The following is a 41,486-nucleotide window of genomic DNA, read 5'->3' as shown; positions in this document are numbered from 1 at the left end:
GCCCGGAGGCTCATATGTGTTGAGATTGCATTTTAACTCCTATTTATTTGTGTAGCGATAAAGAACGGGGGGTTTCATATTAAATTTCAAAAACTTTCATAGAAAAAAATAAAAATGCTTATGAAATATTTTTAGCCGGGTGTCGGTCTTGTCGAGTAAGCAATCTTGTAAGGTAAAAATACGAATGAGAAATAATATTGGGCTTGCCATCAGTGCACTGGCTCTATCTGTAAGCCAAGGGCTGCAAGCTCAGCAAGCTGACACGCTTGATACCATCGACAAAAATGACATAAAAAAAGATATAGAAGTCGTTGAGGTGACTGGAAATCAGCAAGTGCTAAACCCGTTAAACCCTGGCGACAATACGTTAAGTGGATTATTTGGCGCTGGCATGTCGGCAGCTGATACGCCCCGAGCGGTAACGTCTTTGTCGGCTGAAGCTATGGATGCATTAAACATCAATACCTTACACGATATTGTAAAAGCTGCGCCTAACGCTTATGCATCTAGCGGTTTTGGTACCCCTAGTTTGCCAAGTATACGTGGGCAATTGGGCGAGCTATTTCAAGATGGTATACGTCGCCAATCAGGTAACAATGGTTTTGGTTTACCGGTTTCATTCAATAGTGTTGAACAACTAGATGTAGTGAAAGGGCCATCGCCCGTGCTGTTTGGCAGCACGCAGCGAAATGGTGGCTTTGTGAATCTGCAAACCAAAACTGCGCCTACTGCAGATAGCGAAGGGAATATCACGTTGCGCGCTGGTCGTTGGGATCAATACTCGGCGCAGCTTGATTATGGTACCGCCATTGAAGAAGGCAAAAGTGGGGTGAGAGTCAGCGTTGAGTGGCTAGATCATGGCAGCTTTTTCGACTATGCCGAGCGTGAAAGCAAAAACCTGTTTATTGCTTACAGATATACACCGAGCGATGCCACAACATGGGACGTAAGTGCAGAGTATTACGATGCCGAATATCCTGACATTGCAGGTATTAATCGCCCCACGCAAAACCTGATTGATAACAACCTTTATATAACGGGCCAAGGCGTACAAACGAATGGCAGTACCGTACCTGGTGCGGGCGCTATTATTTCACCAACCGGTGAAGTGGTTATTCCGCGAAGTCAGGTGTATACCCACCCTGATGATGTTAATGGTGCTGAAACTACTGTACTGCGCAGCAATTTAACCCATCAATTTTCAGATAGCCTTGTGCTGCGAAACATGACCTACTATCAGCACCTAACCCGTGAAGAAATTGCTCAGAATAGCTTTGTAGAGATTATTGATGGTGCCGATGCGTTCGAGAATCGCACTGAATTAGACGTGGTTTGGAACGATAAGCAAACCACCACATTTGGTTTGGCGTTACGTTACAACGATGTATTAGGTTACAGCCAGTTTACGACTGAAGGTGATAGCCCTGTAGATTTAACCGGCCCGTTAAGTAACCGAGAAATACCCTTAACCGATGCACAAAAAGCACGATTGGTTGAGCTTCGTCCCGGCGTATTTGTATCACCTGGTGCCCAGTACGATATAGATGGCGATGGTGTAGGGGATTACAATTTATCCGACACCACGGATTCAACCACCTTACAAACGGGCCTTGCATTGCAGCAGCGTTCACAGTGGACAGAATCGTTTTCAAGCATTGCCGGTGTTAGATTCGACTATTACGATGTAGAAGCGCGCGATCCCCTTGCTCCTGAAGGGGTTACCGCCGCTTCTGACACTTATAACGATATACTTGAAAGCGTACAACTCAGTGCGGTGTACAAGCTAACAGAATCACTTAATGCTTATGTGGCGTGGTCAGAGAATGATGCCACATCCAATAGCATGGCAGGGGGTACTACACTTACCAGTGCCAACGAAATTAACCCGCTAAATTTTGCCACTGAAAATACCCTTTACGAAGTAGGGCTTAAGTATTCTCCTGATAGTCATTGGTATGGTGAAGTGTCGGTATTTGACCAAACTCGTAGTTTACGTAACCGCGATGGCAGCAACAGTGGTGTGAAAACCAAAGGCGCAGAGCTGCAAGTTTTCTACCAAGGGCAAGATGTGTGGGTAAATGCGGCGTACAGTTATTTGGATGCGCGCTTCGATGATTCAGCGGCGTTTCAAGATACTGCACAAGTGGCCGATGCTTTTGACGATAGTCGACCAGACATTATTGAAGGCAATGGCGTTGGTTCGCCGTCTTTTGCTGCGTTTGCTCCGTCTGACTCATTAGTGCAGGGCATTCCATCGCAAATCGTGTCATTAAATGCTGGCTGGCAACTTACCGATGACTTACAAGTTGGTGCATCAGCCTTGTACACCAAGTCGTTCCCACTAGATTTCCTACAAACTGTATTTATTCGGGATCAAATCAATATTGATGTAAATGCCGATTATGAGGTTACTGATGATATGCGGCTTCGTGTTGATGTTATTAATATTACTGACGAAGAAAACTGGCAGCCTGTGTTTGAAGGTGGTTACTTTGGCGCTACCCTGGCCATGCCCAATACACCTCGTCACGTTCAGTTCACTATGCAATACGCGTTTTAAGCGCAATTAAGGAATAGTTTATGTTTAAGAAAATTGCACTTATCGCCGTATTGGTGGCTGCCGTTTTTGGCTTTTTTTACTTCGATTTGAATACCTATCTTACCCTTGACGGTTTGAAAGGCTCATTAGATACCTTTACACAACAAATTGAAGAAAATCCATTGGTAAGCATTGGGGTCTTCTTCGCTATTTATGTAGCAGTAACGGCCTTGTCGTTGCCCGGTGCCGCCATTCTTACCTTAGCCGCGGGTGCCTTATTTGGACTAGTACAGGGTTTTATCATTGTATCGTTTGCATCAAGTGTAGGCGCTACCTTAGCCTTCTTAGTGGCACGCTTTATTTTACGCGATACCGTAAGAAAGCGTTTTGGTGAAAAGCTTAAAAAGATTGACGAAGGCGTTGAAAAACAAGGCGCTTTTTACCTGTTTACATTGCGCTTAGTGCCAGTGTTTCCGTTCTTCCTGATTAATTTGTTGATGGGCTTAACATCAATTAAAACGTGGACATTCTACTGGGTAAGTCAGTTAGGCATGTTGGCGGGAACCATCGTATATGTAAATGCTGGTACCCAGCTTGCGCAGATAGACAGCTTATCGGGCATTGTATCGCCAGGCCTTATTCTATCGTTTGTATTACTCGGTATATTCCCGTGGATTGCTAAAGCCATTGTGGCGTTTGTTGAGCGTCGCCGTGTTTACAAAGGCTATAAAAAGCCCGCTAAATTCGATAGAAACCTTATCGTTATTGGCGCAGGTGCGGGTGGCTTAGTGACCAGTTATATTGCCGCAGCGGTAAAAGCAAAAGTTACGCTAGTGGAAGCCGGTGAAATGGGCGGTGACTGTTTGAACTATGGTTGCGTGCCAAGTAAAGCTCTCATCAAAACTGCAAAAGTAGCCAACCAGATGCGTCAAGCTGAAAACTATGGTTTGCACAGTGTTGAACCTACTATGTCTTTTAAAACAGTGATGCAGCGTGTACATAACGTTATTGCTACTATCGCGCCGGTAGACAGTGTAGAGCGCTACACCAGTTTGGGTGTGGATGTAGTAAAAGGCTACGCAAAAATCATCGACCCTTGGACGGTGGAAATTAAGCAAAACGATGGCGGCATGCAAACCTTAACGACCAAAAGCATTGTAGTGGCTACAGGCGCAAGCCCGTTTGTACCACCATTGCCAGGTATTGAAGAGAGTGGCTACGTAACTTCTGATACGCTATGGAGCCGTTTTGCTGAGCTAGAAGAAACGCCAAAACGAATGATTGTATTAGGTGGCGGTCCGATTGGCTGCGAACTAGCACAAGCCTTTGCGCGCTTGGTCAGTGATGTCACCCAAGTTGAGCGAGCACCACAGCTTATGGGCCGTGAAGACAAAGAAGTCGCTGAATTTTCAGAAACCGTGCTTCGCGATAGTGGCGTAAACGTGTTAACCAGCCACGACGCCCTTCGTTTTGAAAATAAAGACGGTGTCAAAACCCTAGTAGTCGCGAAAGACGGCAAAGAAAGCGCTATCGAATACGATGAAGTGATTGTAGCGGTAGGGCGTAAAGCACGCCTTAACGGTTTTGGGTTAGAAGAGTTAGGCATTCAATTTGACCGCACTATTGAAACCGATGAATACCTACAAACCTTAATGCCTAACATTTATGCGGCAGGTGATGTAGTTGGGCCGTATCAGTTTACCCATGTTGCATCGCATCACGCTTGGTATGCTGCGGTAAATGCTTTATTTGGTATCTTTAAAAAATTCAAAGTTGATTACCGTGTTATTCCTTGGACTACCTTCATCGACCCTGAAGTAGCGCGGGTAGGGTTAAGCGAAACCGATGCCGCTGACCAAGGTATAGAGGTGGAGGTAACTCGCTACGAGTTTGAAGAACTTGATAGAGCCATTGCTGAAAGTGCTAGAAAAGGTTTTATAAAAGTACTTACTCCGCCGGGTAAAGATAAAATTTTAGGGGTAACCATTGTGTCTGAACACGCTGGTGATTTGCTCGCGGAATTTGTATTAGCCATGAAGCACGATTTGGGGCTTAACAAATTACTTGGCACTATTCACGCTTACCCAACGTGGGCCGAGGGTGCCAAAAACACTGCTGGTACATGGAAGCGCGCTAACACACCAGAAAAGTTACTAAGCTATGTGGAAAAATTCCACACGTGGCGTCGTGGTTAATAAGCGAGTAAATATTATGTTTTCTATGCATGTTATAAAGCTTAAAAAGTCAGGCTTAGCGGCAGCGTTAGGGGCAACTCTAGCGCCAACTCTAGCGCCAAGATTAGCATCAATGGTAATGGGCGCGTTACTACTGGCGACGCCGGTGGTAGCTCATGCTGAAGCTTCTCTACATGAAGCATTTTCAGCAATGCTAACGAAATATGTTGCGCCTATTAACCCTGTTACTACGCGTGATGGAGTAGAAATTAAAGGCACGAGCACAGAAGTTGATTATGCGGGTTTTAAATCGGCGCAAACAGAACTTACTGCTTATCTGAAAAGTTTATCTGCAGTGTCGAAAGATACGTTTAATCAGTGGGATAAAAACACGCAGTTGGCGTTTTTAATTAATGCGTACAATGCGTATACCATCGATTTAATATTAACCCGATACCCTGATTTAACCTCTATTCGTGACATTGGTGGTTTCTTTTCATCACCTTGGAAGCAAGCTTTTGCACCACTGTTAGGTGAAAAGCGTACGCTTGACGATATAGAACACAATCTCATTCGTGAAAAGGGAGTGTACAACGAACCTCGCATTCACTTCGCCGTAAACTGCGCAAGTATTGGTTGTCCTGCATTACGTGAAGAAGCCTATGTGGGCGATAAGTTAGATGAGCAATTAGAGCAGCAGACCGTTCGTTTTTTATCTGACAATAGCCGCAATTATTACGATGGCAATACCCTTCATATTTCGAAAATTTTCAGTTGGTATAAAGAAGACTTTGAAGTGCAATGGGGTGACTCAACAAGCTTAAGAGGGTTCTTAACTCACTACAGCGGGGCATTGTCAGAAAAAGATGGCACTCCACTAAGCGAAACTGATACTAAGAAAATCGCTTCAGAAAGTACAGAAATTGAATTTTTGGATTACAACTGGGCGTTGAATGACCAAGAGTAATTCATTTTTTTTGGTGTTTAGCTATTTTTTAAGCGTCGCGCTGGTGCGTACACGACTATTTTTTATGCTTGGCGTAAGTATTTTTTTTATGCCGGCGCAGGCCCAGCAGAACGAAGTATCAGATCAAAACTCTGTGCGATCGCCTGTGGTGCAGTTTCATGCATGGGGCGGAAGTGCGCAAGTTAACGGGTATATTCAGTGGGTAAGCGAGCAGGTTCACACGCAGTATAATATTACGCTGAATCATGTGAAGTTAGCCGATACTAGCGATGCGGTATCACGCGTATTAGCCGAAAAAGCAGCAGGAAACGATAGCCAAGGTAGCGTTAATTTAATTTGGATTAATGGTGAAAATTTTGCAGCCATGCAGCGCAATGGTTTGTTGCTTGAAGACTGGGTAAACAGCCTTCCCAACTTTGCATTAACGAACCCATCACGAAACCCAGCCATGATCACCGACTTTGGCATTCCTACCCACGGGCAAGAAGCACCGTGGGGTAAAGCGTCTATGGTGTTTTATTACAATAGCCGATTTGTACAACAGCCACCGCTTAATCTTCCCGAACTTTTACGCTTTGCAAAGGACCATGTGGGACGCTTTACCTATCCCTTACCCAACGACTACTTGGGGATCAGCTTTTTAAAATACGCCGCTATTGCACTGAATGAAAAAGACCGTGACCTCCTGTATCAACCCGTTACTAAAACTGCATTAGCCCACATAACCCAAGCTTTGTGGCGCTACCTAGATGAACTACACCCGCTGATGTACAAGCAGGGGGAATACATGGTGCGTCAAGCCTCACAGCTTCAGCGACTGATGGGAACCGGTGAATTACTATTGGCATTTTCGTTTACTGCGGCAGAGATCCCCAGCGCGGTAAACCGCTTTGATTTGCCCGAAAGTATACGCACATACGCCATGGAGGATGGCAGTTTGGCGAATGTGCACTTCATTGGCATTACCTATAACACTGAAAGCGTCACCGCCGCAAAACAGGTGGTGAATTTCTTATTGTCGCCGCAAGCACAAGCGAAAAAGCAGCAATTGGCGGTGTGGGGCGACGATTCAGTGCTCGATTTTTCGATGCTATCTGCTTCTGAAAAGGCGCTATTTAAACCTGCGGCGAAACATACGGCAGCATTGGATACACAAAAAGCAGTGCCGCTATTTGCTGAACCTCATAGCAGCTGGACTGACGCTCTGAGGCAGGCTTGGTTTCTGCGATACGGTGAGCGCTTCTAATGGCGGTATTTCAACACATAACGCAGAGCGTGCGTGTATTGCTCATTGCATTGCTAAGCGTACCTGTATTTGCTGGGCTTGTTGGCGTGGTATTGCCCGCTTTTGGATATTTTCCAGCACTTAATGCGTTCGACTTTAATCTTGGGGTTTTTAAACATCTATTTGCCCTAGAAAGCATTGTTAATATGACATTGCTTTCTTTGTTAACGGGCTTAATCGCTACCGCGTTATCGGTAGCCAGCGCGTTTTTGTTATTGTCGGTGTTCTACCGCTCTTCCTATCTAAATAGGCTTCAAAGTTGGTTAAGCCCATTGCTAGTGTTACCGCATGCTGCTGCGGCTATTGCGCTGCTATTTGTGCTTTCACCCTCTGGCTTGTTAGCCTCTGTGGTTAGTAATGCAGTGTCTGTTTTCTCAAGTGGTGCTGAAAACTTGTCGAACACACAGAACGTGTTGCCGCCTTCGTGGGAATTTCCTTACGATAGATTCGGTATATCCATCATTGTTGCGTTAGCGTTGAAAGAATTGCCTTTCGTATTTTTAATAGCGGTAAGTGTGTTGTCGCAACCCCAGGTGAAGCGAAAGTTTGATGGCTATTTTAATAGTGCTACCGCGCTTGGTTATGCTCCGGTAACTGTGTTTTTTAAAGCGATTTTTCCGGTAGTGTACTCACAAGTTAGATTGCCCTTATTGGCCGTACTTGCCTATGCTACAGCGAATGTGGAAATACCTTTATTGTTAGGGCCTAATAACCCTCCTACATTAGCCGTTGCTGTGGTGCAGTGGTTCAATCATGTGGATTTATCTATGCGTTTTCAGGCATCGGCTGCTGCGTTGCTGCAAGTTGTCGTTACGCTGATTGCTATTGGTATATGGTTAATAGGTGAAAATATAATTGAGCGAGTTCAAGGCCGTTTTTATACCAATGGCTCTCGTTACACAGGGCAAATGTTCGCCTCTTTTGTAGCCTATTCAGTGGTGGCAAGTTATTCACTGCTAGCGCTGTCGATAATAATAAGTACCACTTTGTGGTCGGTTGCTACCTTTTGGACGTTTCCCACATTACTCCCTGAAGGCTTTACCTTATTGCATTGGAAAACCACGCTTAGTGCGCTAGCAGAACCGGTTAAAAACACAGTACTACTGGCGACTTTTGTAAGCGCATTTTCTGTGCTAATTGCGACCTTGGCTTTAGAAGCCGAGGCGTTAAATAGGCAAGATAACAAACGTTCTGAATATTTTAACCGTTGGGTAGGCGGGGTATTAGCGAGTACCTTATTTTTGCCTCTACTAGTACCTGGCGTGGCATTTTTATACGGTTTGGTATGGTTCCAACTCACCTATTTTAATGATGCGGTTTGGCTTCATCTATTTATTAGCCACCTTGTATATGTACTGCCTTATGTGTTTATTTCTCTGGCAGTGGCCTATCGTAAATTTGAGCCGCGATATATTCAGGTAGCCTACGGAATGGGAAAATCACCTTGGCAGGTTTTTGTTCATATAAAGCTGCCGTTACTGTTTGCGCCGTTGCTGGTAGCTTTTGCATTAGGGGTGGCGATTAGTTTTAGTCAATATTTACCCACAGTGTTAAGTACCGGTGGGCGCATTGCCACTGTTACTACAGAAGCAGTGGCAGCGGCGTCTGGCAGTAGCGTTCGATTAACGGCCGTGTACGTGCTGGTACAAATATTTATGCCGCTAGTTGGTTTCGTGTTGGCGTGGTGGCTACCCACAATTTGCTTTAACCCTATGGGGCGCTACACGCTTCTACGACCGAGGAAGTCGAAATTATGACCTTGAAATTAGATAAGGTGAGTTTGTTTCGACATACCGACATCTTGCTTAATGTAAACGCGGTGGTTAATGCAGGCGAAGTACTTTCTATTATGGGGCCAAGTGGTTCAGGGAAATCTACTTTATTGAACGCCGTTGCGGGTTCGTTAACTGCGCCTTTTTCTGTGACCGGCAGTATTAATATCAACGATATTTGCATTAATGATACGCCGGCGCACAAACGTGGCGTAGGGGTGTTATATCAAGATCCTTTACTATTTGAACACATGACGGTGGGGCAAAATATTGCGTTTGCGCTCTCGCCCAAAAGCGCCTTGTTAGATAAGGGGGCTTCTGAACCTAAGCTTTCAAAAAAACAACGAGAAAAGCAAGTAAGCGACATGCTAGCGCAAGTAGGGCTTAGCGAGCTACAACATCGCCCTGTACAAACGTTATCTGGGGGGCAGCAGGCGCGTATAGCTTTGTTACGTACCTTGGCAGCAGCTCCTCGTGTTGTACTGCTCGATGAGCCTTTCAGCAAACTAGATGCTGCTACAAAAGGTCAAATGCGCAAGTGGGTATTTGAGCAGTTGAAAGCCCGTGGATTACCTACCTTGTTAGTTACCCACGACGTTGAAGATGCTAACGCCGCCCAGGGACAACTAATAGAGATTGAAACATGCTAGATGCGAAAGTTACGCCTTTTATTAAACCCCTTTTAAGGCCCATGATTGTGGCGCTGAGTAAAGCGTGCGTTACGCCAAATCAGGTCACCGTGGTTGGCTTTGTGATTGGTTTGCTCTCGGTGCCTGCCATCGTGAATGGCTGGTGGGTAATGGCGTTTATTTGTATTGTAGCCAACCGGGTGCTTGATGGTATTGACGGCGAACTTGCCCGCTTCCAGCAAAGTAGCAGTAGTGCAGGTGGCTTTTTAGATATCTGTTTAGACTTTTTGTTTTACGCTGCGGTTCCGTTAGCGTTTGGTATAGCAAACCCTAGTGAATGGGGCGTACCTGCGCTAGTGCTAATGGCTGCGTTTGTAGGAACGGGCAGTAGCTTTTTAGCATTTGCCGTAGCCGCAGAAAAATTTAATATAGAAAAGCCCCAATTTAAGAACAAGAGTTTTTATTACATGCAGGGGCTAACCGAAGGTACTGAAACGATACTTTTATTCTTGGCGTTTTGTATTTGGCCTAGTTATTTCCCGGTACTTGCTTACGTATTTGCTGCGGCGTGTGCAATAACCATAGTGACTCGGATTTACAGTGGTTTTATAACCCTTAAATCAGTAGAAGGTATCGATGATTATTGTAATAGAGAAGAGGAGTAATCGTGGATAACGCTGGGTTCATTCGAATAAGTATGTTCTTGGGCATATTCGCGTTAATGGCTTTATTAGAAGCATGGTTACCGGCTAGACAATCTTCGCTAGGCAGATTAAGTCGGTGGAAGGGCAACCTTAGTATGGTGGTGTTAGGCGCGCTTTGTTCTAGAGTGGTGCTACCTGCCAGTTTAGTCGGTGTGTCGATGTGGGCACAAAATGAAGGTATTGGTGTGTTTAACATAGTAATCATAAACAATTGGTTAGCGATTGGATTATGTGTGTTGCTGTTAGACATGGTAATTTATTGGCAGCATAGGTTATTTCACAAAATTCCACTGCTTTGGCGTATTCACAAAATGCACCACGCCGATAGTCACGTTGATACCACCACAGGGCTTCGCTTTCATCCAATAGAAATTGTGATGAGTCTTTTCATTAAAGCGTTAGTAGTAGTCGCTTTTGGTGTTCCTGCTATTGCGATAGTTATTTTTGAAGTTGGGTTAAACGGTTTTGCCTTGTTTAATCATGCTAATATTCGCCTCCCTCAAAAGTGGGATGACAGACTGGGTCTGTTTATCATTACTCAGCGCCTTCATCGTATTCACCATAGTCAATTAAAAGATGAGTCTAATACTAACTTTGGCTTTAGCGTATCGTGGTGGGATAAAATATTTGGTAGTTTTAAAAGCCGCGCCACAAGACGGGATGAAGACATCGCTATAGGGCAAAAAGATTATCCTGCATCGAATAAAAATGCAGGCATAGTCGCGCTATTAAAAATGCCGTTTAATAATAGCCACACGCTGTAGCGTAAGTATTTAAAATGACCATGTAGCATCGCCTGCTTAAATCAATTTTACTTAGATTAATCCGGATACTTTCAAAACTAAATAAAGGGTTCCTAGCTGAAGTATCATGCCCAAGCTGATAAATGCGCCATCCCTATTGGTCATTCCTATAGCGGTTAGTGTTAGTCCTAGGGCTGGGAGTGCGACAGCGAACGGTATTACCTCTAACGGAATCATGCACAACGAGGCCAAAGCGCAGTAACCTGCTACTATATTTTTACCCGGCGTGTTGGATAAAGCGGTTATGCGGGGCTTTAGTAACTTTTCGGTTTTCTTTACGTAAGGTTTGGCGCGCTCTACCGCGTTTTCTAGTTTTTTTTGGTCAATTTCCTGCTTTGTGATTTTATTAGGTAGCCAAGGCGCATTTCTGCCAATAGCGACTTGAATGCAAATTAAAAATAGCGTGATACCGCAAATAGAGGGAACCCCTGGGATTGCGCCGGTAGGAAGCAATGCAATAAGAGAGGGGATGAGTAATAGCGGCCCAAATCCTCTATCTTCGAAGCGAGCAATAATCTCGCCAGCACTTTGCTTTTCGTTATCACTCTCGTCAACGAGCTTATCCAAAAGCCCACTAATTGACGCATCCATAAATTACCTCGTGTCCTAAGGAAAGATACTGTGGTGAAAAACAGTTGTTGTTTTTTATTACGTGCGTTTTGAATTATGGTTTACACCGTATTCCAAAATTGAAAAAAGCTGAAATAGTTAATGTAATGCGATACGAGAGCGATAAAAGGCACTTTTTTATAATATGTACTACAGTAATAGTTGATAAATTTACTTCCCATAAGGATTTTATGTGAAGCCAATTGAAGGCATAGAGTTACTCCGTCAGTTGCCTACGTGTTTGCTATTTAAACCCATTGGGGCATCGAAATTTGACGTGAGTATTGCGTTGGCTCGTCAGTTCGGCCAGGCTCGTGTATCTGAAGATTTTGCAAACGGTTTACGCTTCTTCGATCCTATTACAAAAGACGAGCTTTTAGGCAGTTATCATCCTTTTGCAATTGCGGAGGAAACCATACATCTTTGCCAGTGTGTAAGGATCCAATCTCGGGAACGGGGAATTCAGTTTTTCCTTGAAAGCTCAATAATCACTTTTGATAACGTTAGCTTGGTAGTTATCAACGCAAGGGCGGTGCAGAATAGTTTATTTATCGCGCCGGAAGAGGCTTCTCCCGTAGGGAAACACATTACCTTTAATGGCTTACTCTCTACTTTCTCATCTCAACTCATCAACGCTACAAGCGATAAAACTGACAATCTCATTGAAGGGATCTTAGGTGCATTCGGTGAGTTTTGTGACTTAGATCGCTGCTATTTGTTCGAATTTTTTAACAATGAAAAATTTGCCTGTAACAGTCACGAATGGGTTGCAGCTGGGGTTACACCTTATAAAGACGACCTTCAAGCATTGCCAATGAATACCATGCCTTATTTTGAAAGGAAACTTAAACAAGATGGACTTTTTAAGGTAAACAACGTGGCTAATTTACCCCAAGAAGCAAAAGGGGAAAAAGAAGAATTTGAGCGGGAAAATATTTGCTCTATTTTGTGTGCTTCTATTGTATTGGATAATGGTATTTTTGGTTTTATCGGCTGCGATATTACGGGCAGCCCGTACACGTGGAAGAATCATGACGTTAAGTACTTACAGCGTATAGCACAAATGTTGGCTAACACGCTGCAAAATGCTCATAACGAACGGGCACTTTATAAAGCGCAGCAAGAACTCATTGAAGCGAATGCAAAATTAGCTAAGTTAGCCAATATTGATGGCCTGACCGGCATTGCGAATAGAAGGTTGTTTGACGATACATTACAACGGGATATTGAAAGAAGCGTTCTTAGTAAAACCCCACTTAGCTTACTGTTTATAGATGTAGATCATTTCAAAAATTATAATGATTGCTATGGGCACGTGGCGGGCGATGATGCACTCATTAGCGTGGCAGAAATAATTAAGAAAACCTGTATAGGGAATGATGACGCGGTGGCCCGTTATGGTGGAGAGGAGTTTGCTGTCATTATGCCTTCCACAAACTTAAGCGCTGCATTAAAAGTGGCGGAACGCATTCGTAGGAATATAGAGCAAGCGGCAATACCATTTAAATTATCAGCCTATAATAATCGTCTAACAGCAAGCTTGGGCGTTGCTACTATGGCATTTGACCATCCGGTTTGCCCTAATGAATTTATAAAGCAAGCCGATGCTGCACTTTACCTTGCTAAATCGTTAGGGCGTAACCGTGTTGATGTATGGGAAGCGCAGGAGGTTGTACTGCGTTAAAACGTCAGTACAAGCTTGCCAATATGCGCTTTCTGTTCGAAGTCTATCTGGGCCTGTTTAATTTCGTCGATAGGATACGTTTTTGACACAAGCGCCGAGATATCCCCTTTTTCTATACGCTTAACTAGGTTGGCAAATACACCTTCTGATAGCACAGTGCATCCCAGTAGTTGTAAATCTTTTAAGTATAGCGTTCGAACATCGAGTGGTACGGTGTGCCCAGCAATTGCACCCGAAACAGCATAACGGCCAAATGGTTTCATCATATCTAGTAGCTCTGGCCATCGCGGACCTGCAACTAAGTCTATGACTACATCGAATGGCTTATCTTTAGCGTACGCTAACCAGTTGCAATCTCGAGTTAGTGTGTCATCTGCGCCAAGCGTTCTTAACGCTTCTTGCTTAGACTCGCTGGTGATGGCAACGACCGTTGCACCTCGTGCTTTAGCCAATTGTACCGCAGCAGAGCCTACGCCGCCTGATGCGCCGGTGATGAGTACACGATCTCCTTCCACAACATTAGCGCGGTGAAGCATATTTTCAGCAGTAGAATAGGAGCAGGGAAAAGACGCAAGTTCGGTATCGGACATGCTAGTGTTCACTGCAAGAGCGTGTTTTTCGGCTACTTTTGTGTATTCGGCAAAACCTCCATCACATTCAGAGCCAAAATACCAAGGCGCACTTAATTCAACGCCATCGACTTCAGTTAAGCAGGGCTCAATAATAACTCGCTCACCTATGCGAGCGGTGTCTACATCACTGCCCACTGCAACAATATATCCGCATACGTCTGCACCTTGAATTCGAGGCAGTGCGAAAGGCGCGCCGTTCCAAGATTCAACATCATCATCAACGTCGCCCTTTGTATACCAGCCGTTTCGGGTATTAATATCGGTGTTATTTACCCCAGCCGCGGCTACCTTAATAACAACATCAGTTGCGCCAGGAACCGGTACAGGATATCGCTACGAATACTTAACGCATCAAGGTCGCCATGGTGGGTAAGTACTACCCCTTTCATTTGAGTGGGAAGTTGTGACATAAAAAATCTCCTTTACGTTAAATCGTGTTCGAGAAGTAGTTTGTTGAGCATTTCTTGGGTTGTAGCTAAAGCTTCTTCGCCCATGGTGGGCCAAGCTGCCGACATACCCTCATGTAATATGAAAAGTGAATGAGCCATTGAGCTGTTATTGGTTAGTGCTAAAAGCCACTGGCGAACATCGGCCTTGTGAGTATTTACAGCAGTTGTTACTCGATCATAATCTGGATAGCTAGAGAGGGCTTGCAACGACATGCATCCGTTAGGCGCGTATTGTTTAAGCCATAAGGCTAGGCGAGCAAACACATGTTTGACCGCATTCGTGAGATTGTCTGGGCAGTCTGTGGCTAGGAAGGATAAATAACGCTGATGCCTATGGGTGAGAGCGCCAATAATCATATCCTCTTTAGATGGAAAATATTTGTATAGGGTTTTTAGCGTCGTGCCGGTTTGCGTTTTTAACATGGCGATATTGGGCTGGGTAAAACCATTAGTACTAAACGCAGTTTCTAATCGGGCTGCAATGTCATTCTTTCGTTCGTCGGGTGTCATCATCGCTTCCAATAGCAAGTTTTTTCAGATATAGACTTTTTCGGTACAGGTTTCTCTCGGTATAGCTATTTTTGTCGGTATAGCCATTTTTGTGGGTATAGCCATTAAGGGTAGAATGACTGCTCTACCTTTGTATTGTCATGGTAGAGTAATCATTCTACTTTTGCAAACATGGGTTAGTGTGAGAACTAGCGAATAGGATGCTTTCTGTTCGGTTAGTATCTATGTGAATAGAGCAGAATTGTCTGGTCACAGTACGCTATTAGATGATTTTAAAGGAGTTTGAATGAGCTTCGTGAATAAAAAATGTCAACTTGTGACTGTTTATGGTAACTTTGCTTAAAGTGACTGTTTTTAATCACTTTTGTAAAAGGGTTTATTTACGGTAACATTCTTAGTAACCCAGCGAAGGAGATTATAATATTGCATCTGTATAAAAATACAGGCAGTCTATTTATTCATTAGGGTGAATCCCAACTTAAGAGCTACTCTCATTAAAAGAGGAAGCGATGGAAAACACAAAAAAATATGCAGCGGTTATCACCGGTGATATTGCGAATTCGCAGCATTTGAGCGACGCCGATTTAACTCATGTGCTAAAAGTCCTAACCCGTGAACTTAAAGCGCAAACGTCGTGTCATGGTGGGCAATACGACCTATTTCGTGGTGATGCCTTTCAGGCTGTCATTTGTACACCTAAACTGGCGATGCAAGCTGCCATATGCGTGAGGTTAGCGTTAAAGGCGTGTACCCCATCTACGGATGTACGTATTAGCGTAGCGCTTGGCGAAGTGAGCGTTACCGAAGGCCAAGTGAAAACGGGAACCGGAAGTGCATTTGTGCGTTCGGGCAGGGCGCTAGATAATCTCAAGTCTCAGTATTTAGTGTTTATCAGTGATGATGAAGACTTCAACAAACACGCATCCTTAATGACTGCATTTGTCGATAGTCATATTACTTCGCTAACTCAGACTCAGTCAGAAACCCTACTAGCTTATATTAGTGCAAAAGATAAAGGACATGAGCAAATAGCAAGCGCACTAGGGAAAACTCGCAGCAATATTACGCGTATTTTAAATGCCAGTCAGTACCACTTAGTGGGTGATTATTTACGTTATATGGCAACGGAAGTTAAAACGGAGCGGTAAGCATGGAGCAACTTAGCATAGTGATAGGGCTGTTAGTTGCCCATTTGCTTGGAGATTTTTATTTTCAGCCAAGCAGGTGGGTAGAGAGCCGAAATAGCAAACACCTGAAATCGCCAGCATTGTATCTCCACTCTTTATTACATGGTGTGTTGGCATTAACGGCATTGGTAACTCTATCCGTACTAACCGCAGTTGCATCAAAAGAAGCTGGCTTAGATAGCATTGACGTTGGGCCGCTACTTTTGGTTGCAGGTGGGGTGTTGATAAGCCATTTTATTATCGATGCAGTAAAGTCTTACGCGGGGCCTAGTACCTTGGCTTTCGCAATTGATCAGGCCGCGCATATTGGGGCTATTGTAATTTTGTGGGCACTGCTGACCAACCAGCTTGGGCAGCTATTTAAGCAAGTTCTAATGATTAACCATCATCATTTGGCAGTGCTATTGGCTTATATGATTATTTTGAAGCCCACCTCCATATTTATTAAGCAGCTTCTTTCGCCTTGGACTAAAGAGCTTGATGAAGATGCTAAACCACACAACTCGTCCACGTTAGTTCAGCTTCCTATCCAAAATACTCTGGCCATGGCTGGGCAACGAATTGGTTATTTAGAGCGCCTTCTTATTCTTACCTTTGTGTTAATAAATCAATTTGCCGCTATAGGTTTCTTACTTGCTGCTAAATCTATCTTTAGATTTGGCGATCTAACCAAAAGCGAAGACAAAAAACTAACGGAATATGTATTGTTGGGCACATTAACTAGCGTAGTAATTACTATTGCAGTGGGGCTTACTACACGTATGTATATGGGCAAGCTTTAATCTCCGCAAGCCTAAAGAATAAATTTCCTCTCAGCGTGTTAAGCAAGCGTTCGGATTTACTTTTTTGTTTAATCAACCTCTAGTAATCAACAGATTTTTAGTATTGCTTACTAGAGGCATTCATTAAATAACAGAAAGCTAATTTATAAATATCAATAGGTTATTGTAAATATATAATGCTAGCGCACTTGGTAATCGCTATCAGTACGAATATAAATAGTTGCTTCGCCTTTACCTTCATTAACAATTTGATGTTCAAATGCGCCTGTCGACTCTACATAGCTTCCTGCGCTTAAGGTGATAGGTGAACTAACATCTTCAGATTGATATTTAACTTCGCCTGCTATTACCACAGCACGGAACTCACTAGCATCAGTACTTATAGAGCCGTTAAAACCGACGGGTAGCTTCACCATTGAGCCGTTCATATCGGCGGCGCTGCCCCACACGTAGGTAGATGACACACCTGGTGCACTTACATCGTGCAATTCGCTATCGTTAAGCCACACAATATTGTCTTTATGCAGGTTTAGCGGGCGTTCACCATTATCAAAATGCTCACTAGATGGTTGTACTAAATAAGGCCCAGAATCAATTTCTAAATAGATTAAATTGGCGCTACCGTTTGCTGCTGTGGTGTGATCTTCGCCAGCAGGTTGGGTCCAAAAAGAACCAGCAGGCATCCACATTTTACCTGCAGTAGGATCGTCATTGTGCATAGCACCTTCAATCACGATGCCGCGATACGTAATATTATGAATATGCGGTGGAGATTCAAAACCTTTGTTAAAGCGTACCAGCATACCAGTTGCGGTATTTTTAGTGCGGTCTCCCCAAAGGTCTGCTGCGCCTGGGCTCTTATCACCACGAAGAGGGTTAAGGTAACCCCATTCAATATCATCTGCTGCTACGACCCTAGATGCTGTTTCTGCGGCAAACGCTGTTGTACTTGTAAATGATGTTGAAAGTGCCACTGCGCTAGATAATGCAAATGCGAGTGTTGTTGCTTTAATTGTGAATTTCATTTTTAAACCCTTTAACTTGATTGCTTGGGTGTATTTTATGTGCAGAAAGGCGGTGGATAAATGGGCAAATCGCCAATACACTTTCGCTAAAACGTGGATAATAGTTGCCGTGCTTGAAGATATTGATTCGATTTTAGCTATAATAAAATGAACCTGGCTAAAGTTTATGCCATTGTAGTTACACCACCATAGCGTTAATAAAACTAAATTCTACTAACAAAAAAAGAAGATGTTATGAAGATAGAAGACTTGCAAGTATTGCTCAAGGTGGCAGAACTGCATTCAATAACTGCTGCAGCGAACCAGCTAGACATAAGTTCCTCTGCCGCAAGCGTAGCTTTAAAGCGGTTAGAGCAAGACGTTGGCACTCAACTGTTTGTGCGAACTACCCGCAAAATACGGTTATCGCCCGAAGGTGAGCGTTTTCTACCCTTATGTCAGCAAGCACTAGACTTGCTTCAACAAGGTGTTATGCGTATCAGTGAAGAGCAGCAAGACATTAACGGCGAAGTGAAAATGGCCATGTCTTCGGAGATGGGACGTAACCTAATGCGGGTTTTGCTAAACGATATTATGGCGGAACACGAAGACGTATCTGTTAGGTTGCAGGTAAGTGACAGTCGTGTGGATTTCTACCGCGACGGGGTAGACATTGCGCTAAGAGCCATGACCAAAAGCGCGGTTCAAGAGCTCAATATGTATGGGTTCAAAATTTGTAATATTCCACACTTTATTTGTGCTTCGCCACGCTATATTGAAAAGTATGGAGAACCTACTAGCCCCGAAGAATTAGCAAATCACAATGCATTGCTTTACAAATTGTACGAGCTAACCCACGACGGTTGGGATCTATACAAAGGTGGAGAGGAAGGTAAAGAGAAAGGTAAAGAGAAATTCAAAGTTAAAGTAAAAAGTAACCGCGCAGTGAACGATGGCGACATTGTGCGCCGGTGGTGTGTTGATGGGGTGGGTATCGCAAAGAAGTCAGTTATTGATATTGCAGAGGATTTACTGGCGGGGCGCCTTCAGCGGGTTATGCCTGCTTATCACGTACCGCTTACTGAAATGTGGCTAGTGCTACCTAGCCGTCAACTTATCACGCCTGCAATTCGTTTAATCCGTGATGAACTCAAGATGAAAATAAATACGCTTAGAAAGGCGTTGATTTCCAAAGGTATACTTGATGAATCTGAATGGCCAAATGCCGACTAGCCTCGCTTGTATTCGCCAAATACTGATTAGTTACAAGTAGAGGGAGTAGTAAAATAAGGATTTTGTGTAAATTTAGTTGAACTTAATAGTGTGTTTAAATACCATGCGCACCTGATAATGAAAGTGATTATCATTTGCAATTAATAAAGCGGACACACAATGCACATAGACTTCACACACACAACCAAAGTTAGCGCAGCTACTGCGATTTTCTCCCTTTTTTATACCACTGCAATCTCGGCCCAAGCTGTTCAATCTCAGGATTTTACGTCCTTAGAGCAAAGTGGTGAAGAAGCACAACAAGAACAAGCTGTAACGGACGAAAACCTAGATATCATTACCGTTTACGGTCGTCACAACAGATTGATATTAGAATCTGGTACGGCTACTAAGTCGAACATGAGTTTGATGGAAACGCCTGCCGCTGTAGTATTGGTTGATGGAACATTATTAAAAGAACAAGGCGTCGACACGCTACAAGAAAGTATTCGTAACATTAGTGGTTTAACCCAAGATGGCAATAACTACGGGGTAGGCGATAACCTTGCTATTCGTGGCTTAGGTGTAAATTACACCTACGATGGTATTTATGCTGGTGCAGATTTAGGTAATAGCTACAACCCAACACGTTCAATGACTAATGTAGAAAGCATTGAAGTGTTAAAAGGCCCTGCAACGGGTCTTTACGGTATGGGTGAAGCAGGCGGGATTATCAACCTTATTGAGAAAAAGCCACAGTTTGAAGAGCGATACGAGATAGAAGCATCGTTAGGTAGTTGGGACAGTTACTCACTAATGTTTGATGCAACAAACGCCATTAATGACTCATTGGCTTATCGCGTAGTGGCTAATCATGAACAATCAGACGGCTATCGTGGACTTAGTGATGAACGAAGCGAGCTTTATACTTCATTGCGATATGACTATTCTCCCGACAACAAATTTTTAATTTCCGCTGCATATATCGACGATGCAGTGCAGATTGACTCTATCGGTCATCCGGTACGCTTAATCGATTTAACTTTATTAGATGCTGAGGCTGGTAGTGTTACCGCGTCAGATTTAGTTAATGGCGACGTAGATAGCGGTGGATTGCAACTAACCGATGAGCAAATAGCAGAGCTTGCAGCTTCGCTAACCTCTACAGATGGTGTTCAACCCTATGATTTAGGTGATACTAGCCTTATTTCACCATTGTCAGAGCCAAACGAAGGCAAAGAGTTTCGTATCAAAATACGCCAAGATGTGAACTTAGCGGATAACTGGTCACTGACTCAGCAATTACAATACCGTACATACGAGACTGACTATATTCGCCAAACCAGTGCATACAACTATGTGTATACAGAACGTACAGATGTAATCAACTTGGAGCCACGTGCGCCGTTAGTTATTGACGATGTGTTGTACCCGTTTGCCGCTCGTAGACAGGAATACCGAAACATTGTGGCTGACGAAAAAGTATGGCAATACTTTATTGATGTTACGAATACGTGGTCGGCTGGCAGCGTTGAAGGTGAGCATCTGTTTAGCGCGAACTACGAAGATCACGAAATGTCCTACGCGCAGTGGTCTATTTGGGATGCTGACGATACTCGAAGTGATGCAGTGCCTTACATTTTAGATATTCGTAATCCAAACTGGCCAACGGGTACGTTCGATGATTACAACCCATCGCTTCGCAGCAAGTATGAAAAAGACGTATCTAGCTGGGGCGTAAGTTTTCAAGAAGTGTTGTACTTTAATGAATACCTAACAGGTCGTTTCGGCGGTGCTTATGGTGCGGTTAAACAAACCTATTTGAACCAATATAGCGATGGTAACCTAGAGTACGATGCCGACGATGATGGTTTCACTTACAACTTAGGCTTAACCTACAAAGTAACACCGAATATCTCTACCTTTATAAACCATTCAAAAGGTAGAACCGCTTACAGTGTTTTAGGTTCACTGAGCGAAGAAGATAACCGCCCTGACTCAGAGTCAATCTCGTGGGATTTAGGGTTACGCTTTACCGCGTTATCTGAACAGTTACTTGGTTCAATCGTAGTGTTCGATACCGCAAGAACGAACCTGCAATACACTAACCCATTGTATGAAGACAATATTGACGACCCTGCTTACAACATTGATGTACCAGAGTTCTACTACGATGAGCAAGAGCGTACTACCGGTGTTGAAATTGATATTAACTTCGACATTAATGAGCAATGGGCGCTTAACACTAATGCTACGTACCAAGAGCCAGTAACGGAACCGGGTAATTTTGCTAGTAGTACTGATGAAGAACAAACCAAAGGTATTGCCGAAAAAACGGCAAGTACGTGGTTGACCTACAGCCATTCATTCAGCGCATTACCTGCACCCGTTAAATTCAGTGTGGGTGTGTCTTATGAAGATGAGCGTACTATTTCAGCATCTGCGTTTGGTATTTACTATGCCTTCGTAGATTCATACACAGTATGGGATGCTGCAATTAGCTATGTGTCTGACGACTGGGATGTTCAGCTAAATATCAAAAACCTTGATAATACCGATTACTATAGTAGCGCTATGTACCTTGGTGGTCTTCCTGGTGAAGAACGAAATGCCAAGTTAACGGTTGCGTACCGCTTTTAATCCTAGGCATTTATAGTAAGACAGGTATTAAACCGCTTGAATAAAAACGTAGCTATTATACTGCGTAGCATAGTCGCCATCATTGGCGGCTATGCGTTATCCGCACTGTTATCCATTTACTTAACCTATTCTTTCGTGCATTTATTGCATATCAACAAAGGCGTAGCTGTGCTCACTGCTAGCATGATGAGTTATGTCGCTTTTTTTATTCTATTTATTTCTAGTTTCGCGGTATCGAACATTGTGAGATGGCTGATTAGCTGTACTCTGATTATCGCGTTAGCCGTGCTATTTTTGCCCTTGGTAGAGGTATTGTGAAAACAACATTCAGAAAAACAATGATTTGGCTTCATACCTACTTAGGCATTATTTCTGGCTGGTTGTTGTTCGTTATTTTCGTAACGGGTACGCTAAGTTACTTTACCCCAGAAATTACGTATTGGATGATGCCAGAGCGGCAGGTTATTGTAGGCGATGGGTTTGACCGAAATATTGTGGTAGACGAGGCGAGCTATACGCAAACCAATACGCAGACCAAGACAAAGGTGGCGCAAGAGAGTCAGCGATTCCAGATAGAACAATCGTTAAACTACTTACAACATCATGCCAAAAACGCTAGTTCATGGCGAATTTACCTACCTACCGCCCGAGAGCAACATTGGTATGTTCAGTGGCGTGAGGGAAAAACACGTCATACGGTGAGTTTTAACAAAGACGCTACGCTTCTTGGGTCAACAACCGACACCAAAGGGGGATTGTTCTTCAGGAATTTCCACTATACCTTGCAGCTTAGAGGTTACGGCGGCCGCTATATCGCCGGAATAGCCGCTATGGCTATGCTGCTTACTCTTTTCAGTGGAATTTATACTCATAGGCGTTTCTTCAAAGACTTTTTTACCTTACGCAAAGGCAAGATATCAAAATGGACTTCCGATCTTCATGCATTAGTCGGCATTGTAACGCTACCTTTTTGCTTAATGATTTGTATAAGTGCCATTATGATTTACGCCATTATGTACACGCCTTTTTCGGCAAATATGCATTTTGAACAAGGCGAGCGGGGCGTAAATAAAGCAATCATCCCATCGCTTCCACCACTTACTAATAGTACAAGTACGGCAGCAAACTCGGTAAAAAGCTCGGCAGCAGGCGCCTCTGAATATATGCTAAGCAAATCGATAGCGTACTCAGCCATACTGACTAGCTTAAAAGCACAATGGCAAGAGCCACACGCGATTAAGCGAATCACGGTAGAAGCGCCGGGTAACGAAAATAGCCGCTTTATTATTGAACGCACTAAAAGCCTAACGGTTTCGAACCGCGCCGACCGACTTGTTTATTCAAGTTATACTGCAACGCCTCTTGAAGGCTATGAAGATGAAAGTGCACCCGCCACTTTCAGGCGAATAATGTATGGGTTACACCAAGCGAACTTTGCTACCACTGGCTTAAGATGGTTACTCTTTGGCTTAGGTGTATTGAGCTGCGTGCTTATAGCGTCGGGGTTAATTATTTGGGTTAATCAGCGGCGTACAAACCTTAGTAAAGGACAAAAGCGTATTCCCTTATCGTTACACATTATGGAAAAGGGCAACATCGCTTCCATTATGGGAATGGCCATTGCAACGCCCGTTTTTTTGCTTGCTAACCGGCTTATCCCTGCCGACACCTTAAACCGAGCTAACATGGAAATTAGTGCGTTTTTTGTTGCTTGGCTATACTGCTTGGTACACGTCATTTTTAGGCCTGCAAAAAACGCGTGGTTTGAACAGACATTGGTTGCTGTCGTAAGCTTTATAAGTCTAGCAGTGGTTGGAATATGTATGCCTTTTGAAAGAATAAAAGGTGCCGTTGGTACCGCAGACATTACTTACTTAAGTTTCTTTCTAGGGTTTGTATTATGCGGCGCTGTTTTTTCAGCACTAGCGTATTGGCTAAGAGTTCGTTTGTCCGCCTCCTCTTTAAGTGGCGCAACGTGTAATCAAGATAACCTAGAAACAAAAAAAGAGTAGTTAGACATGTTAACGGTAACTATTTTAGTGGTACTTGGTATTGGTTTACTTGCATTAGCGAGCAACAAACATTTCAAACTAGTAGGGTGGTTGTATGAAAATAAAAAACGCCATACGCGTAAGGTTGATGGCAAAAAATTTATTCAAAATGGCCTGCGTATAAGTGGTTGGCTATTGGTGGTAGGGTCTTTAATAGTCGCGGTTAATGCTACGCCTTCGCTGGCGATATCACTTGTTTGGTGGTTTAGCCTAATAAGTGGTGCTATTTTTTTAGTGGCGTTATCAATTAACAAATAATAGCCAATACTATTACTTTTTTTAATTTACTCCGAAAAATTGTTGTCACACTTTTGCTGCAGCGCGTGACTATAGATTAAAGAGGAGTGAAACCATGAAATTTTTAAACTTAATTACGCTATTTTCTGCCGCCATATTGTTAATTAATTCAGCGACCCTACACGCAGAAGATACCTCTGCGTTAGCCACTGTACCTGTCACCGTTTACGAACAAATTGATAGCGCCAAGACGCAAGTCCCCAGCACTCAAACCCCTAGTACTCAAACCATAAGCAGGAATAATGACAGCAGTTCCAACAAGCCTATCAAACATGATGAACTAAACGTGTTATTTATACCTGGCTTAATGTCTAACGCTTCAGTTTGGTCAGAGTTATCCCACGAGCTTGGTAGTTACTATAAGGGGCAATATCGAAGCCACTTTGCCCAAGTGGCGGGTTTTGCGGACAACAAAGTTTATCCAAATAATCGGTTATCAAAAATTACCGCTGCGCTGGTATCGTATATTGAAAATAATAACTTAAATAATGTGATAGTCGTTGGACATAGCATGGGAGGTCATATTGCTTACCAGCTTGCACTTGCGCTACCAGAAAGAGTAAGTAAAGTGGTCTCAGTAGATGGCCTGCCTTTTATTACCCCTATTTTTACTCGTAGTAATAAGGTCACAGCAGCACAGGCAGAACCTTATGCAATGAGCGTTAAATCACAGTACGCTAATATGAATCAAGAGCAGTTAAGCGCGTATACACGTCAAGGTATCCACGTTCAAACGACCAGCGAATTGAACCAAGCTAAAGTGCTGTCTATGGCATCAAGTTCGCACCCAGAGACAGTGGGGCAAATAATGGCAGACTTGATGACATCCGACTTACGGTCGGCTATAACCTCCAGTAATACTCCTATACTATTTCTCGGAGCCAGTGGCGGGTTTAGTGATAATGACAGTAAAGAGATGGTTAAACAGTTATACACAGAACAATTTGCCAATGCTAAGCAAGCAAAAGTGGTGATGAACACACAATCTCGTCATTTTATTATGTACGATGATTTGCCATGGTTACTGCAACAGACAACACAGTTTATAGGAAAGGAGTAAGCGCATGGATGTGTATTCTTCAGATGTCATTGCCGCGCAAAGTGGAGATATTAAAGCTTTTGAGCGCTTAATTAATGCAAGCAAAAATACGGTAAGTGCAATTGCGCTTGGTATTGTAAAAGACATGGATGCTAGCGAAGACGTAGCGCAAAAAGTATTTATTAACTGTTGGCAAAATCTATCTACTTTGACCAACCCCAAAAGCTTTATGCCTTGGGTACGCCAAATGGCGCGTTATATGGCCATTAATTATCTACGAGACAATAAAGTTTCGAAATCGATAAAAGGTGATGAGGGCGAAAATATACTGGCAAGTTTCTGTAAAAGTGACGATGCGCTGGAAACTAAGATATCAGACGAGCAAACAAAGAAAATAATCGCAGCCCTTATAGATGAACTGCCATCGGATAGTAGAGAAGTGGTGTTGTTATATTATCGAGAGCAATGTTCTACAAAACATGTCGCGCAATTACTTGATATTTCTGATGCTGCAGTAAGAAAAAAGCTTTCGCGAGCACGAGCCATGCTTAAAACCCTAACGCTGGACAAATTCAGTCGCATTATTATTGCCACAACGCCTACGGTCACATTTACTTCAATGACGCTAACCTTATTAGCTAACCCTAAATCTGCAACTGCGGCGGTAGCCGTAGGGGCTACGGGAAGTGCTTCTAAAGGCGGTGTATTTAACAGTCTTTGGAGTAAAGTGTTGTGGGTATTTAGTGGCGCTATGTTAGGTGCGCTTGTTGCCATGGTAGCGGTAATTGCATCACATAAGTTAGCCGAACGTCACATGAAACATGAGCCTGATAAGAAAAAACTTAAGCGGGTGCGTAATTACACCTTAGTGTGGATTTTTGTTTGGGGTATGCTATTTGCGGCCTCTTATGAATTGTCTACTGGATTTATAATTCCATTGTTAACCTACTGCGGGTTTGGTGCAGGTATCGCAATTTTAACAAAGCGGGCTCATCAGATTATTTACTCGACTTCGCAGAAACTAAATACGCCATCTTCCGATATAAAGTATGAACAGCACGGACAGCTCAAAGGGGAAAACATTCAATATGAGCAATCAATGAATGTTTCTAACATGCTAGGTCTTTACGGTGGTCTTATTCTTGGTTTTATAGGGTTAATCGCAGGGCTGATTAATAGTGGGCGATTGGTAATAGGTTAATCTGCTTCACGTACTTCCAGCGCTTCAATATTGATAATAGTAGAGCGGTTTAGGGTTATCTTAAATCGCTGTACTTGCTGGTGCTTTTGCTTGTCAGTATGCATGAGCACTACATTTATTTGATAGCGTCGCTCTACAGCCTGCTTAGTAATTTTATTGTTTTCTAGCGAATACAGCCTACCTTCGCCTTTTTTGAGAAAGCGAACAAAAGGGGTGAGGTTAAAATAAATACGCTGTTGTATATCATCGTAACCTGGCAAGAAGCTTTTCGCATTTACGCGAGTGTCACTACGAAAATGTAACAGCTGAGCGGCTTGTTTGTTTTGCTGCCTACGGGTTTGATACAGTCTATCAACCTGCTTAGGTAAATCTCTATTACGAATGTATTCAAGCCAAATAGTTTGGGTGGCTATTCTGCTTTTATTTACGCTGTGGCTATAAATAATTTTCCACTTCGGTAAACCTTTTTGAATACGCCTCCAAATTACCCGCGTAATGTCTTCTTTAAAGATTTCCCGTAGCCCATAAATAACCCCCAGAATACCTACGAAGGCCACCGTCACCTCAGTGAAATTAGTACGAGCGTTTAGCACTAAAACCATCACTGCAGCCATGATCACAGCGGTTACCGTACCTTTAACCAAGCGGTTTAAATAAGTATTAAGGCTTTTCGTTTTCTTTTGAAATACCACACCGTATTCAATTAAACGCTGTAATAGCCGCATTTTGTTCGTAATGCGGTTTGGGTCATCTAACGTAATCTGCGAATTGTACTGATTATCTGCGCGGTACTGACTTTCTCGTCTACAAAAATCGAAAAGAAATTTCCGCTCACTGGAATAATCGCTACTTTTAGGGGCAGAGGATAATAGCTTTAAAAAAGACTGCTCTACCTGCCAACTCAAATAATTATCGGCATTCTCAAAATACGCCCGGAGTTTTTCGTCAGAAGGGGTGTAGCGCCTAAGTTTTTTTAACAGATCTGAGGTTTGCTCTGCTAGCACGATAGCTTGAGGATAAAACGTTTTGCTATCTTTAATCTTCAGCGTTTGCTTAACGTCTGTGTCGAGTGCGGTACGGATTTGATACGAGTATAAGTTTAAATTTAAGCGGTAATCACTTTGCTCGCCTTTTTTCTGACTGATAAAGCGGCTTCGAACCAAAGGAACATGCAACTGATCTGAATAATAGGCGCTGTGGTTTTGAATACTGTGGTGAAAATACTGTTCTTCGGTAAGGGTCTTCGAGCTAATACCCATTTCATCAGGCAGTGAAAAAAACAGGTCGAGACGCTGATGATCACTCGGTAATAGCTGATAATCGACTCTAAAAGACAGGTTTTCATCTTGCGTGAGTTTAATTTTGTGCACTTAGGTAATTTTCGCCTTATTCATCACTGTGTTACCGCTTCTTACGAAAGTATGCACTATTTTGGTTTTGTTACGAAGAATACTACGAATTAAATTGCACTAATATCGCCACTGATAGCACGCTACTACACGTTGAAACCATTCGAACTAAACAATTCTGTCTGTCCACTTATGAAATACTCTTATGAAATAAGACTAACTTCTTCGGATTTTTCTGGTTGTTTTGTAATCTTCTTATAGGCTGGTACTTAGTGTAAGGAATTGTTCGTGTTCAATCTAATCGGTAATTCTAAAAAGCGAATGTTCTCGAAGGCCATGATAACTACCCCTTTAAATTGTATATAAATAAATCTAAATCGAAAGAATTAAGCTAATAAAACAGCGTATTGTGCGCATTTTAACCTTTGTGTTTGGGTTCAAACAAAGCGCCTTAGATTTAGCTCAAATCATTTTTAAATAAATTCAGCCTTTGTCAACGTTGAATTATTAGTGTTAATCCCTTAGTATTTATTTTTATTGAACGATCAATTAATAAAAAATACACATTTCTCAGATAGAGTTAGATTTCTTTTTTAGTCTTCAATACACAATAGAGGGGCTTCTTTAATCTATCTTTCAGTTAGCCGCTGTATAACGGTTGCAAAGCATTTGTAGGCGTTAGTGAAAACGCTGTTTGTAAACGTTTTAAGCATAAATAACGGATTCAAGACGTTAATTAAGCGGTATGTGTGTTATTTCGAGCGATCAGGCCTGCGTGAAGCGGTAAGCACGCCTGACGAAGTAAATTTGAACAATATCAGTGGGTTCTAAGCTGCTGATAGTTATCAAAATAGGTTTAATGTGACGACTCCAGTTTATCAAAATTTTATTCACGGCAAGTTCATTGCTAATAGCAGTGGTGAGACGTTTGCGGTTAAAAACCCTGCTACCGACGACGTTATTTACCATGTTGAAGTGGCAGACGAAGCGGTACAACAAGCGGCAATAGCAAGCGCAAAAGAAGGCTTTGCTATTTGGTCTGCTATGACACCGGTTGAGCGCAGCCGTATTCTATTAAAAGCGGTAGCGTTACTTCGTGAACGAAATGATGAGCTGGCTAAAATTGAAGTGCTAGATACCGGTAAACCTTGGCAAGAAGCCGAGTGTGTAGACGTTGTAACCGGTGCTGATGTCATTGAGTACTTTGCTGGCCTTGCTCCTACGCAAGTAGGTCAACAGCAGATGGTAGGCGACGACTTCTACTATACACGTAAAGAGCCACTTGGCATTTGTGCAGGTATTGGTGCCTGGAACTACCCATTACAAATTGCATGTTGGAAGTCTGGCCCAGCCTTAGCGGCAGGTAACGCCTTACTATTTAAACCTTCAGAAGAAACACCATTAGGTGCTATTAAACTTGCTGAAATTTTCTTTGAAGCGGGCGTACCCGCTGGCGTGTTCAATGTTGTACAAGGTGCAGCAGAAGTTGGCCAATGGTTAACCCAACACCCAGATATTGAAAAAGTGTCTTTTACTGGCGAAGTCGGTACAGGCAAAAAAGTAGTGGCGAATGCAGCCGGTTCATTAAAAGACGTCACCATGGAACTTGGTGGTAAATCGCCATTGTTGGTGTTTGAAGACGCCGACGTATCGCAAGCAGTAAGCGCAGCCATGCTGGGTAACTTTTATACCCAAGGTGAAGTTTGCACAAACTGTACACGGGTTTACGTGCATAAATCGGTATACCAAGCCTTTATTGACGAACTTAAAACCCGTACAGAACAAAACATAGTGGCTGGCGACCCGCTCGATCCAAACGTGAATTTAGGCGCACTTATTTCTAAAAATCACCAAGACTTAGTGATGAGCTACATCAATAAAGGTGTTGAAGAAGGCGCTACCGTGCTAACGGGCGGTACAACGCTTAACCCTGAATCAGCGCCAAACGGCTACTTTGTAGCACCTACTGTATTCACCGATTGCACCGACGAAATGACTATTGTTAAAGAAGAAATCTTTGGCCCAGTCATGAGTGTGTTGGTGTTTGAAGACGAAGCCGATGTTATTCAGCGTGCTAACAATACCCACTTAGGTTTGGCTGCAGGTGTGTTTACCAAAGATATTAAACGGGCACATCGCGTTATCCATAAGCTGCAAGCCGGTATTTGTTGGATAAACAGCTATGGTAATTCACCGGCTGAAATGCCAGTGGGCGGCTATAAGCAGTCTGGTATTGGCCGCGAAAATGGAATTGAAACGCTAGATCACTACACCCAGACCAAATCTGTATATGTGGGCATGACCGACATAGAGAGCCCGTTTTAATGAGTAAGCAAGCATATGATTACATCATAGTGGGTGCTGGCTCTGCAGGGTGTGTGTTGGCTAACCGACTATCAGAAGACGCAAATAATAACGTGCTTTTGCTAGAAACCGGCGGCAGTGATAAAAGCATTTTTATTAAAATGCCCACGGCGTTATCTATTCCCATGAATACCGACAAATATGCATGGCAGTTCCACACCGAAGAAGAGCCGTTTCTAGATAACCGCAAAATGCATTGCCCACGAGGTAAGGTATTGGGTGGTTCCTCATCAATTAACGGTATGGTGTACGTTCGCGGCCATGCAAAAGATTTCGATGAGTGGGAAGAACACGGCGCCCAAGGCTGGAACTACCAAGCTTGTTTACCTTATTTTCAAAAAGCCGAGTCATTTTATTTAGGTAATGATGACTACCGTGGTGGAAAGGGCCCTTTAGGGGTTAACAATGGCAACGAAATGGCCAACCCTTTATACACCGCCTTTATAGAAGCGGGAAAGGAAGCGGGCTACGCTACAACGGCTGATTATAACGCCGCCCAGCAGGAAGGCTTTGGTCCAATGCACATGACCGTGAAAGACGGCGTGCGCAGTTCGGCTAGCCGTGAATACCTAGACCCGGTTAAATCGCGGAAAAACCTAACGCTTGTTACCGGTGCCCTGGCTGAAAAAGTCATACTTGAAGGTAAAAAAGCGGTGGGTGTGCAGTACAGCGTAAACGGTAAACGTGTTACCGCAAAAGCCAATAAAGAGGTGGTGTTAAGTGCCGGTTCTATTGGCTCGCCACACCTTTTACAACTTTCTGGCATTGGCGACAGCGAAACGCTTAAAGCAGCAGGCGTTGACGTTAAGCACCATTTGCCAGGGGTAGGGCAGAACCTACAAGATCACTTGGAGTTTTACTTTCAATATAAGTGCAAACAGCCTATTACGCTTAACGGTAAATTAGGGCTGATTTCAAAAGGACTAATTGGTGCACGTTGGATGCTTACCCGCAAAGGGTTAGGCGCCACCAACCATTTTGAGTCTTGCGCGTTTATTCGCTCGAAGCCTGGTGTTGAATGGCCAGATATTCAGTATCACTTCTTACCAGCGGCCATGCGTTACGACGGGCTCAGTGCCTTTGATGGCCATGGTTTTCAGGTGCATGTTGGTCACAACAAGCCTAAAAGCCGCGGTGCCGTTACTATTAAAACGGCTAATCCTACCGACGCACCCAAAATTCAATTTAACTACTTGCAGCATCAAGACGACATTGAAGGCTTTCGTGCCTGCGTGCGTTTAACCCGTGAAATCATTGAACAAAGCGCGTTTGACGACTACCGAGAAGATGAAATTCAACCTGGTAAGCATATTCAAACCGATGAAGAAATTGACGCCTTCGTGCGCCAAGCGGTTGAAAGCGCTTATCACCCGTCTTGCTCGTGCAAAATGGGTGAAGATGCCATGGCAGTAGTGAATTCCAATACGCAAGTACATGGTATTGAGAGCCTACGTGTTGTGGATTCTTCAATTTTCCCAACAGTACCTAATGGCAACTTAAACGCGCCTACCATTATGGTGGCAGAAAAAGCGGCTGATTTAATACTGGGCAAGCCTGCGCTAGCACATTCACCGGTTAACGTTGCTACATCAAATAATTGGGAAACGGTTCAGCGTAATTCAACGATTTAATCTGAGCGGCCTACACGTACCAAAAAGGCATTTTTGGTACGTATGAAAAATATAACAACAGGAAGAAAGATGAAGCATTATCGATTGTTTTGGGGAGGTAGTAATGACCTTATGGCTTAATGCTGGGATCATTTTCACCCTATTAGCCATTGTGGTTATTCTTGTTAAATGGGGAAATGTGAAGTGTATCGGTGTCACCCCGGTTAGGCTTTTCACTTTTATCGCCATTCTATTTACCTCGGGCCTAGACGTTGGCCTAATCATGTTTCCGCTTACCGAGTTCGGTGGCTATGCAAACATAGCAGCGAACCCTGAATACGCCTTTACTAACCCTATTGCCATTGAGTTTGGCTATTGGGGCTTTCTAATATGGGGCTTTTACTTTCTTACCTGTTTTTATTTTTGCGTGGTAGAGCCCAAGGTTAAGTTCTTCGAAATACCACTGGTTAAATTCATTAATAACGTGGTCATTATTGGTACCTGCGCCTTTACCGCATTTTTACTACTGTCGAATTTACCCTGGTATTTACCCGCTATCGGCGATGGCGAGTCCATCATACCTACTTTCTATTTCGTCGTGTTCGCGGCTATCTGTTTTGCGGTTTACTCCAGTACCGACATTAAATATGTACGGTTACTGAGTATCTCTACAACGTGGTTATTTATCGCGTTAATTGGCTTCATGTGGGCGGGCGCCTTTTTGGGAAGTGACAGCCAAATTGCCGCATTTACACATAATTTGGAACTCATAGGCAGTTACTTTGGAAACATTGAACACTTCGTGTTGCCGCTAAACGAATACCACGAGTTTTACTTATTTTGGTGGTTCGCATGGAGCATCATGATTGGGCAGTTCACTTCGCGTTTTGTAGGAGGTTTACGCACCTATCAAGTGCTAGGCGCCATGCTGATATTCCCTTCAATACCTATTGCGGTGTGGTTTAGCGTTATTTATCAATATCACGAAGCTGGCATACCCACCACTGGTTTGAAGAACTTTGCGATGGCCTTTGTAGGAATTGTATTTGTTATTAACTCGTTAGATTCGCTTATTCGCTTGTATACAGACAATTTAAATTTAACGGTGAAGCGCTTCGGAAGGGTTAAGTACATTGCTATGAATGTAGCCATGCTTTCCTTACTAACTCTGCTGTTTAAATTAGAGTTTTTACAAATTCAGTGGGTAGGTGCATTAGTCATCGGCCTGTTTTTCAGCTGCGCATTTTTCATGCTGTACCGTAAACCAAAAACCGTAAAAAATATCGATAGTTCTCCTGAAGACAACGAAATCGATTTTACAAAAATAGATTCAGGGCCGTAAGAGCCTCAAATAAAAACATCACTATCTATCTAATAACAGAAAATAAAACACAACACACAACGGGAGTTTTATGAACACTTATGTGCCAAAAAAACGAAGCTTAATCGCTTTATCTGTACTTGCAGCGACGTCATTAACGTCAATGCATGCGCTAGCTCAAGAAGCAGAAACGCAAGCAGCTGAAGAAGACAAAGATGTTGAATCAATATTAGTAACTGGGCGTAATGTTTCATACGCTAACAGTGCAACTTCAACAGAAATGAAAAAGCAACAAACCCCGATGACTAGCGCATTGGCACTTATAGACAATTTGCCAGGTGTATTGGTAACTGAAGGCGACCCGTTTGGTTCTGATGAATGGTCTACTACGATTTCAATTCGTGGTTTTCAGGTTAACCTTGACTCTCAGCAAATTGGGATGACCGTTGATGGCATTGCCAACGGTAACTCTAACTACGGTGGTGGTACTAAAGCCAGCCGATATATTGATACCGAAAACTTACGTGGCACTGTTGTTTCACAGGGTACCGCTGACATTAGCTCTCGTTCGAATGAAGCTCTTGGTGGAACAATGGATTTTACTACCATTAGACCTGCGCTGGATGAGCAATTAACAGTAAGTACTACATTTGCAGAATACAACGCCAGTAAAGTGTATGTTCGTTACGATACCGGCGAGATTGCTCCAGATACGTTTGCATGGATTTCGTTATCTACTCAGCAAAATGATGATTACATGGATGGGTCAGTGACTAATACCCGTGACCATTTAGAAGGTAAAATCATTAGTACAGTTGGTGAAGTAGACCTTACTGGCTACGTGAGTTACGACGATGCACAAGAATACACCTATCAACGTGTTTATGGGTTAGCCCAGTATGCTCAAAACCCTGAATGGGATGGACTAACTGATACGTGGTCTGGTATTCCTTATCAAGATCAGGTGTTTCGCGAAGGGTGGGTTACCGAGCGTGAGAACTTCTTCACCTATCTAAAAGCCGATTTCTCAGTGGGAAGTGTTGATTTTAGTACTAACGTTTATTATCACGAAAACGAAGGTACTGGTAAGTGGAACCCATACTATATTGCCGATGTAACTGATGACGGCGCGGGTAATGCAAACTCTGAATTAAATACTTCAAGCACCGTAAACGGCGGCAGCACCCTAGGCCTAATCTATTTTGTTAATAGTGCTGGTGAAGCCCTTTCACCTATTGATAACTGTGTCAGTTCAATCAGTTCACCTTACGGTGGTGGTGGCGCTGAAGTTGATCCAAATTGCTATGAGCAAGGCGCTATTGCAGTTAGCTCTAACCGTCATACACATTATAACAAAAAGCGCTACGGCATTAACGGTGACTTCGTATGGAACACAACCATTGCCGATATGGACAACGTAGTTCGTGGTGGTTTTTGGTATGAAGATTATCAGCGTGACGAATACCGCGATTGGCACAAAACCATTGATGCTTCAACAAGCGCTCGCTACGAAAACACCCCTTATTGGATTCAGTACGACCGAGAGTTTCCTGTTGAAACCCTTATGTACTATGTTGAAAACGAACTTGATGCAGGGTTTGCGAAAATTCGTTTAGGGGCAAAGCAGTTTAACGTTGATGTGTCTAAAGAAGACCAATTTACCCCTGAAAATAACTTAGATATATCGTCTGACTCAGATGTACTTATTTCTGCTGGTTTCGTTGCACCATTACCGGTTAACGGTTTAGAGCTTTTCGGTGGATATGCAGAGAACTTTGCAGCGGTTAAAGATGCGGTATTAGAGCGTGACGACACTGATATCAGTACGGTAGAGCCAGAAACCGCAGACAATATCGATTTCGGTTTGCGTTATTCAACGCCTGGATTCAACGCAAGCTTAACGTATTACACGATTGAATTTGAAAACCGCATTACCTTTGTAAGTAACGAAGACGTGAATGGTATCGATTTCTTAGAATCTGCTGCAGGCGGCTACATCAATGACGGTGGTATTGAATCTGATGGTATTGAAGCATCAATTGATTACAGCATTACCGATTCATTAGGCATCTATGTTTCATATACTAAAAACGACTCGACTTATACTGACGAAGGCGTAAGCGGTAATACCGTGATAGGTTCGCCAGAAGATATGGCTGTGGTTAGTTTTGATTACACCAAAGGTGATTTTTACGCTGGCTTTAGCACAAAATATGTTGGTGAGCGTTTCTTAGACCAAGCTAATACACAAGAAACTGACTCTTACATTGTAAGCGACCTGTATTTAGGTAAAACGGCTTACGACATTGGCGGTAGCATTGATAGCGTAGAGCTAAGCTTTACTGTAAACAATGTGTTCGATGAAGATTACCTTGGTTCTATTGCTGCAAACGCTGGATGGATTGGTGCCCCTCGCATCGCTTCTTTCAACGTGCGCGTTGCGATGTAATTCAAGAGGTGTAAAAGCGCTATTCAATAGCGCTTTAGAATAAAAATAATAAAGCCGCAACCAGGCTTACTGGCTGCGGCTTTATTCTTAAATATTTTCGCATGGTTTACGTACTAACGCGCTATTGCTGTCTTTTTCATGCGCCATTCACTCAAACGACTTGTATTACCACATAAGGTGTTTTCATGAAGTTTTCGACGCTAAGTCCTGCATTATTGGGTATTTCATTACTGGTATCGGGGAGTCTTTTATCACATGCAAGTCATGCCTCGGTTAGTATCACAAAAGGGAAAACGGCTATTCCACATGGGAATGCTATTTCCAACGAAGATTTAACCATTCAAAACGATAAACTCGCATTCGCTATTGCAGTAGATTCAGCGCCGCCGTGGGGCGTAGCAAGAGGCTGTATAGTTGACATTGCCAATGTGAAAGAGGATGGCACGCTTAGTAACGACCGCGTTGCGTTTGCCGATTTCATCCCAAATAATTGGTCAAGCTGGCCTAATACCTACACTAAAATAGATATTCTTAAAGATACTGCTCAAGAAGCGGTCGTGAATATTAAAAGAGACTTTGGCGAAACTGAAATAAGCACAACGTACAGCCTTTCTGAGGGCTCAGATCTTATTCATGTTGAAACCACAATGACCAATAAAGGTGATAGCGATATTGACGCGCTTTCAGGCTACACCTTATGGCCAGATTCCGGATACAAATTTGCTGTTCCTCGTAGCCACACTACCGAAAAATCATCTGAAAATGTATGGTTATCAGACCGTTTCGTGGGTTATGACGAAGAATGGGCGGTTGCATTGCACGCCCCTTATATGCGTGAAACTAAAAATCAGTCGCGTGATTTATACGCGGCACATACACTTAGTCCTTCACAAAGTATGACTTTTTCGGGTGATTATCAGGTATTGCCCCGTGGTAACTTAGCGCCCGTTGTGAGTGCCGAAATAAAGCGAAAGGCGCTTAAAAGTGGAACAATAGCAGCGCACGTAAGTACACAGGAAGGGCAAGCCGTTGAACAAGCCGCCATTGTAGTGTCACAAAATGGTGTGCCTTATATGTGGGCCATGGGGAACGGCAAGAATGTGGATTTCACGCTGCCGGTAGGCGACTATGAAGTTTACGCTACGGGCAAACAACATTCAGACAGTAAAACGCGACTGATTACCGTTGAAGAGAACGTGACTCAGAAACTCTCATTCGATGCGCTACGCGCCCCGGGTAAAATAAGCCTTAATATTACCGACGCAAAAAGTCAGCAGCCCATAGATGCAAAAATTAAAATAGAGCAGGGCAATCAACCACTCATCGAATATTTAGGGGCACGAGCCTTCTTCACCGACCTTGATAATATTGGCAACGCCGTATTTGGTTTGGCACCAGGGGAATACGAATTAAGCGTTTCACATGGCGCGGGCTTTAACGCTAAAAGAACTTTGATTTCGGCAAGCGTTAATGCAAATGAAACCACGACTTTAGCAAGTGCTATTGATGTAAAAACGTACCCTACGAAATACGGTTGGTACGCAGGCGACCTGCACCATCATGCCGATGTATTAGAAGGGTCAACAAACCCGACAAATCTGGTGCGTTCTCAACTAGCCGCTGGGTTAAACGTGTTATTTGTAAGTGATCATGATTCCACTAAAAATAACGACACCATTCAAACTCTAGCCGATGCACGCGATGTGCCCTTTATACCGTCTATTGAAGTGTCGCCGTCTTGGGGTCATTTCAACGCATTTCCTATCGATAGTGGCGCGCAATTAACGGTCGATCCAGGTGTAGATGATATACATACCATTATTGAAGATGTGCGGCGTATGGGCGCTACCGTTATTGCGTCAAATCACCCCTACATACCTTATGGCTATTTAAGCAGTTTAGATAAAGGCACAGCGCCGGGCGGCTTTAACCCTAGCATAGATTTATTTGAGTTAAATGCCGTGGTGAATAACGAGCCAACTATTAATAAAGCGCATCAGTTTTGGAATGAAGGGTTACCCTACTATTTTACCGCGGGATCAGACACTCACGATGTGTTAAACCAAACCAGTGGTTTAAATCGGTTGTTTGTGTATACCGGCAGTAAACCGACAGCTAAGGGCTTCGCACAGGCCGCAAAAGATGGCCATTCATACGTATCTTTTGGCCCTGTGATTTACCCTAAAAACGTAATGTTTGGCGATACGTTGAAGCTAGCAAAGGCACAAGCGCGAACGATTACTTTCGATTTGGTGGCGGTAAATGGGCTTAAGTCGGTGCAGTTGATTGGTAGTGATAGCGCTGCCACTGCTACCGATACGCAAAGTGCCGGGAACAGCGTAGTGCTTGAAGATAAAACGCTTACTGGGGATCACGACTCCGTTAGCTTTGAAGTTCCACAAGTTTCGGGCTGGGTAGCGTTAGTGGTAGAAGACAACGAAGGCCGTAAAGCCTATACCAATCCCATTTGGCTTGAGTTGGTTGATGAGAGCCAGTTTTAGTAGTTGATATTGAAAGTGGGGTCAGAGTGCTTTTGCTAGTAAAGGTATTCTGACCTCATTTCTTCAGTTCTTATTCGTTAATTAATAGAAAAGCTGATAAAAACGACTGCCCCTAAAGGTCTTCTAAATGCTCGCGACCAATCACTCGGCTAATTTCTATTTGGTTGCAACTTTCAATTGTACGAAAATAAATTGTGTGCACACCGTACACACTTCTGCGATATCCTGGACGAATGTGAGAGACTTTCGGGTAGGTGGCCGGTGTATGTGCTATCTGATCCAGACGAATTTCTAATCCGCTTAAGTACTTGGTAGCCTGATTGACTCCAAATCGGTCAATACCAAAAAGAAATAGACGTTCAATATCGTCCGCAGCATCTGGCGATAGCTTGTACTTAGCCACGGTTAGCCTTTCTTATTAAGAGCAGCTTGTTTTATGTCTTCAATGCTAAGCTTGCTGTAGCCTTCTTTTTCAATTCTTTGTTCGGCTTGAATCAGTAATGCTCTAGTGCGAATTAAATCGGCCTCTTCTTCTTTACGTCGCTGCCGTATAAGATCATTAATCACTTCACTGTGGCTTGCATACTCTTGGCTTTCAACTTGAAACTTGAGCCACTCTGCATTGGGTTCATTAATACTGATACTTTGACGATTAGCCATATAAAAACTATAGTTTGGTGCGTTATAGGTTCAATTATACACCAATTTTAATAATGCAAAAGCGTCTCGGTTTTAGCGACGTAAACAATAAGCCCCGAACCTTTTAGGTTTGGGTTTTCGTATTTAGTGAAGCAAGTGAGTATTATAGATGTGTGGGGAGTCAAAAGGCACTTTATGCGCCTAAACTACCCCACTATTACATAACTTAGCTAGTAGCAAGGGCAGGATTGCGATTACGCAGTTGTAAATAACTAAGCGCCCACATGATAAACCCACCAAAGAAAAGCATAGCCGATACATAGCCTGTTTCGTTGAAACTAGCGCCCGATGCCAATAGTGCGCCGCCCAGCATTGGGCCAATAGCATTTGCCGTATTAAATGCGCACTGCACAAGCGCACCTATCATTGCATGCCCCGTGGGTGAAACATCTAACAACATCGACTGAATAACGGCGGCTAAGCCCACGCTTGCACCAAGCAGAAATACCGTAAGGTAAAGCCACCAAATATTACTTGCCGCAAACACATATATAACAGACACCCCAACACTGCATAGCAACGCAATACCTGTGGTACGAAGAGGAGATTTGTCAGCCAGTTTACTAATAAACCAATTACCGATAGTGGTACCAATACCAAACATCATCATGGCAATCGAAATGGTTACTTCTGGCGAGTTAGTCACGTTTAATATGGTATCGGCAAGGTAGGTATAAATACAAAACACACCACCAAAGCCAACAAATATGATGCCTGAAATTGACCATACGAGTTTGTTCTTAAGCACGCCAAACTCTTCCCGTAAGTTCGTTGGCGTGGTGACTGGGCTGCTAGGCACGAACATATAAATAAGTGCGATGGTGATGAGCGCAAGGGCCGCGACTAGCGCCATACACACTCGCCAACTCATATTTTGCCCTATCAGGGTTGCCATGGGCACACCGACAATAGTGGCAATAGTTAAACCAGCAAACACCATCGACATATAGCTGGCGCGTTTACCAGCAGGAGCCATACTAGCGGCAATCAATAACGCAGTACCAAAATAAGCGCCGTGGGGCAAACCAGACAATACACGATAAAACACCAACTCTGGCAAGCTAGAGGCGATAGCACTTAAGCCATTAGCTATACACATCATTGCTGCAAAGATGATCAGAGAAGTGCGTCTGTTGGTCTTGTTAGTCAGTAACATAAACGACGGCGCGCCAATGACCACACCAATGGCATAGCCGCTTATTACATTGCCGGCCATTGATGGCGTGACAGCATAAGTTTCGGCGATAAGAGGTAACATCGACATAGATGAAAACTCTGTAAGCCCTAAAACAAATGTGCCCAGCGCCATTACGAAGATAGGCCAAACTACGGCGCTTGGGTTTGAAGGTGATGCAGACATAAATACCTTAAAATTTGATGGTGAGGAATAATGTAAGCCTCAGCAATCACAAATACGTTGTAAGAAATTGCGCGATAGAAAGCAATTAACGTATTTACGTTAACGTTCGATACAGCAACTTGGTGTAGTAGGGATGTTTTGAGCCAAAGGAAACCTAGAGATAAACCGGTATTCGCATTAAGCAATGAATTCTTATTAGGAAAGGTATTATATGCTAGGAATGCATCATATTTCTATTGCTAGCGCCACAGATAGCTTAGTTTTATCGGTCAAGTGCCCAGATAGCTTTTTTAGTTATTCACTCACCGCAACATTTTTGATAGCAATGTAGGAAAAACATAAATTAGTGAGTTACTTTTTCCATCATTAAAAAGTAAGGAAAAGCGCATTCGGATTTGAAAGAGAAATAACCGCGTATGTTTTGTTTTAGCAATTAAAATACCAGTAACAATATAGACGCATCAGCGTAAGGCCAATAAACCTTGTCAGAATCATTGTAAGCTGCGTGAGTTACCTATAAAAAAACCGGCGAAGAAACGCCGGTTTTTGTCTTGACCTTATAAAAAGCAAATTACATTTTATAAGCTACGGTTACATAACCAAAGCGGCCGATATTGTCGTATGTAGCATCGTTTGAACCAGTACCAGTGGTACCCGTAGGCAGTGCACGGTTAAACAGGTTATCAATACCCACGGTTAGGCTGACGCCATTCGCGAAGTTGTAACCTGCGGTCACGTCAGTAACTGCATATGATGGCAGTTCCATACGATTACTCGGGTTAGGGTTGAGAGCTAACTCTTGATTATCGTAAAGGCTTGCACGTTCAATGTAGCGAGTTTTCCAACTTGCTTCCCAGTCACCGCGGCTGTAATTAAGCGTGAATACACCTTGCCAATCAGACTCACCCGCAGTGCCCGCGTATTGGTAAAATAGGTCTGGGTTGTCTTGGAATGGGAACTCTTTGCGATCTTTTAGGTAGGTTGCGATCAGGCTTGTACGAAAGGCACCTTCTAGCGCATCAAAGTCGTAGCCTAGTTCGAAATCTACACCCTTTGCTTCTTGGCCCGCAATGTTCAACGCATAACTGCGAATTTGCGTGATTTCACCTGTTTCTGAATCACGGTCGATAAGGCCGCAATATGGGTTATCTATACCTGTTTCAGAGTCTACGCAACGATCAAGAATAGTTTGACCATCTATGCTGGTAATTGCATCGGTAAGTTCAATTTCCCAATAGTCGACAGTAGCAGTAAAGCCTTCAAACCAACCAGGTGTGTAAACCAAGCCTAGTGTTTTAGAGATAGATTGCTCCGCTTGAAGGTCAATGTTACCACCGTTTACACCTTCCAACGTGGCTGAGTCATACTCAGAGTTAAAATCTGCTGGAACACCTAATGCGTTACAGTTTGCGATACGCTGGTCGGCGTTGGCAAGGTTATCTAGGTTGTCTGTACGGCATGGGTCGTCAACGTTGAAGAACGTTTGGCTAGCTTCGCCGTATAGTTCACTAATATTTGGTGCGCGAAGCGCTGATGATTTAGTCGCTCTCACTCGTAAGTCTTCGAAAACCTGCCAATCTAAACCAAGCTTCCAGCTCTTCGCATTACCAATAGACGAATAGTTAGCAATACGGGCGGCCGTGTCGAACGTCAGCATATCTAC

31 protein-coding genes and 1 pseudogene (1 of these 32 running past the window's edge) are annotated in these 41,486 nt (G+C 43.3%); 23 read left to right on the top strand and 9 right to left on the bottom strand.

What is annotated here, in order from left to right; translation table 11 throughout:
- Positions 1–184 precede the first annotated feature (184 nt).
- From C7Y69_RS08325 to C7Y69_RS08290, 8 genes are all read left to right on the top strand, one after another.
- Positions 185–2,560, top strand: coding sequence for a TonB-dependent receptor (locus tag C7Y69_RS08325; RefSeq protein ID WP_126872380.1), 2,376 nt, complete (start codon positions 185–187; stop codon positions 2,558–2,560).
- Between the two features lie 20 nt (positions 2,561–2,580).
- Positions 2,581–4,734, top strand: coding sequence for an FAD-dependent oxidoreductase (locus C7Y69_RS08320; RefSeq protein WP_126872379.1), 2,154 nt, complete (start codon positions 2,581–2,583; stop codon positions 4,732–4,734).
- A 25-nt stretch (positions 4,735–4,759) separates the two neighbouring features.
- Positions 4,760–5,680 (top strand): DUF547 domain-containing protein, encoded by a 921-nt coding sequence (locus tag C7Y69_RS08315; protein WP_409513422.1) that lies wholly within the window; start codon positions 4,760–4,762, stop codon positions 5,678–5,680.
- Between the two features lie 88 nt (positions 5,681–5,768).
- Positions 5,769–6,926: an ABC transporter substrate-binding protein gene (locus C7Y69_RS08310; RefSeq protein ID WP_244360234.1), complete on the top strand. Its 1,158-nt coding sequence runs from the start codon at positions 5,769–5,771 to the stop codon at positions 6,924–6,926.
- Positions 6,926–8,722: an ABC transporter permease gene (locus tag C7Y69_RS08305; protein WP_126872377.1), complete on the top strand. Its 1,797-nt coding sequence runs from the start codon at positions 6,926–6,928 to the stop codon at positions 8,720–8,722. Before C7Y69_RS08310 ends, C7Y69_RS08305 begins: the two co-directional genes overlap by 1 nt.
- A complete protein-coding gene (locus C7Y69_RS08300; RefSeq protein WP_013783843.1) occupies positions 8,719–9,387 on the top strand; it encodes an ATP-binding cassette domain-containing protein in 669 nt (222 codons plus the stop codon). The genes C7Y69_RS08305 and C7Y69_RS08300 overlap by 4 nt, the downstream gene beginning before the upstream one ends.
- Positions 9,381–10,031: a CDP-alcohol phosphatidyltransferase family protein gene (locus C7Y69_RS08295; protein ID WP_013783844.1), complete on the top strand. Its 651-nt coding sequence runs from the start codon at positions 9,381–9,383 to the stop codon at positions 10,029–10,031. Before C7Y69_RS08300 ends, C7Y69_RS08295 begins: the two co-directional genes overlap by 7 nt.
- Before the next feature lie 2 nt (positions 10,032–10,033).
- Positions 10,034–10,834: a sterol desaturase family protein gene (locus C7Y69_RS08290; RefSeq protein WP_013783845.1), complete on the top strand. Its 801-nt coding sequence runs from the start codon at positions 10,034–10,036 to the stop codon at positions 10,832–10,834.
- A gap of 51 nt (positions 10,835–10,885) precedes the next feature.
- Here the strand turns inward: C7Y69_RS08290 and C7Y69_RS08285 are convergent, their stop codons facing one another.
- Entirely contained in the window at positions 10,886–11,464 is a 579-nt protein-coding gene (locus C7Y69_RS08285) for an exopolysaccharide biosynthesis protein (RefSeq protein ID WP_126872376.1), read from the bottom strand.
- Positions 11,465–11,675: 211 nt separating this feature from the next.
- Here C7Y69_RS08285 and C7Y69_RS08280 point away from each other — a divergent pair, with 211 nt between their 5' ends.
- Positions 11,676–13,166 carry a diguanylate cyclase gene (locus tag C7Y69_RS08280; protein WP_126872375.1) on the top strand — a complete coding sequence of 497 codons (1,491 nt, stop codon included), beginning with the start codon at positions 11,676–11,678 and terminating at the stop codon, positions 13,164–13,166.
- Here C7Y69_RS08280 and C7Y69_RS08275 read toward each other — a convergent pair.
- Together C7Y69_RS08275 and C7Y69_RS08270 are read right to left on the bottom strand one after the other, a co-directional pair.
- Positions 13,163–14,208, bottom strand: a pseudogene (locus tag C7Y69_RS08275) (alcohol dehydrogenase family protein). The gene C7Y69_RS08280 and the pseudogene C7Y69_RS08275 sit on opposite strands and share 4 nt — an antisense overlap.
- Positions 14,209–14,220: 12 nt before the next feature.
- Positions 14,221–14,760, bottom strand: coding sequence for a TetR/AcrR family transcriptional regulator (locus C7Y69_RS08270; RefSeq protein WP_260563456.1), 540 nt, complete (start codon positions 14,758–14,760; stop codon positions 14,221–14,223).
- 506 nt (positions 14,761–15,266) lie between these two features.
- Here C7Y69_RS08270 and C7Y69_RS08265 point away from each other — a divergent pair.
- Both C7Y69_RS08265 and C7Y69_RS08260 read left to right on the top strand, forming a co-directional pair.
- Positions 15,267–15,905: a hypothetical protein gene (locus C7Y69_RS08265; RefSeq protein WP_013783850.1), complete on the top strand. Its 639-nt coding sequence runs from the start codon at positions 15,267–15,269 to the stop codon at positions 15,903–15,905.
- Positions 15,906–15,907: 2 nt separating this feature from the next.
- On the top strand, positions 15,908–16,726 hold the full coding sequence (locus tag C7Y69_RS08260; protein ID WP_126872374.1) for a DUF3307 domain-containing protein: 819 nt from the start codon (positions 15,908–15,910) through the stop codon (positions 16,724–16,726).
- A gap of 179 nt (positions 16,727–16,905) precedes the next feature.
- Here the strand turns inward: C7Y69_RS08260 and C7Y69_RS08255 are convergent, their stop codons facing one another.
- Positions 16,906–17,751, bottom strand: a complete 846-nt coding sequence (locus tag C7Y69_RS08255; RefSeq protein ID WP_126872373.1) for a DUF4437 domain-containing protein — start codon at positions 17,749–17,751, stop codon at positions 16,906–16,908.
- 234 nt (positions 17,752–17,985) lie between these two features.
- Between C7Y69_RS08255 and C7Y69_RS08250 the strand changes: the two genes are divergently transcribed.
- The 7 genes from C7Y69_RS08250 (at position 17,986) to C7Y69_RS08220 (ending at position 26,170) form a co-directional block, all read left to right on the top strand.
- Positions 17,986–18,963 carry a LysR family transcriptional regulator gene (locus tag C7Y69_RS08250; protein WP_126872372.1) on the top strand — a complete coding sequence of 326 codons (978 nt, stop codon included), beginning with the start codon at positions 17,986–17,988 and terminating at the stop codon, positions 18,961–18,963.
- Positions 18,964–19,122: 159 nt separating this feature from the next.
- Positions 19,123–21,582: a TonB-dependent receptor gene (locus C7Y69_RS08245; RefSeq protein WP_126872371.1), complete on the top strand. Its 2,460-nt coding sequence runs from the start codon at positions 19,123–19,125 to the stop codon at positions 21,580–21,582.
- 36 nt (positions 21,583–21,618) lie between these two features.
- Positions 21,619–21,900 carry a hypothetical protein gene (locus tag C7Y69_RS08240; protein WP_013783854.1) on the top strand — a complete coding sequence of 94 codons (282 nt, stop codon included), beginning with the start codon at positions 21,619–21,621 and terminating at the stop codon, positions 21,898–21,900.
- A complete protein-coding gene (locus C7Y69_RS08235; RefSeq protein ID WP_126872370.1) occupies positions 21,897–23,594 on the top strand; it encodes a PepSY-associated TM helix domain-containing protein in 1,698 nt (565 codons plus the stop codon). Before C7Y69_RS08240 ends, C7Y69_RS08235 begins: the two co-directional genes overlap by 4 nt.
- Before the next feature lie 6 nt (positions 23,595–23,600).
- Entirely contained in the window at positions 23,601–23,891 is a 291-nt protein-coding gene (locus C7Y69_RS08230; RefSeq protein ID WP_013783856.1) for a DUF3325 family protein, read from the top strand.
- 94 nt (positions 23,892–23,985) lie between these two features.
- A complete protein-coding gene (locus tag C7Y69_RS08225; RefSeq protein ID WP_126872369.1) occupies positions 23,986–24,990 on the top strand; it encodes an alpha/beta fold hydrolase in 1,005 nt (334 codons plus the stop codon).
- Between the two features lie 4 nt (positions 24,991–24,994).
- Positions 24,995–26,170, top strand: coding sequence for an RNA polymerase sigma factor (locus tag C7Y69_RS08220; protein WP_013783858.1), 1,176 nt, complete (start codon positions 24,995–24,997; stop codon positions 26,168–26,170).
- Here C7Y69_RS08220 and C7Y69_RS08215 read toward each other — a convergent pair.
- Positions 26,167–27,540 carry a hypothetical protein gene (locus tag C7Y69_RS08215; protein WP_126872368.1) on the bottom strand — a complete coding sequence of 458 codons (1,374 nt, stop codon included), beginning with the start codon at positions 27,538–27,540 and terminating at the stop codon, positions 26,167–26,169. The genes C7Y69_RS08220 and C7Y69_RS08215 overlap by 4 nt on opposite strands.
- A gap of 840 nt (positions 27,541–28,380) precedes the next feature.
- Between C7Y69_RS08215 and betB the strand changes: the two genes are divergently transcribed.
- From betB to C7Y69_RS08190, 5 genes are all read left to right on the top strand, one after another.
- Positions 28,381–29,844, top strand: a complete 1,464-nt coding sequence (gene betB / locus C7Y69_RS08210; protein WP_013783860.1) for a betaine-aldehyde dehydrogenase — start codon at positions 28,381–28,383, stop codon at positions 29,842–29,844.
- Complete coding sequence (gene betA, locus C7Y69_RS08205) at positions 29,844–31,514, top strand: choline dehydrogenase (RefSeq protein ID WP_126872367.1); 1,671 nt, start codon at positions 29,844–29,846, stop codon at positions 31,512–31,514. The genes betB and betA overlap by 1 nt, the downstream gene beginning before the upstream one ends.
- Before the next feature lie 103 nt (positions 31,515–31,617).
- A complete protein-coding gene (locus tag C7Y69_RS08200) occupies positions 31,618–32,835 on the top strand; it encodes a BCCT family transporter (protein ID WP_126872366.1) in 1,218 nt (405 codons plus the stop codon).
- Between the two features lie 70 nt (positions 32,836–32,905).
- On the top strand, positions 32,906–35,263 hold the full coding sequence (locus tag C7Y69_RS08195) for a TonB-dependent receptor domain-containing protein (protein WP_126872365.1): 2,358 nt from the start codon (positions 32,906–32,908) through the stop codon (positions 35,261–35,263).
- Between the two features lie 185 nt (positions 35,264–35,448).
- On the top strand, positions 35,449–37,764 hold the full coding sequence (locus C7Y69_RS08190) for a CehA/McbA family metallohydrolase (protein WP_126872364.1): 2,316 nt from the start codon (positions 35,449–35,451) through the stop codon (positions 37,762–37,764).
- A 112-nt stretch (positions 37,765–37,876) separates the two neighbouring features.
- On the opposite strand, the gene C7Y69_RS08185 is transcribed toward C7Y69_RS08190, so the two are convergent.
- The 4 genes from C7Y69_RS08185 to C7Y69_RS08170 all read right to left on the bottom strand — a co-directional run.
- Entirely contained in the window at positions 37,877–38,167 is a 291-nt protein-coding gene (locus C7Y69_RS08185) for a type II toxin-antitoxin system RelE/ParE family toxin (RefSeq protein ID WP_013783865.1), read from the bottom strand.
- Between the two features lie 2 nt (positions 38,168–38,169).
- Positions 38,170–38,424 carry a type II toxin-antitoxin system ParD family antitoxin gene (locus tag C7Y69_RS08180; RefSeq protein WP_013783866.1) on the bottom strand — a complete coding sequence of 85 codons (255 nt, stop codon included), beginning with the start codon at positions 38,422–38,424 and terminating at the stop codon, positions 38,170–38,172.
- 205 nt (positions 38,425–38,629) lie between these two features.
- A complete protein-coding gene (locus tag C7Y69_RS08175; RefSeq protein WP_013783867.1) occupies positions 38,630–39,823 on the bottom strand; it encodes an MFS transporter in 1,194 nt (397 codons plus the stop codon).
- Positions 39,824–40,394: 571 nt separating this feature from the next.
- Positions 40,395–41,486: the 3' portion of a TonB-dependent receptor domain-containing protein gene (locus C7Y69_RS08170; protein WP_126872363.1), read on the bottom strand. Its footprint extends 1,749 nt past the window's final position; the window shows 1,092 of its 2,841 coding nt (coding positions 1,750–2,841); the start codon falls outside the window, past its right edge; it ends in the stop codon at positions 40,395–40,397.

Origin of the sequence: Alteromonas sp. KS69, from assembly GCF_003989595.1 — a bacterium.
Classification (GTDB): domain Bacteria; phylum Pseudomonadota; class Gammaproteobacteria; order Enterobacterales; family Alteromonadaceae; genus Alteromonas; species Alteromonas naphthalenivorans.
The sequence above is the reverse complement of the archived record's forward strand: the minus strand, read 5'-3'. Positions and strand labels throughout refer to the sequence as shown.

Bases quoted from the DNA above. Each gene is read 5' to 3' on its own strand.
- C7Y69_RS08270 (WP_260563456.1), bottom strand. From the start codon at position 14,760: ATGATGACACCCGACGAACGAAAGAATGACATTGCAGCCCGATTAGAA.
- C7Y69_RS08255 (WP_126872373.1), bottom strand. From the start codon at position 17,751: ATGAAATTCACAATTAAAGCAACAACACTCGCATTTGCATTATCTAGC.
- C7Y69_RS08200 (WP_126872366.1), top strand. From the start codon at position 31,618: ATGACCTTATGGCTTAATGCTGGGATCATTTTCACCCTATTAGCCATT.
- C7Y69_RS08195 (WP_126872365.1), top strand. From the start codon at position 32,906: ATGAACACTTATGTGCCAAAAAAACGAAGCTTAATCGCTTTATCTGTA.
- betA (WP_126872367.1), top strand. From the start codon at position 29,844: ATGAGTAAGCAAGCATATGATTACATCATAGTGGGTGCTGGCTCTGCA.
- C7Y69_RS08225 (WP_126872369.1), top strand. From the start codon at position 23,986: ATGAAATTTTTAAACTTAATTACGCTATTTTCTGCCGCCATATTGTTA.
- C7Y69_RS08315 (WP_409513422.1), top strand. From the start codon at position 4,760: ATGCATGTTATAAAGCTTAAAAAGTCAGGCTTAGCGGCAGCGTTAGGG.
- C7Y69_RS08245 (WP_126872371.1), top strand. From the start codon at position 19,123: ATGCACATAGACTTCACACACACAACCAAAGTTAGCGCAGCTACTGCG.
- C7Y69_RS08265 (WP_013783850.1), top strand. From the start codon at position 15,267: ATGGAAAACACAAAAAAATATGCAGCGGTTATCACCGGTGATATTGCG.
- C7Y69_RS08220 (WP_013783858.1), top strand. From the start codon at position 24,995: ATGGATGTGTATTCTTCAGATGTCATTGCCGCGCAAAGTGGAGATATT.
- C7Y69_RS08250 (WP_126872372.1), top strand. From the start codon at position 17,986: ATGAAGATAGAAGACTTGCAAGTATTGCTCAAGGTGGCAGAACTGCAT.
- C7Y69_RS08190 (WP_126872364.1), top strand. From the start codon at position 35,449: ATGAAGTTTTCGACGCTAAGTCCTGCATTATTGGGTATTTCATTACTG.
- C7Y69_RS08295 (WP_013783844.1), top strand. From the start codon at position 9,381: ATGCTAGATGCGAAAGTTACGCCTTTTATTAAACCCCTTTTAAGGCCC.
- C7Y69_RS08230 (WP_013783856.1), top strand. From the start codon at position 23,601: ATGTTAACGGTAACTATTTTAGTGGTACTTGGTATTGGTTTACTTGCA.
- C7Y69_RS08180 (WP_013783866.1), bottom strand. From the start codon at position 38,424: ATGGCTAATCGTCAAAGTATCAGTATTAATGAACCCAATGCAGAGTGG.
- C7Y69_RS08305 (WP_126872377.1), top strand. From the start codon at position 6,926: ATGGCGGTATTTCAACACATAACGCAGAGCGTGCGTGTATTGCTCATT.
- C7Y69_RS08310 (WP_244360234.1), top strand. From the start codon at position 5,769: ATGCCGGCGCAGGCCCAGCAGAACGAAGTATCAGATCAAAACTCTGTG.
- C7Y69_RS08300 (WP_013783843.1), top strand. From the start codon at position 8,719: ATGACCTTGAAATTAGATAAGGTGAGTTTGTTTCGACATACCGACATC.
- C7Y69_RS08285 (WP_126872376.1), bottom strand. From the start codon at position 11,464: ATGGATGCGTCAATTAGTGGGCTTTTGGATAAGCTCGTTGACGAGAGT.
- C7Y69_RS08325 (WP_126872380.1), top strand. From the start codon at position 185: ATGAGAAATAATATTGGGCTTGCCATCAGTGCACTGGCTCTATCTGTA.
- C7Y69_RS08260 (WP_126872374.1), top strand. From the start codon at position 15,908: ATGGAGCAACTTAGCATAGTGATAGGGCTGTTAGTTGCCCATTTGCTT.
- C7Y69_RS08175 (WP_013783867.1), bottom strand. From the start codon at position 39,823: ATGTCTGCATCACCTTCAAACCCAAGCGCCGTAGTTTGGCCTATCTTC.
- C7Y69_RS08320 (WP_126872379.1), top strand. From the start codon at position 2,581: ATGTTTAAGAAAATTGCACTTATCGCCGTATTGGTGGCTGCCGTTTTT.